A 56,757-nucleotide genomic window follows, 5' to 3' on the forward strand; every position below is an offset into this window, starting at 1 on the left:
CCCGCCCACGCGGGGCCCCCCCCGGGGGGGGCGCCCGTCGTGTCGCGTGGCGTCCCCGCCCTCGCCTCGACATTCCATGTGACACTGCGGCGGTGCTCCGCCTCTCTCGCATCGCCGCGGCCGCTCCGACCTCGCGCGTCATCGCGCTCGGCACGGGCCTCGTGGCGCTGGCCGCGCTGTCGACTGGCGCGCCCGCCGTCGCGGACACGTCGCGCACGTCCTCGGCCGTGGTGTCTCCCGCCGCATCGTCGAGCCCGACCGCCGCGTCGGCCGAGCGCCGCGCATCCGGTCCGCGCCTGACGGCGAAGCCGGGCGCGCTGCGACGCTCCCTCACCTGCACGGGTGATCTGCGCAAGGCGCGCAAGCAGACTGTGCTGCTGGTGCACGGCACCGGGGCGGTGCCGGAGGAGAACTTCTCCTGGAACTTCGACACCGCGCTGAAACGGCGCGGCTATCCCTCGTGCCGCGTCACGATCCCCGGGCGCGGCCTGGCCGACGTCCAGGTGAACGTGGAGTTCGTCGTCCACGCCATCCGGGAGGCCGCACGACGCTCCGGTCGACCGATCGCGGTCATCGGGCACAGCCAGGGCGCGTTCCTGCCGACCTACGCCCTGCGGATCTGGCCAGACCTGGCAGCCCAGGTCGACGACTTCATCGGGTACGCCGGAGTCTTCACCGCGGGCACCTCGATGGCCGACCTTCTCTGCGGCATCCCGTGCGCCGAGGCCTTCCGACAGTTCTCGCCGAGTTCGAATCTCCTCGCGGCCGTGCGCGCCCGTCCGCTCCCGACGGGGCCGTCGTACACCTCGTTCGCCACCCGGCTCGACGAGATCGTGACGCCGCAACCCACGGCGTCGCGGCTGAAGGCACCCGGCGCGGTCAACGTCGTCCTGCAGGACCACTGCCCGACCGACATCGCCGAGCACCTGACGATCATCGCCGAGCGCCCGTTCTTCCAGCTCACCTTCGACGCGCTGAGCCACCCCGGCCCGGCCCGCCTCAAGCGGGTCGGCGCACTGCGGTGCGGCTTCGACCGCCAGGTCATCGAGGCGGCACCGGCCCTCCCGACGTTCGGCGTCGGCCTGCTCTCGGACTACCTGGCCCACGTCGGCACGACCGAGCCGCCGCTGCGCAGCTACTGGCGTCGCTAGGCCCCCCCCACCGACGCCGCGGACACCTCCGATCACGGGCCGTCTGCGTCGACCCGTCTTTGCTTGAAGACGGGTCACCACAGGGAGAGAGGTTGACCCGTCTTCAAGCAGAGACGGGTCAACCCCGAGCCGGCCCAGAATCCGGCAGGGTCGGCATCTCGTGTCCGATCCGCCGGCCCACCAGCACACCCCGGGTGAGCGCGGCGGAGCCGAACCGGTCACGCACCCGATCGACGGCGCCGTCGACCGCACGGTCGACGTCCTGCCCGAACAGGTCGAGCTCGAGCTGCTCGGCCCCGGCCTCGACCAGGCCCGAGATGGTCACGCCGAGCAGGGTGCAGCCGCGCTCCTCGAGCATCGGATAGGCGGCGCGGAGCAGCGCACGCCCGGTCTCGATCCACGCGGCCGTGGACGCCGTCGACCGGGGGATCGTCGCCGAGCGGGTGGCGCGCTCGAAGTCGCCGAACCGGAGTCGCAGCGTGAAGGTGCGCCCGATCCGCTCCCCCGACCGCAGTCTCCGAGCGACACGGTCCACCAACCCCACCAGGACGGCGTCCAGCTCGGCGAGGCTGCGTCGTGCGGAGCCCCCGAGGGCCGACTGGGAGCCGATCGAGCTGCGTCGCCGTCCGGTCTGCACCGGGCGCGGGTCCATCAGGTTCGCCAGCGCCCACAGGTGCTGCCCCGCTGCCGCTCCGACCAGGCCGCCGAGATGAGCCTCCTGGACGGCCGCCAGCTGGCCGACCGTGCTGATGCCGTCGGCCCGGAGCCGCGCCGAGGTCACCGGGCCGACACCCCACAACCGCTCGACCGGCAACGGGTGCAGGAACTCGCTCTCGCGTTCGGGGTCGACGACCAGGAGCCCATCGGGCTTGGACACCGCGCTCGCGACCTTCGCCAGGTACTTGGTGCGGGCGACACCGACGGAGATCGGCAGACCGACCTCGCGCCGCACGCGCTCGCGCAGGATGCGCGCAACCTCCTCCGGCGGCCCGACGAGGCGGCGCAACCCGCCGACGTCGAGGAAGGCCTCGTCGATCGAGAGACCCTCGACGAGCGGCGTGGTGTCGGAGAAGACCTCGAACACCGCGCGGCTGGCCTCGACGTAGGCGGAGAACCGCGCCGGCACGAAGACGGCCTGAGGGCACCGCCGTCGGGCCTCGCGTGCGCCCATTCCTCCCCGGACGCCGAAGGCGCGGGCCTCGTAGCTCGCGGCCATCACGACCCCGGGGCCGACGATCACCGGCCGGCCGCGCAGGCGGGCGTCGTCGCGCTGCTCGACCGAGGCGAAGAACGAGTCGAGGTCGGCGTGCAGGATCCGCAGCATCCGCCCATGATCGAACATATGTTCGATCATGGGCAAGGGCCATCAGGCCGAGGCGGTCTCCCGGGGCGCCAACGGCCCGATGTGCTGCTGCGACTCCACCAGACCCTCGTCGCTGGGCGCGACACCGTCGTCGAAGACGCGTCGACGCTGCTTGGCCCGCAGGTCGGGGTGGGCGTGGTCGGGCACCTCGAAGCCGTAGCGGGCCTGGGCTTCGCGCGGCGTCATCGTGATCGGATTCAACGGCGGCATGCCGAGGATCGCCGGCGCTGCGACGTCGACCGCCTGCGGCGCGAGCAGGTGCATCAACGCCAGCCGCAGATGCAGGTTGCTGGCCAGCACCTGGTGCAGCAGCTTCGTGGGCGGCCGCACGAGCGCGTCGACGATCGGTCCCTGCGAGAGCCCCGCCATCTGACGCATGTAGCGGGGGTAGGTCGAGATGATCGCGCGACGCATCAGCGCGGTCACGGGCGTGAACGCGAGCGACTGCAGCGCCGGCAGGTCGGGCGGCAACGCGACCTTGAGGCCCAGGATGAAGTCGATCATGTCCTGCGCGGCCTCCGACGCGGCCAGGTGCGGGCGCCACTCCTCGAAGTAGGCACGCACCTCCTCGCGACTGCGGGGCACCGTGGCCGGATCGATCGTCTGCAGCTCCGCGGCCCGGGCGCACTCGGCCCAGAACTGGGTCTCCTCCTCTGCCGAGAGGCGACCGGGGCCGAAGGTCTCGTAGCAGAGCAGGATCGAGTGCCACGCCGTCATGTGGATCCACAGCTGGGACGACGGCCGGTTGGCGTCGTACTCCCCGCCGGTGACGGGGTCGTGACCGATGGCCTTGGAGTGCACCTTCACCAGCACGTCCGCCGCCTTGGCGGTGGGCTCGGTGGCACCGAAGGCGACCATGCCGAAGTAGCGCATCGTGCGGCCGTAGCGCGTGTGCGGGCGGTACTTCACTCCCCCGGACTGCACCACGGCCGCGGCGAGGTTGGGGTCGAAGTGCTCGATGGTCACCGACCGCGCGAAACCGAGGATGTAGGACGTCGGGTGGCCCCACACCTTCCAGGTCACCGAGTCCGGGCCGAAGAAGCCGTAGTCGGCATGTGGCTCGTAGCGCTCGGCCAGTCGGGCACGGGAACCGATCAGTGGAAGTCGCGGCATCGGAATCAGGTCCTCTCCATTGCTACACGGGCGTAGATTCAGGGAATCTACACCACCGTCATATTGTGGAGCGATGGTCGGCACACGTGGGACGACGACGGGCAAGCGCCGCTACGCGCCCCGGCTCCCGCTGCCCGAACGCCGCGAACAGCTCCTCGACGCGGCTCTGCACGTGCTCGTCCTCGAGGGGTTCGGCGGCGTCACCATCGAGGCGATCGCGCGCCGGGCCGGCGTCACGCGCCCGGTCGTCTATTCGGCCTACGACGGACTGGAGCCGCTCCTGGTCGCGCTCCTGGACCGCACCCAGCACCGCGCACTGGACCAGGCGATGGGCATCATCGCCGAGGCCGGCGACCCGGCGGACGACGTCGGCGCGTGGATGGTGGGCGCGATCCGCGCCTTCCTCGACGTCGTGCAGCGCGACCCCGACACCTGGTCGCCGATCCTCGGCGCGACCCGTGGCGCTCCACCACTGGTGCTCGAACGTATCGAGGAGACCCGCACGCTGATCCGCAGCCACCTCGAGCAGGGTCTGCGCGCGGGCCTCGGCACTCCGGTCGACGTCGACCTCGCGATCATCGCCCACCTGCTGATGGCCAGCGTGGAGGAGTGCGGTCGACTGATGCTGCAGCAGCCGCCGCGCTTCAGCCCCGACGACATCGTCGCCACCACGCGGACCCTGGTGGCCCACCTGCCGCTCGGCGGCGGGCCTGCGTCCGGATAGGTACCCCCGCTAGTCCGGCTCGCCCTCCGCCGTCGAGGCACCCCGACCCGGCAGCGCGGCCGCGGCCCCGACGGCTCCGAGGAGGCAGAGCACGCCGATCACCGTGCAGCCCGCGGAGAGACCGTCCATGAACGCCGAGGCGACGGCGTCGCGCAGCACCCCGCCCTGCTCGGCGATGGCGAACGCGGCCGCGACGCTCTCCTGCGCGGTCTCGAGCTGGGGCGCCGGCAGCGCTCCGGGCCCACCATCCCCGACCAGATCGAGCAGTCGGGCGGCGTAGACGGAGGAGAAGAGCGAACCGATCACGGCGACTCCGAGGGTGCCGCCGAGCTCGCGGGTCGCGTCGTTGACCGCCGAGCCGATGCCGGCGCGCGAGGGCGGCAGCACCTGCAGGATCGACTCCGTGGCGGGCGTGCTGACCAGGCCGAGGCCGGTGCCCATGAGGAGCATCTGCGGCACGATCTCGCGCGCGTAGGAGAGGTCGACGTCGGAGGCGGCGATCCACAGGAACGAGGAGCCCAGCAGCGTCAGGCCGGTGGCGACGACGGCCTTGGTGCCGAGCCGCGGCACCACGAACCCGGCAACCACCGACGCCGTCGCGATCGATGCCGCGACCGGCAGGGTGCGCAGCCCGGCGTCGAGCGGGCTGTAATCGCGCACGAACTGGAAGAACTGCGTGATCAGGAAGATGAACCCGAAGAGGGCGAAGAACGCGATGGTGACGGCGCCGGAGGCCGCACTGAAGCGCGGATCGGAGAAGAGCCGGACGTCGAGCATGGGATGAGATGCCCGGCGCTCGACGCCGATGAACACGGCGATCAGCGCAGCGGCGCAGGCGAAGCTCAACACCGTTGCCGTGCTGTCCCAACCGCGCTCGGGGCCTTCGATGATGGTGTGGGTGAGCAGCCCGAGCGCCGCGATCGAGACGGCGAGGCCGGGCAGATCGAGTGGCGGGACGTCGTCGGCGCGCGACTCCGGCACGAACACCAGGGTCATCGCCGTCGCCACCGCGGCGACGGGAAGCAGCGCCCAGAACACCGCGTGCCAGCTGGCGTGCTCCAGCAGCCAGCCGCCGGTCACCGGGCCGAGCGCGACGCCGACGCCCGCGCTGGCGCCCCAGGCGCCGATAGCGGCCGCGCGCTCACGACGGTCGGGGAAGGCGTTGGTGATCACCGACAGCGTCGTCGGGAAGATCAGCGCGGCGAAGAAGCCCATCACGAACCGCAGCACGATCAACGGTCCGGCGCTGTCGACGAGCGCGGCGGCCCCGCTGGCGAGCCCGAAGCCGACGAGGCCCACGAGCAGCGCGGGACGTCGTCCGAAGCGATCGGAGAGGCTGCCCATCGCCAGCACGAGCGCGGCGAACGCGAGGTTGTAGCCGTCGACGATCCAGAGCAGCTCACGCGTGCCCGCGTCGAGCGCGCCGGCGAGCTCGGGCAGTGCGACGTTGACGATCGTGGTGTCGAGGTTGATGGTCAGCGCCGCCAGGCACGCGGTGATCACGATGCCGGCGCGCGAGGAGACCAGTGCTCCCGAGCGGGTGGGGCGAGCAGTGGTGGGCATGGTGCCGTCCTGTCGGGGAGTGTCGCAGGTTCGATGTGGTCGGTGTCCACATAGCGTGGTGCCACCGAGTTGTCACTGTCAACATCGAATCGCCGTCGACTAGGGTCGCCTCGTGCCGGCCACCCGCAGCAGCTACCACCACGGCGACCTGCGGGCCGCGCTCGTGGCCGCCGGGGTCGACGTCGTGCGCGAGCGCGGCCCCGATGCCCTCGCCGTGCGCGAGCTCGCCCGTCGCGTGGGCGTGAGTCACAACGCCGCATATCGCCACTTCGCCAACCGCGACGAGTTGGTCGCGGCCGTCGCCCAGGTCGCGCTCGTCGCGATGACGCGCGCCGGCGAGGAGAGGTTGGACGCGATCCAAGACCCCGACCCGCGTCGGCGGGCGCGCCGGCGCCTCCACGAGGTCGGGCGCAGCTACGTCGACTACGCCTTGGCCGAGCCGGGGCTCTTCCGCGTGGCCTTCGCCGCCTACCCGAGCCAGACGTCGGAGTCCGCCGGGCCTGCAGCCCTCGACGACGAGCTCGCTGTCGCGGGGCCCTTCCTCCAGCTCTGCTCGATCCTCGACGAGCTGGCCGAGTCGGGTTTCCTCGCCGCGGAGGCCCGCCCCGGCGCGGAGTTCGTCTGCTGGGCCGCCGTGCACGGCCAGGCGATGCTCTTCCTGGAGGGTCCCCTCCAGGGACTCACCGACGCCGAGCGCCGTCCGTTGGTCGAGGCCCTCCTGCGCACCGTCGACCGCAGCTACGGCGCCACCAGCGGAGACGTCAGCGCCCTCGACTGAGGGGTCAGGCACGTCACCGGGGGATCACTCGGCACGCCTGCGTCGCACACGGATCGGACCCCGCGCCGTGGCCGGATCGACGACGGCGCCGCGTTGCGTCACCTCGACCTCGCCGCCGGCGACGAGTCGCCGCGCGGCAGCACGAGCGGGCTCCATGAGCGCCCGCCAGTCCGCGTCGTCGCCCTCGCCCGCCACGGCGCGCGCGGCTTCGGAGATGCAGATCGACGCCGACTCGGCACGGTTGTCGAGCAGCCGGCGGATCTGCTCCTCGAGCAGATGGTCCACGTTCGCCTGCTCCGTCATCGACCCTCCGTCCCGCTCCCGGCCGGCACCACGCCGCCGCACGGCCATCCTCGCCCGTGATTCGGCAGAGCCCCTAGCCTCTCGGGGTGAGCGACGGCCCCGATGCCACCGAGGACGGGCACCATGTCGTGATCGACGGACGTCGCTGGCGCGCCACCGATCCCGACATCCCGTCCGACCGGCGCGACTACCTCACCCGCGTGCTCATGGCCTGGCGTCGGGAGGTGCGCCGGCACCACGGCGACGACGGGGAGCGCCGCGCCCGCGACGGCGTCCAGGCCGCCAAGGTCGCGCTCGGAGAACGCGGCACGCCGTGGTGGGAGCAGACCGATGCGGAGCGGCGCGCACGGTGGGAGACCCCGGTGCCCGTGCCCGACTCCTTCCGCTCCTGAGACCCTCGGGTGGTGCCGCAGCGCATCGAGGCGTGCCAACGTCGACGGCATGGACCAGACACCGGATAAGCACGTCGTCGAACTGCTGCGCGGATCGCGGATCGCGATGGTGACCTACCTCGGGCCCGACGGCGCGCTGCTGAGCAAGCCGATGGCCACCCAGGACGTCGACTTCGACGGGACGCTGCGCTTCATCACCGAGCGCGACTCCGACAAGGTCGAGGCGCTGATGGCCGACCCGCGGGTCAACGCCTCCTACAGCAACAACGGGTCGTGGGTCTCGGTCAGCGGGCGCGCCCGCGTCGTCGACGATGTGGAGAAGCTGCGCGAGCTCTGGGGCACCTTCACCGATGCCTGGCTCGAGGGCGGACCCGACAACCCCCGCAACGTGCTCCTCGAGGTAGACCCGGATGGCGCGGAGTACTGGGACGCGCCGGGCACCAGCCGGGTGATCAACCTGGTCAACATGGTGAAGGCGAAGGTCACCGGCCAGCGCATCGAGGGCGACAACGAGACCGTCGACCTCTGACATGACGGAGGCCCTGCGCTCGGCGGTGCCGAGCGGAGGGCCTCATCGATCTGCGCGCCTGTAGGGATTCGAACCCCAAACCTTCTGATCCGTAGTCAGATGCTCTATCCGTTGAGCTACAGGCGCCCGCCCCGCGCACGCCGTGCAACGGGACTGGACGAGGATAGCCGAACCGCCAGAGCACGACGAATCGGGCTCGGAACAGTGATCCGGGGCCATCGGCCGGTCGGACTCTGCGAAGCACGCACCGAGATCGCCCGACGGCCCCAGGCGCGTACCGAGCACACCGCTGGATCGATCCAATAGGTTCCGCGCAGCGCTCGGCTTAGCCTCGTCGCGCGGGATCGCACGCGTCGGGCCTCCTCCGTCGCCGCGGCCCGCGTCGGACGGTTCGCCCGAGCCGTCACCGCACCATGTCGCCGACAACGAAGCCAGCGATTTCGACCACCGACTTCACGACAACACCGTCGATACGCTCGACGGCCGGCGGCTGCGGTCATCGCACCCATCCGCCGCGATTGCGCGAGAGGGATGACCAGGCATGACCGCCACCCAGGCACCGACCACGACCACCGACCAGCCCACGACCCACCAGGGCATCCTCGACTTCGTCGCCGAGGTAGCAGCCCTGACCCAGCCGGACCGCATCCACTGGTGCACCGGCTCGGACGAGGAGTGGACCGAGCTCACCGACGCCCTCGTGGCCACCGGCACCTTCACCCGGCTCAACCCGGCGATCAAGCCCAACTCCTTCTACGCCGCATCCGACCCGATCGACGTCGCACGCGTCGAGGACCGCACCTACATCTGCTCGCTCGCCGAGCGCGACGCAGGCCCCACCAACAACTGGATGGAGCCGGAGAAGATGAAGGGCATCATGCGCGGGCTCTACGCCGGCTGCATGAAGGGCCGCACGATGTACGTCATCCCGTTCGTGATGGGCCACTTGGACGCCGAGCGCCCGATGTTCGGCGTGGAGCTCACCGACTCCGCCTACGTCACGGCGTCCATGCGCGTCATGGCCCGGATGGGCAGCCACGTCCTGCGCCGCATGGAGGAGCTCGACGCCGACTTCGTGCAGGCCATCCACTCCGTCGGCCACCCCCTCGACGCGGGTCAGGACGACGTCGCGTGGCCGTGCAACGAGACCAAGTACATCGTGCAGTTCCCCGAGGAGCGCGCGATCTGGTCCTTCGGCTCCGGCTACGGCGGCAACGCGCTGCTCGGCAAGAAGTGCTACGCGCTGCGCATCGCCTCGGCGATGGCGCGTGACGAGGGCTGGCTCGCCGAGCACATGCTGATCCTCAAGCTCACCAGCCCGCAGGGCGTCGTGAAGTACGTCGCCGCCGCGTTCCCGAGCGCCTGCGGCAAGACGAACCTGGCGATGCTCAAGCCGACCATCCCGGGCTGGAAGGTCGAGTCCATCGGCGACGACATCGCCTGGATGCGCGTCGGCGAGGACGGCCGCCTGTGGGCGGTGAACCCCGAGTACGGCTTCTTCGGCGTCGCCCCCGGCACCAACGAGCACACGAACCCGCACGCCATGGCCACCATCAACAAGGGCAACTCGGTCTTCACCAACGTCGCCCTGACCGAGGACGGCGACGTGTGGTGGGAGGGGCTGGAGAACCCGCCCGCCCAGGCGACGTCCTGGAAGGGCGAGCCGTGGACGCCCGAGATCGGCGAGAAGACCGGCGAGCTCTCCAGCCACGCGAACAGCCGCTACTGCACCCCGATCAAGCAGTGCGACATCCTCGCCGCAGAGTTCGACGACCCGCGCGGCGTCCCGATCGACGCGATCCTCTTCGGCGGACGTCGCAAGACGACCGTCCCGCTGCTCTTCGAGGCCCGCGACTGGACCCACGGCACCTTCCTCGGCGCGACCCTCTCGAGCGAGACGACGGCCGCGGCGATCGGCGCCACCGGCATCGTGCGCCGCGACCCGATGGCGATGCTGCCCTTCATCGGCTACAACGCCGGTGACTACTTCAACCACTGGATCACCGTCGGCAAGGACAACGACGAGTCCAAGCTGCCGAAGATCTTCTACGTCAACTGGTTCCGTCGCGACCAGGACGGCGGCTTCCTGTGGCCCGGCTTCGGCGAGAACAGCCGCGTCCTGAAGTGGGTCGTGGAGCGGCTCGACGGCCAGGCCGCCGCGGTCGAGACCCCCATCGGCCACGTGCCGGCACCGGGCTCGCTCGACACCGAGGGTCTCGACATGACCGACGAGGCGCTGGCCGCCGCGCTCCACGTCGACGTCGAGGAGTGGAAGGCCGAGGTCCCGCAGATCCAGGAGTGGTTCGAGCAGTTCGGCGACGACCTCCCCGCCGTGCTCTGGACCGAGCTCGACGGCCTGAAGGCGCGTCTCGACGCCTGATCCCGTGACGACTCAGTAGGGCCCCGATCCGCACCGGATCGGGGCCCTGCCTCGTTGTGGGAGCATGCCGCCCAGGCCACGCCGCACGGGGTGGGCTCGGCCGGGACGACGACCAGAGGGGGCCTCATGAGCGACGGCGCCGTCGGCTCGCGCGACCGGGACCTGTTCGAGTCCACCGCGATCGCGCTGTTCGAGCGCATCCTGGAGCAGCACGGGCTGCCCGGCGACGACCCTGCCCTGGACGAGGACCGCACCCGTGCCGCGTTCGATCTCCTGGTCGACGTCGGTCTGGTACAGCTCGACCGCGACCGCGACGTGTGGCTCCCGGTCGACCCGAGCGCCGTGCAGTCACGCGTCGTGGCCCCGATGAGCCAGGAGGCGTCGCGGCTCCTGGAGGAGTCGACGCACTGGGCGCGTGGATTCGCCGCCCTCAGCCAGGCCTGGCGCCGCTCACCGCAGGCCGAGACGGCCGGCCCGTTCACCTACCTGCGCGACGACGCGATCGGCCCGTTCCTCGCCGGACTCGTCGCCGAGGCCGAGGAGGAGATGCTCACTGCCCAGCCGCAGGTCGGCCGGGACGCCTCCTCCCTGGCCGCGGCGGCGCTGCGCGACGTCGCGATGCTCGAGCGCGGCACCAGGATGCGCACCCTCTACCAGCACAGCGCGCGACGCAGCACGTACACGCAGAAGTACGTGGACGCCGTCACCCAGCGCGGCGCCGAGGTACGCACGCTGGATGAGTTCTTCCGCCGGATGATCGTGGTGGATCGTCGGGTCGCGGTGATCCCCGCGAACGACGACCACCGCAGCGCCGTGGTGGTCCGGGAGTCCTCGGTGATCGACTTCCTGGTCGACATCTTCGAGCGCACCTGGGAGCGAGCGCGTCCCTTCGGCGACAAGGAGCACGGGCTCCTCCGTGACATCGCCTCGGAGCAGCGAGCGATGACGATCCGGATGCTCATCGAGGGTCACGCCGACGCGACGAGCGCGAAGCGGCTCGGCGTCAGCGCGCGCACCTACGCCGGCTACGTGGCCGACCTGAAGGACGAGTTCGGAGCCGAGACCCGGTTCCAGCTCGGGTACATCCTCGGCCAGCGCGGCGTCGACGGCCGCGAGTAGCGCCCGCGCGTACGTCCCCGCTCAGCAGGGCCCGCCGCAACCCCAGCTCGAGTCGAACCGCTGGGTCGAGGCACCGCCGGAGCCGCTCGAGACCTCCGCGCTGAACCCGCGTTCTCCACGCACCGGCTCGTCGGCGTGCGATGGCGCAGCGACGGTTCCTGCGAACACCACCGACAGCGCAGCCGACGCGGCTGCCGAACCGAGGACACGGGCGACGCGCCGTCGTGGGCGCCGCGCTCCGCGATCAGCGTCGTGGTCGAACGTCATGTGTGAACCTCTCGTCGTGAGCCCGCGGACGCGGACCCTCCCCCGATGACCGGGGTCGCGCAGCCCCGAGATCCGCGCGACCACCAGGGATCTGCCCCGGCCGCAGGTCTGTCAAACCTCGACGGTGACACGACGCGCGACGTGGCGTCGGAGCAGGAGCGGCGCACCATCGACCGGGAACGGAAAGAGCCGCCGCTCCGCTGCCTGGTCGGGCGGTGGAGCGGCGGTTCCTTCTGACGGCGGAGGCGGCGGGATTTGAACCCGCGATGGGGATTAACCCAAACCCGCTTAGCAGGCGGGCGCCATAGACCGGACTAGGCGACGCCTCCAACTGCAGCGCACACGCTACAGGCCACGCACCGGGGGCCGCGAATCAGGCCGGGTCGGCATGTGCCGCGCGCAGCCGGTCACGGACGTCCTCGGCGAACCGGTCGCGGTTGGCGGCCAGCAACGGCACCGGGATCGTCGTCGAGGCGCCGTCGTGGCGATGCAGTACCAGGCACGGGATGTCGTGCGGCCGGGCCGAGACCGCCTCCCGGACGTCGGTCCACGCGCCCCGCGCGGTGCCGACGGATCGGACCCACCTCACGGCGTATCCGGCGGTGTCGAGCCGCACGACCCAGGCGATCCGACTCAGCCAGAAGCCGCCGACCAGCACCGCCAGCGCTCCCGCCACAGCCACGCCGATGATCACGGCGAGCGGACCGTCGAGAGCCGCGACCACCACCGTCGTCACGAGCACCACGACAGCGAGCACGATCACGGCGGCGCCCGACAGCCTCATCACGATGCTCGGGGCGAACCGGTAGGTCTTCGGCGCAGGACTCCCAGGACTCGCAGTACTCACCCGGGCATTCTCCGGCATCGCGCCGAGCCGCGAGCCGGTAGGCTGACGGGACGTCGCACGGGTACGGCTCCGCGCCTGCCCCGCGGCCTGGAGAGGTGCCGGAGTGGCCGATCGGAACCGCCTTGAAAGCGGTCGTAGGGAGACCTACCGCGGGTTCGAATCCCGCCCTCTCTGCCAGAGCTCCGCCGGTGGTCGGGCCTGTCGAGACCCCGCCGCATCTCGACAAGCTCGATGACCGCACCCCCGGTGGTCGAGCCTGTCGAGACCCCGCCGCATCTCGACAAGCTCGATGACCGCACCCCCGGTGGTCGAGCCTGTCGAGACCCGGCGACACGTCGATGAACCGTCTCAGCCACCCGTCTCGGCCGCCGGTGGCTCAGGACGAGGGGCGCACCGTGATCAGCACGTCGCCGTCCTGGACGACGTCGCCGGGTGCGACCTTGACGGCCTCCACGACGCCGCCGGACTCGACGATGACGGGGATCTCCATCTTCATCGACTCCAGGAGCGCGACCTCCTCGCCCGCGGCCACGCGCGCACCGGGGGTGACCGACACCGCGAGCACGTTCGCGACCAGCTCGGAGACGATGTCGATCAGGGGGTCGCGCGCCATACCGGCGACGCTAACCGTTACCGAGGGGTACCCGAATTCACACCACCTGGACGCCGGACCGACGGCGCCGTGGCGCGATCGGTGACGCGGATCTCAGAGCAGCGCGGCGGTGCGGGGCGGCTCGGGCCGCACCGCGGTGGCCTCCTCGGCCACCCGGCTGCGACGCCCGCGCGGCCGTGAGCCGGTGAAGGCGACGTCGATGCGGATGATCGCGTAGCCGATCAGGACGCCGACGCCGAGCCCGTAGGCCACCGCCAGCACCGACTCGCTCAGCGCGACATCGGGATTGATCAGCGCGTTGGCCACGGGCACCGTGCCGGCGACACCGAAGACGCAGACCCACCAGCCCTGACGACGTCGCGCGCGCATGTGGCAGCCCCACAGCAGGGCCGGAACGCCGAGCACGCTCATCACGGGCCGCGGGAACGCCCCGGCGTCCTCACGCACCCGGCCGACGACGTCGAGCATCGAGGAGACGAGCCCCGATTCGCCGTAGCGACGCAGCAGCTCGGCGTACAGCACGGTGAGCGCGAGCAACGCGCCACCCACGATCACGATGACGACGCCCCGACGACCGAGCCCGTGCAGCCCGGCGCCGAGCCGGTAGACCAGCGTGAGCGCTCCGGCGAGGGCGAGGCCGAAGGTGGCGTACTCGAACCGCGCGATCTCGATCGCGGGCGAGAAGCCGACCACCGCCATCGCTCCCACCGCTGCGATCGCCAGTGCGAGCAGCGTCTCGCGTACGGCAGCGACGAACCGGACGGCGGGGACGGTCGCCATCACGCCGAGCACCGCAGCCAGGACGGCGACGGCGAGCGCCGCACCCGAACGCAGGAGATCGGAGTCGGAGGACGCGGCGATGGTGCCGAGCACGAGGGCGAGGCCGCCGAAGAGGACGGGCCGCCCGCCGGTGCGGGCGGCGAGGGCCCAGGCGAAGGTGGAGGTGACGGCGACGGCGCCCCCGCCGGCCAGGGCTGCCGGGCCGAGGTCGAACGCCGCCAGGGCGAGGGTCACGACCCCGAGCACGAGGACTCCGGCGGCGATGCGGAACGGCCACGACGATGCCGCGAACATCTCGACGCGGGCGCGCAGGGCAGCCGCGCGGGCCGCCGCGTCGCGACCACCGCGGGGGCCGTCACCCCGCCGCGTCGGCGCGGCCTCGACGTCGGTGCTCACGGGGTCGGAATCTACCCGGCTGGCCCCCACGGATACCGAACGTGTTCTGGCAGGCGACACGCCGACGACCCGCCGTGCCGACCTACCGAAATCCGTTTGCTATCCCTCGGCCCGGCCGATCCGCCGATTGCGGAGCGAGGGGTTGGTCGTCCGCGCCTCGTCGAGGACGGCGCGACGCAGGGTCGCCTCGACGACGCCGGGGCCGTCCCCGGCCTCGCCCAGGACGTCGCCGAGCGGGTCGACGACGAGGGAGTGGCCGGTGTAGCGCGGGGCGGGCTGACCACAGGCGAGCACGAACACGGTGTTCTCGATGGCGCGCGCCCGCGCGAGGGTGCGCCAGTGATCGACCTTGCGCGGGCCCGCCACCCAGGCCGCCGCGACGACGAGCACCTCCGCGCCGTCGTCGACGAGCGCGCGCGCCAGCTCGGGGAAGCGCAGGTCGTAACAGGTCATCAGCCCCAGCCGCCAGCCCGCGACGTCGACGACGACGGGCGCGATCTCCCCCGGCATCAGTCGATCGGACTCGCGGTAGCCGAACGAGTCGTAGAGGTGGATCTTGCGGTAGTCCGCCGACACGGCGCCGCGCGCCACCAGGGTGTTGAACGGGCGGGTGGCGTCGGTGCTGTGCTCGAACATACCGGCGACGGCGGTCGTGCCTGCCGCCTCGGCGGCGGCCGCGAGTGCCGTGGCGAAGACGCCGTCCGTGGGCTCGGCGGCCTGGCTCACATCGGACCCGGCCTCGCCGAAGTCGCGGGCGAACGCCTCGGGCAGCACGACCACCTCGGCCCCCGGGCGCACCAGGTCGGGCAGGCGGCCGCGGTTCTCCTCGGGCTCCAGGGCAGAGGCCTCCTGAACCAGCCGGATCGTCAACTCCTCGCGCACGCTGCCAGCGTGCCACGCGGGTGGCACTTTGCTTGGATGTGGCCGTGCCCACCTCGAACCCGCTCCTGGACAGCTACAGCGCCGTGATCCTCGCGGGCGGGCTCGCGGTCCGGATGGGCGGATTCGACAAGGCCGCGGTCGAGGTCGAGGGACGCACGCTGCTCACCCACGCGCTCGACGCCGTGATGGACGCCGCCGAGGTGGTCGTCGTCGGGCACCAGGTGCCGACGGAGCGCCCGGTGACCTTCGTGCGCGAGGACCCGCGCTACGGCGGCCCGGTCGCGGGTCTGCTGACCGGCCTCGATCAGTTCTTCCGGCGCCCGCGCACGGTCGCCGTGCTCGCCGTCGACATGCCGCGTGTGACGGCGTGGACCTTGCGGCGGATGCGCCACGCCGTCGGCGACCGCGACGGTGCCGTGCTCGTGGACGACGAGGGTCGCCGCCAGCTCTCGATGGTGCTCGACGTCGCGCGCCTCGACGCCGTCGCCCCCGAGCTGGAGGAGCGGCACGGCATGGCGATGCGGACGCTGCTCGAGCCTCTCGACCTGGCCGAGGTGCCGGGGATGGGCGACGAGGCCGCTGACATCGACACCTGGACCGACCTGCGCGATCTCGGCGAGACCGAGTGGCCCTCGGGCCCGCACGTGACGTGACCCCGCCGACCGTGGCCGGCCGCTCCGGGCCAGATCCGATGTTGCGTGCACGGCCCGGTCTGGAGACAGTGGAGAGGTGAACCTCCACGACTGGATCGACGAGCTCTGCGACGTGCTCGATCTCGACACCGAGGTCGATGAGGGACTGGTCCGCGATCTCGCGGACCTGGCCACCGACTCTGTTCATCCCGACGCCGGACCGGTCACCGCCTTCCTGCTCGGCTACGCCGCGGCGAAGCGCGACGCCGACCCCGACGACCTCGAGGCGCTCTCCGTCCGAGCCCAGCGCCTGGCCGAGAGCTGGGACCGTCCCGCGGCGGCTCCGGACCCCGACGACATCGATGACGACGTGCCCGACGACGGCAGCGTCGCGCGGGTCGACCACACCGGAGACGTGGCCGACTTCGAGGATCTCGAGGCGGCCCGGTGAGGGCGATCGTCGCCGACGGTGCCGGCGGCCCCGAGGTCCTGGGCATCAGGGAGCTGCCCGACCTGGCTCCAGGCGCGGGCGAGGTCGTCATCGACGTCGCGGCGACCGCGGTCAACCGGGCCGACGTGCTGCAGCGCCTGGGGTTCTACCCGCCCCCGCCGGGCGCGAGCGACATCATCGGCCTGGAGTGCAGCGGCACGATCGTCGCGGTCGGTGACGGGGTCGAGGGCTGGTCGGTGGGGCAGGAGGTCTGCGCTCTGCTCGCCGGCGGAGGCTACGCCTCGCAGGTCGCCGTACCGGCCGGCCAGGTGATGCCGCTGCCACCGGGGGTCGACCTCGTCAGTGCCGCGGCGGTGCCCGAGGTCGCGTGCACAGTGTGGTCGAACGTGTTCATGGTGGCGAGCCTGCAGCCGGGGCAGGTGTTCCTGGTGCACGGCGGCGCCGGCGGCATCGGCACCTTCGCCATCCAACTCGCGTCCGCCCTCGGTGCCCGGGTCTTCACCACGGTCGGGTCACCGGAGAAGGCTGAGCTGTGCCGCAGCCTGGGTGCCGAGCGGGCGATCGACTACCGCAACGAGGACTTCGTCCAGATCGTGCGCGAGGCGACGGGCGGCCACGGCGCGGACGTCGTGCTCGACAACATGGGCGCGAAGTACCTCGGCCGCAACGTCGACGTGCTGGCCGACGAGGGCCGCCTCGTCATCATCGGCATGCAAGGTGGCGTGCGCGGCGAGCTCGACATCGCACGCCTGCTGAACAAGCGCGGCGCGGTGATCGCGACGTCGCTGCGCGGGCGCCCCGCGTCCGGCAAGGCAGCGATCTGCGCCTCGGTGGTGGAGCACGTCTGGCCGCTGTTCGGCGACGGCACGTTACGCCCGGTGGTCTCCACGCGCCTCCCGCTGGAGGAGGCGAGCCGCGCGCACACGCTGATCGACGACGGCACCCACACCGGGAAGATCCTGCTCACCCTGTGACATTGCGGCCACCGCCCCCGCCACCGCCCGGACCAGCAGCGTCGGCACGGCTCGGTACGGTGGGGGCATGACCGAGCAGCAGTCTTCCGAGGCCACTCCCGAGGCCGTCCTCGACTCCCCCGACGGCGAGCAGCACGTCATGGTGGTCGGCCCCGACGGCAAGCCGATCGGTCTCGTCCCGGCGTCTGCGCTCGACACCGCCTCGGACGACGACGAGGGCGGCGAGCGGAACCTGACCGATCTGGTCGAGCAGCCGGCCAAGGTGATGCGGATCGGCAGCATGATCAAGCAGTTGCTCGAAGAGGTGAAGGCCGCCCCGCTCGACGAGGCGAGCCGCAACCGCCTCAAGGACATCCACGCCGCGTCGATCGCCGAGCTCGAGCAGGGCCTGGCCCCCGAGCTCGTCGAGGAGCTGCGCCGACTCTCCCTGCCCTTCACCGAGGACGGCGTGCCCTCCGAGGGCGAGCTGCGGATCGCGCAGGCCCAGCTGGTGGGCTGGCTCGAGGGTCTCTTCCACGGCATCCAGACGGCGATCTATGCCCAGCAGATGGCCGCGCGCGCCCAGGTCGAGCAGATCCGGCGGGCGCTGCCTGGCAGCATGCCGGGTTCTCCCGGGGCCCCGGGCGCACCGGTCGAAGCGGGAGACGACGCCCCGTCCGGCACGGGCGGGATGTACCTCTGACCCAGGGGTCGGGGGACGGTCGCAGAGCGACCTCCTCGACCACCGTCGTCGCGACCGTCAACGGCGAGCGGCGCGACGGACCACGACCAGGCCGAGCAACCCGATCAGCGTGAGCGCCAGCCCCGGCGCTGCGGAGCGGTCGAGATCGGCGACCGCACCGACCTCGTCGCACTCCGACGCGGCGGCCGACGGCCCGCTGATCGCATCGCCGGTCTCGGGGCACTCATAGGCCACCGCGGGCAACGGCGGCTCCGGCTCCTTCTCCGGCACCGGGGGGCGCGCGTCGCCGTAGCGGCGCACCAGCGTGTCGCGATCGTCGCGCTGGATCTCACGGACGTCGGCGCACCGGGTCGCCGTCAGTCGCTCGCCCTGGCGCGAGATCGCGAAGGCATAGAGCGTGCCCGCGGCACGGCGCGGCCGGTTGTCGCAGCGCGCGAACACGGCCGAGCTGTGCACCATCACCCGCGCGGTGGAGATGGCGCTCTCGCCGTAGACCTCCAGCACGTGCACGGTGTAGAGGAAGCGCGGCCGTCCGGCCTGCCCCTGGAGCTGCTGCACCCGCTCGACCTGGCCGGCGAAGACGTCTGTCGGCGTCGTGGACTGCGGGGCCGCGAGCGCCACCGCCGACACCGGGCGCGCGCCCGAGACCGCGGACGCGGGCGATGCGGCCAGCAGCGCGGAGCCTCCCAGCAGGACCGCGGCGATCACGCCCGCCAGGAAGCGCACGGTCGACGCCTCGGAGTGCGATCGGGAGGACGTCGCGGGCGAGACGTGGGAGCTGACGCGCTGCGGCATGCCGACCATCACAACAGATCCCCGGTCGGAGGAGCCACCCGGGACGTCCGGCCCGGCCGGCCGAGCACCAGCCGGCCGTCCTCGTCGCTACCGCGCAGCGCGGTGAATCCGCCCACGGCCAGCAGCCGCAGGCTGGCGGCGTTCCCCGGGCCGACACTGGCGCGGACCTGGACGCCGACAGCGTCCACCTCGGCCAACAGGGCCGCCACGGCCTCGGTACCGAGCCCGTGGCCGCGCGCGGACGGCACCAGCCCGAAGCCGATCTCGACCTCGCCGGTCGGCTCGAGCCAAGGCGGGGCGTGGAAGCCGATGGTGCCGATCGCCTGCTGCCGGGCGACGAGGTAGCGCGGTCCCCAGCCGCCCCAGTCCGCTGCCATCGGCACCGACGCGGCAACGTCGACGTCGTCACGGCGCGGGAACTCCGGGTGCCATCGATCCTGTCGCCGTCCGGCGACGAGGTCGGCTGCGTCATCGGGCGTGATCGCGATCAACCGAACGCGACCCGAGGCGACGCACGTCGGGAGCACCGGGCGGGTCCCGGCCTCGGGCCCTGGGCCGGGCCGCACCTCAGGCACCGCCGAACCACCGCTCCAACTCGACGGCGGCTCCGTCGTCGTAGACGGTCCCGGTGACGTGGTCGGCGACCTCGCGGACCGGCTCGATCGCCTGGCCCATCGCGACGCCACGGCCGGCCCAGGTGAGCATCTCGATGTCGTTGCGGCCATCGCCGATCGCCAGTACGTCGGCGGCGGTCAGCCCCAGCTCGTCGCACACGTACTGCAGTCCGGAGGCCTTGGAGACGCCGACCGGCGTCAGGTCGAGCCAGGCCGTCCAGCCGACGATGTAGTCGGTGCCATGCAGGCCGAGGCGGCTGGTCAGGTCGACGAAGTCCTCGGCGGTGGCATCGGGATCGCGCACGATCACGCGGCTCACCGGCGCCGCGACCAGGTGCTCGACGTCGGTGACGATCATCTCGCCGTTGAGCTCCCCCTCGGGGAACGGCGTCGTGACCCGATAGCCGACACCACGTTCCTCGATCGCCAGTCGTGCCGTGGGGTGCTCGCGCAGGACGGCGCGCACGGCCGGGCCGGCGTCGAAGGTCTCCTCGTGCACGATCTCGACCTCACCGCCGCCGGGCGCGACGTCGTAGCGGAAGATCACCGCGCCGTTGCTCGCCACCACCCAGAGGCGCTCGCCGTCTCGGCCCCGGAGGTCGAGCAGATCGGCGATGCGGGTCATGCCGTGCGCCGAGCGCCCGGAGGCGAGCACGATGTGCGCGCCCGCGTCGTAGGCGCGGTCGATCGCGGCCTGGAGCCGGGGCGCGATCTGCTCGTACGTCGTGCCCGCGCCCTCGACCCACTTGAGCAGGGTGCCGTCGATGTCGAGCGCGACCAGGCGCGGCGTCCAGGAGGTCACCGGGGGCTCCGTCGCACCGTGCTCGGCATCCGCGCGCGGCAGAACGGGCGGGGCTGGGCGGGCAGGACTGTCACCTGACAGGCGACGTATTGCCCGCCCAGTCCAGGTTTCCCCGGTCGACCGGGGAAACCCGCCGTCACGACACCACCGGCTCGAGCACCTCGCGGCCACCCAGGTAGGGCCGCAGCGCCTCCGGCACCCGGACCGACCCGTCGGCCTGCTGGTGGGTCTCCAAGATCGCGACGATCGTGCGGGTCATCGCGCAGAGCGTGCCGTTCAGGGTCGCGATCGGCCGGATCTCGCCGGCGAACCGGCCGCGGGTGTCGAGACGGCGGGTCTGGAACTCGGTGCAGTTCGACGTCGAGGTCAGCTCCCGATACTTGCCCTGGGTGGGGATCCAGGCCTCGCAGTCGAACTTGCGGATCGCCGAGAGGCCGAGGTCTCCGGCGGCGACGTCGATCACCCGGTAGGCCAGCTCGAGCTTGTCGAGGAAGGCCTTCTCCCAGGCCAGGAGCCGCGCGTGCTCGGCATCGGCGTCCTCCACGGTCGTGTAGACGAACATCTCGACCTTGTCGAACCAGTGCACCCGGATGATGCCCTTGGTGTCCTTGCCGTGGGAGCCGGCCTCCTTGCGGAAGCAGGGGCTGAAGGCGGCGTAGCGCCGCGGCAGCGTGGCACCGTCGAGGATCTCCTCGGAGTGGTAGGCCGCCATCGGCACCTCCGAGGTACCTACGAGGTAGAGGTCCTCGCCCTCGATCCGGTACACGTCGTCGGCCGCCTGACCGAGGAAGCCGGTGCCCTCCATCGCGCGCGGGCGCACCAGCGACGGGGCGATCATCTGGGTGAACCCGGCGTCGCGAGCCTGGGCCATCGCGAGGTTGATGAGGGCGAACTCGAGCTCGGCTCCGACGCCGGTGAGGAAGTAGAACCGCGAGCCCGACACCTTCGCACCGCGGTCGAGGTCGATCGCACCCAGCAGACGACCGAGCTCGATGTGGTCGCGCGGCTCGAAGCCCTCCGCGGCGAAGTCGCGCGGCGTGCCGACGTGCTCGAGCACGACGAAGTCGTCCTCGCCACCGGCGGGCGTCTGCTCGGCGGCCAGGTTGGGGATCGCCATGATCGCGGCGTTCCATGCCTCCTCCGCGGCCGCCTGCTCGGCCTCGGCGGCCTTGACCTCCGCGGCCAGGGCCTTGGTGCGCGCGAGCAGCTCCTGCTTCTCCTCGCCTTGGGCCTGCGCCACCTGCTTGCCGAGGCCCTTCTGCTCCGAACGACGGCTCTCGAAGACGCCGATCGCGGCGCGCCGGGCGGCGTCGGCGGCGAGCGCCTGGTCGACGAGGGCGTCGGAGAGACCGCGCTTGGCCTGGGCGGCGCGGACGCGGTCGGGTTCGTCGCGGAGGATGCGCGGGTCGATCATGACGTCGAGGCTATCGGTGCCGCGAACCGGACCTCACCCGGTTTCCCCGCCCGCGGTCGCCACTCCGCTCAGGCGCGGTGGCCACCTATCCCGCCCTGGCCCGGCGGGCGTCCTCGAAGGCGGGATCGGTCGGACGGTTCGCCATACTGTGCTGGCCTCTCCGGGTGTCCGGGGTGGCTCCGCACCCCCGAGAGGACGGCCGTGCTCGACCGACCCCGCCTGCTGCAGCTCAGCTGGGCAGGCCTGCTGCTCCTCGTCTTCGGCGTGCTCGCGGTCGGCGTCACCCAGGAGTGGGGGTGGCTGGCCGGTCTCGACGACACGACGTCGACGTGGGTGCCCGGGTCCGACACGACGTGGGCCTCGGTGCTGGTCGGCGTGGAGGGAGTCTTCAGCACCTGGCCGATGACCGCCTACACGGTGGTGCTGGCGGTCTTCCTGTGGTCGAAGAACCATCGCCGCGCGGCGGTCTTCGCCGTCGGGGTGATCATCGCCGCGCGGATCACCACCCTCGCGCTGAAGTCCCTCTTCGACCGCGATCGCCCGTCCTGGCGCTTCTCCGACTACTACGGCGACGGCTCGTTCCCCTCGGGACACGCGTCCTCGATCGCCGCGCTGGCCGGCGTCGTCATCGTGCTCGTGGTGATGTTGGTGCGTCGGCGCAACGTCCGCATCCTGCTGGAGTCGCTCGCTCTCGTCGTCGCCCTCGTGGTCGCGGCGGACCGGTTGCTGCTCGGCCGCCACTTCCTCACCGACGTCGTCGCCGGCGGCCTCGTCGGGGCGTTCTGGGTGCTGGTGGGGCTGGCGCTCTACAACCCGCAGCCGCGCAGCCACGCCGAGCGAAGCGACCCGCTGCCCCAGGCGTTGCCGAGCGCACGCCGGCTGGCGGTCGTGCTCAACCCCATCAAGGTGGAGGACGCCGAGACGTTCCGGCGCACCGTGACCGCGATGGCGCGCGAGGCCGGGTGGCGGGAGCCGCGCTGGTACGAGACGACGGTCGAGGACTCCGGCACCGGCCAGGCCGAGCAGGCGGCCGTCGAGGGCGCCGATCTCGTGATCGTCTGCGGTGGCGACGGCACCGTGCGCGAGGTGTGCGCCGAGCTCGCCGGCACTGGGATCCCGGTCGGCATCGTGCCGGCGGGCACCGGCAACCTGTTGGCCCGCAACCTCGACATCCCGCTCTACATCCGGGCGGCGATCGACGTCGCGCTCACCGGGCAGGACCGCGCGATCGACATGGTGCACGTGCGCGGCGACCGCATCGCCGACGACGACGCCGAGGAGACCTCCGAGGCAGCGGACGAGACCGCCTCGCCGGGCTCGACCTCCTTCGAGAGCCACTTCCTGGTGATGGCAGGCATGGGCTTCGACGCCGCGATCATGGAGGGCGTCAACGAGGACATCAAAAAGCGCGTGGGTTGGCTGGCCTACGTGATCTCGGGCTTGAAGTCGCTGATGTTCCCCGCGACCAAGGTCGAGATCAGCATCGACGGCGCCGAGTGGACCAAGCACCGCGCCCGCACGGTCCTCGTGGGCAACGTGGGTTACCTGCAGGCCGGCATGCCGCTGCTCCCGGACGCCTCGATCGACGACGGCCAGCTGGACGTCGTGGTGCTCTACCCCCGGCGGTTCCTCTCCTGGATCCCGTTGGCCGTGCGCGTCCTGGCACGCCGCCGCCGCACCGACGACACCATCAACCGGATGACCGGACGTACCGTGTCGATCCGTACCGGAGCACCCACACCCCGTCAGCTCGACGGCGACTCGATCGGCGCGGGTCGCGAACTGCACATGGAATGCATCCACGGACGACTGCTGGTGCGCGTACCGCGCTGAGCCGACCGGTGGGGGCACTCAGCAGCGCTCGTAGGTCTCGGCGGCGAAGTCGAGGCAGGCGATGCCTAGGTCGGTGGGCACCAGCGACGGCGTCGGGTCGTCGGGCCTCGTTCCGCCCTCACCGGGCCCGGTGACCTCCCAGGAGTAGACGCGGTAGCGCTCCGACGACGGATCGTCCTGCTGCACCGCGGTGTACAGGCCGTTCCAGTCGGCGGTCACCCAGAACCGGTGACGTAGCCCCGCGGCGTCCCACCCGCTGCCGAACGGCACGCCGTCCTCGACGACGGCCGGCACCAGGTCGTCGCCGCGACCGACCATGAGCCACCGCTGGTCGCTGTCGCCGCCCTCCTGGCGCACCATCCAGCCCGCACCGGCCTGGCCGAGGTCGAACTCACGGGCCAGCAGGGTCGGGTCGACGGCGGCCTCGGGGAGGTCCCCGGTGAGCTGGTCGCCACCGTCGACGGTCAGCACGACGCGCTGGCCGCTGCGGGTCAGCTCACCGCTGACTCCGGAGTCGAAGCGCTGGCGCACACCGAGGCCCACCTCGCGCGGCTGCACCGACGGGAAGAGCGCCGGGAGCGCGCCCCGGGACGCCGTCGGCGTCGAGGCCGGCTCGGTGCTCGTCGGCGCGGCCGGGCCGACGGCCGCCGGGCTCGGATCGAGCGCCTCGCCCTCCTCCCCGCACGCGGCCAGCAGACCGGCTGCGAGGAACGGGACGGCGGCGACGGCGAGCCGCGAGCGGAGCGGTCGAGGCAGTGAGCGGCCGGGGAGCCGGTTCGACGTCGAAATGGTGGTGGTCTCCGAGATGGTCATGCGGTGGAGACGCTCACCACGAGCGTCCGGTTGCGTCGACGGGCCGCCGATCCTGATTAGGGTGACGTCATGGCGACCCACGGTGCCGACAGTGAGGTCGGACGGCTCCGCACGGTGATGCTGCATCGACCCGGCCACGAGCTGAGCAGGCTCACGCCCCGCAACAACGACCGACTGCTCTTCGACGGCGTGCCGTGGGTGGCCCGCGCGCAGGAGGAACACGACGCGTTCGCCATGGCGCTGCGAGCGCGCGATGTCGAGGTGCTCTACCTCACCGACCTGCTCACCGAGACCCTGGCCGACGTCGAGGCACGCGAGCTGGCGATCACGACCGCACTGGCGGGGCTGCATCTCGGCGACACCCTACGCACGTATCTGCGCTCGGCACTGATGGCGGCGACACCCGCTGAGCTGACGACGCTGCTCACCGCCGGAGTCCGCAACGACGAGCTGCGCGGCGGGAGCGGCCTGGTCACCTCGCTGCTGGCGCCCGACGACTTCGTGGTCGACCCGCTGCCCAACCTGCTCTTCACCCGCGACTCCTCGGTGTGGGTGCGCGACCACGTGGCGATCACCTCCCTCGCGATGCCGGCCCGCGCCCGGGAGACCCAGCTGACCGAGCTGATCTACACCCGCCACCCCCGCTTCGCCGGCACACCCCGCATCCACGGCCACCAGTTCGAGCACGTCGAGGGCGGCGACGTGCTGCTGGTGGCGCCCGGCGTGATCGCCGTCGGCGTGGGCGAGCGGACGACGCCGGCAGGCGTGGAGCGGTTCGCCCGCCAGGTCTTCGAGGGCGATCTCGCCCACACGGTGCTGGCGGTGCCGATCGCGCAGGAGCGCGCCACGATGCACCTGGACACCATCTGCACGATGGTCGACGTCGACCTGATGATCGTCTACGAGAACGTCGCCGAGGCGCTGGTGGCGCACGCCGTCACCGTGGCGGGCCGCGACGACGACGGCACCCTGCACCTCGCCGTCGCCCCGCCGCGACCCTTTCTCGCCGCGGCGGCGGAGGCGATCGGGATCGACGCCGTGCACCGCATCGACACCGGCCTGGACCCCGTCACGGCCGAGCGGGAGCAGTGGGACGACGGCAACAACACCCTGGCGCTCGGGCCGCGGGTCGCGGTCGCCTACGAACGCAACGACGCCACCAACGCCCGACTTCGTGACGCGGGCATCGACGTCGTCGAGATCGCGGGATCGGAGCTGGGCTCGGGGCGCGGCGGTCCGCGGTGCATGAGCTGCCCGATCGTGCGCGACCCACTCTGAACCCGCCGGGCACGGGGCCGTCGTCGAGGTCGCGCGCCTCGCGTCGGCCTCGATCCCTGGACACGCTCCGGCCGGTCGGCAAGGATCGTCCACGGCTCCCAGGCGGGCGACTCACCTCGCTCCAGCTCACCTCGCGAAAGGCCCACTGATGGCAACGTTCTTCGACTCGTTCACCCCGAAGGAAGTCGCGCAGATCAGCGCGCACGGCCGGACGGTGAAGCTCCCTGAGGGCTGGTCGCCGATCTGGGAGCAGACCCCGGCGGACAAGGCCTACATCCTGCTCGACGGCAAGGTCTCGGTGCGCCGCGACGGAGTGGAGATCGCCCAGCTCGGCGCCGGCGACATCGTGGGCGAGGCCGCCATCGTCGGCCACTCCCTGCGCACCGCGAGCGTCGTGGCCATCACGCCGCTCAAGGCCATCCACTTCACCGACTCCGACATCCGCGAGCTCATCGAGGAGATGCCCACGTTCCGCGAGAAGCTCGAGGCCGTCGTCGAGTCGCGCCTGAACCCCTGACGACGCCGCACGCGTCGGCGGCGCCTGACATCAGGACCCGCCGGCGCGTGTTCGCATTCCTCCCCCACACAGCGATGCCGCGACCGTGACCGAGCCGACCGACACACCCGCCTTCGCGGGCCTGCTCGCGACCGTGGAGTCCGACGTCCTCGGCCTCACACCGACGTTGACGCGACTCCAGGTCGCCGCCGAGGCGGAGGTCCCCCTGGAGGTGGCGACGGCGCTCTGGTCGCTGTTGGGCTTCGCCCACGTCGAGGACACCGCGGTCGCCTTCACCGAGGACGACGTCGAGGCCCTGCGCGCGGCCCACGAACTGGTGGGGCTGGGCATCTTGAGCCCCGACCGCCAGGCCGCGCTCGTGCGCACCTGGGGCCGCAGCTTCGCCCGTCTCGCCGAATGGCAGACCGACCTGCTGGCCGACGTCGCCCTCGAGTCCGGCGGTGACCCGCGCGAGACCCTGCCGGCACTCGTCAGCGAGGTCCTGCCTCGGGTGGAGGAGCTGCAGCGGTACATCTGGCGGCGACACCTAGCCAGTGCCGGCTCGCGGATCCTGGCAGTTCTGGAGTCCGACGCCGTGACCGAGCGTCTCGCCGTCGTCTTCGTCGACATCGTCGGCTACACGGCCCGCTCGAAGACCCTCGGCGAGAGCGAGCTGGTCGCCTGGCTCGAGGCCTTCGAGGATCGCAGCACCAGCATGGCCGGCGAGCTCGGTGGCCGGGTGATCAAGAGCATCGGCGACGAGGTGCTCGTCGTGCTCGACGACCCGGTCGACGCCGTCACCTTCGCACTGCGGCTGACGGCGATGGGCGCCGACGAGGACGACCCGTTCCCCGAGGTGCGCGCCGGCGTCGCTTTCGGCGAGGTGGTCGCGCGGCTGGGCGACGTCTTCGGCGCGACCGTCAACGTCGCCGCGCGGCTGACGTCGGCGGCCCGGCCGGGCGCCGTGCTCGTCGATCGCGGCGTGTACGACGCGCTGCACGGCGAGGGAGACGGCGAGCCGGCGGACGAGGGTGTGGCCCTCGACGACGAGCACGCGGCCGGGACGGCGTCCGAAGGCCCTGGCGACGACGGCTCCGATCGACGTCGGCGCGAGCCGCACGAGCCCCGCGAGGAGGCGCCGTTCAGCTTCCGGCGGGTGCGCCGTCTGCACGTGAAGGGCTACGACCGGCTCGCTGCGTACGCCGTCCGGGCGCGCGCGGAGCACCGGTAGTCACGGTCTGCGCCGGCGTCCGGCGTCCGGTCGATCGTGTCGATCCGGGGCAGCCGCCCCGACCGCGCCGTCAGCGGATGGTGACCTGGCGGGTCGCCAGCCCGGAGCGCGCCGAGCGCTCCTCGGTGGTCAGCGGCGTCTCGTCGGCCAGTGCGGCGTCGAGGGCGGCCTTGTACGCCGCGGCGGGCTCCTCCAACGCTTCCGCGCCGGTGCCGACCGGCAGGTCCCACACCGGCGCGAGCAGGCCGTGGGCACGGAACATCCCGATCAGACGCGCGTCGGGCACGATGACGTCGGCGCCGGCGACGTGGAGGCGCGCCAAGGCGTCGAGCAGGGCGTCCTCGGGCTCGGGCATCACCCAGCGCAGGTGCTCCTTGGGGCCGACGTTGGTCCAGTAGGCCGCCTCGACCGACGTCAGGCGCGAGGTCGGCACGACCGACTCGTTGGCGTGCTCCAGCGCGTGCTCGAACTCGCCGGCGTCCTCGACGTCGGCGATCCAGTAGTCGAAGCCGTCGTGCACGGTGACCTCAAGGGAGTCGCCCTCGATGAGGTCCTGCAGACGGGGGCCGTCACCGGGCGACTCGGTGAGGCCGACGACGCCGGACTCGCCCGTCTCGGCCTGCGCCAGGGCCCGCTCCAGCACGGCGGCCAGGTCACGTGAGGGGTCGCCGAAGTGGTGCTGCACCTGGAGGCCGACCCACACCTGCCCACTGTCGCGCGCCATCGCGGGCACGGCCATCGGCAGCAGGGTGCACAGCTGGACGACACGATCGGTGCCCTTGACGGCGACGGTCGCCGTCGCGGCGGGCACGAGCTCGCGCATCGCGACGATGTCGCACTCGCCCGGGACGCCCTCGAACGGGCGCACGACGAAGACCGGCGCAGCGCCGCCGGGCGCGCCGTGGCACGCCTTGTAGCGCCGTCCAGACCCGCACGGGCACGGCTGCCGGGGGCCGACCTCGCCCGCCCCTGCCGCCGTCCCACTCGCCGCAGCCTGCGCGCGGTTCTTGACCCTGGACTTCTTCGCCATGCCCGCGACCCTAGCCCGGGGCCCGAGTGCGGCGTGTAGGCGGATAGCGCGTCCGTCTCCGAACCCGACACGCCGCGACACGCCGTCCGCACGGTCGGAATGGGACGCGCTATCCCCGCAGGGCTCAGCGGCCGAGCTGGTCGAGCATGTAGGCCGGACGATCCGTGATGACGGCCTTGACGCCGAGCGAGCGGCAGAGTTCGAGGTCGGCGAGGGTGTTGACCGTCCAGACGTGGACGTCGTGGCCGCTCTCGGCGATCCGGGTCGCGAGCTTGGGGTGCTCGCGCAGCATCGCGATGCCGGGGCCGAGCAGCCAGTCGTCGCCGACGACGCGACGCAGCATCGGCCAGGTCTGGGGCTTGTCGACCAGCATCACCAGCGGCACCTCGGGGGCCAGTCGCTCGACGCGTTGGAGCGCGGTGAAGGAGAAGCTCATCACCCGCACCGGCGCACCGATCCTGGTCCAGCCGAAGTCGCGCAGCATCTCCACCAGACGCCGCTCGACCAGGCCGCCGAAGCGGGTCGGGTGCTTGGTCTCGATGGCGACCTCGACGCGCCGGTCGAAGTCGGCCACCACCTCGAGCAGCTTGCGCAACGTGAGCACGCCGTCGAGGGAGTCGTCGCGCTCGGGTGCCTCGTCGTCCAGCTCGGACCACGGGTGCTTCCAGGAGGCGAAGTCGAGCTCGTCGAGGTCGGCGAGGTTCATCGTGGAGACCAGGCCGTTGGTGCTCGCGGTGCGTCGCAACGTCCGGTCGTGCACACACACCAGATGGCCGTCGGCGGTCAACCTGACGTCGCACTCCAGCCCGTCGGCGCCGGTCTCCAGCGCGGCGAGATATGCGCCCAGGGTGTGCTCGGCGTTGTCGAAGCTGGCACCACGGTGCGCCACGACCTGCGGCGTCGACCGCACCAGCGGCACGCGGGTGGGCTTCTTCGTCGTCGGGTCGGGGTCGCCGGCGGCGGACATGCCCACCATGGTGCCCGACGTCGGGCCGTCACGGTTCGCCGACCGCTCGGCGACATGCCCGTCGCCCGTCTGGTCCGGCTCGGGCCAGGGACGCCTCGACCCCTGCGCATGCCGTTCGTAGACTCCACGGCGTGCCCGAGTTGCCCGAGGTGGAGGCGCTCGCCGTCGATCTGCGGCGGCGGCTGGTGGGGCGCGCGATCACCGCGGTCCACGTGACGGCGTTCAACGCGCTGAAGACCTTCGACCCGCCTGTCTCCGCGCTCCGCGGCACCGTCGTGGACGGCGTCGGGCGGCACGGCAAGTTTCTCGACATCGACGCCTCCGGCGTGCACATCGTGCTGCACCTGGCCCGCGCCGGGTGGATCCGCTGGCGCGAGGAGGTGCCGGCCCTGCCCCCGAAGCCGAGCACGAAGTCGCCTCTCGCGGTGCGGATCGTCGTCGAGGATCCCGAGACCGGGGCGACCCACGCCATCGACATCACCGAGGCCGGCACGAAGAAGAGCCTGGCGATGCACGTCGTCCGCGACCCTCTCGAGGTCGAACGCGTGGCCTCGCTCGGCCCGGACCCGCTCACCTCCGACTTCACCCGGGACGTGCTCGCGGGCATCCTCTCCTCGGAGGGCCGCAAGCAGCTCAAGGGCGTGCTGCGGCACCAGGGCACCATCGCCGGCATCGGCAACGCCTACTCCGACGAGATCCTGCACGCGGCGCGGATGTCGCCGTTCAAGCCCGCCAACAGCCTGACCGACGACGAGCTCGACGCGCTCTACACCGCGATCCGCGAGACCCTGGGCGCCGCCGTCGAGCGCTCGAGCGGCCTGGCCGCCTCCGAGCTCAAGGGCGAGAAGAAGTCGAACCTGGCGGTGCACGCCCAGACCGGCAAGCCCTGCCCGGTCTGCGGCGACATCGTCCGCGAGGTCTCGTTCGCCGACTCCAGCCTCCAGTACTGCGCGACCTGTCAGACCGGCGGCAAGCCACTGGCCGACCGGCGGATGAGCAAGCTCCTCAAGTAGGCGGTCGCGCGGACAGCGGCGTCCGGCCGACATCTGCCCTATCCGTGCCACCCCGAGCGGTCCACGTCGGGGAGGATGGGCCCATGAGCATCCCCACCGTCGTCATCGCCGGCGTGCCCGACCCGCTGCCCACCGGCCTCGCCGTGCTCGACGTCCGCGAGCAGGTCGAGTGGGATCACGGGCACATCGACGGCGCGGTCCACATCCCGCTGATGTCGCTGCCCGAGCGTCTCGACGACGTGCCGGAGGGTCAGGTGCTTGTGGTCTGCAAGGTCGGCGGTCGTTCGGCTCAGGCCACCGGCTACCTGCTGCAGCAGGGTCGCGACGCGGTCAACCTCGACGGCGGGATGCTCGACTGGGAGGCGGCCGGGCGGCCGATGGTCAGCGAGAACGGTCAGGCGCCCGCCGTCGTCTGACGAGAGACCGCCGACCAGCGCGGCCGATCCCGGCCGGCGCGTCGGACTCAGGCGAAGCAGGTCGCGCGGGCGTACTCCAGGAACGCGGCGACCGCGTCGCGATCGGCGCCGTCGGGGTCGCCGCTGAGCTCCTCCGCTGCTGTCACCATGCCGGAGACGTCGCTGTCGCCGCCGTCGGAGGAGTCGCCCGTCAGGGCGGCGAGCGCGCCGCGGGCGGCCGCGCCCCCCCGCACGAAGATCACGAAGCCGGCACGCCCCGCAGCCGGGATGTCGTCGGGCGTGCCGACGTCGGCGAGGTCACGCGCCGTGACGCGCAGGTCGGCATCCGGGTCGTAGGCGGCACAGAAGCTCTGGGGCTCGGCGTCGCGCGGGGCGTCGGCGGCGTCGATGGCCGTCTCGGAGCTGCAGGCCGTGACGAGGAGGAGCAGCGCGGGCAGCAGGGCGGCGTACTTCATGGCGACCTCAGTCAAGCACCCGTCACCACCCCGGCCGACCCGGGGACGGCTGACGCGTGCGGGTTCCCCCGGTCGACCGGTGGAACCCGCATGCGCCGAAGGGCCGGAGGCCGGGTGGCCCGTGCGATCGGACCGTGGATCAGGAGGCGCCGTCGGTGGGCTCGTCCTCGGTGCCGCCGTCGGTGATCGCGTCGGCACAGGTCGTGCCCGCATAGGTCACGAACGCGGTGACCTTGGCCGTGTCGTCCTCGCTGACCTCGCCCTCGACCGCATCGAAGCTGGCGTCGTCCTCGGCGCCGTCGAGCGCGTCGACCATGATCTCGAAGCCCTCGCGAGCCTCGTCGTCGATGTCCTCCGGCGTGCCGACCTCGGCCAGCTCGTCGGCGGCGTCCTTCGGCGTCTCGGCGCCGGTCGCGGTGGTGAAGGTGGAGCAGAAGTCCTCGACCGAGGCATCGGTCGGGGCATCGGCACCAGCGCCACCGCAGGCGGTGAGCGTGAGGGCCAGGAGGAAGGGCGCGGTGACGGCAGCGGCCCGGCGCTTCAAGGGGGTCATCGGAGTTCCTTTCGTGGGACACCTGCGTGAGCGCCTGGTCGGCGCTCTCCGCGACCGATTCAGTCAGCGCCCCCGGACGCCCGCGAACACCGCGGGCGTCGCCGCGGTGAACAGTCGCGGAAGTCCCCGCACATACTCCTCCCGAGCCATCTCGACCACCCCCAGCGAGCCCAGATGGTCGGTATGCCACTGGACGTCGATCAGCCGCGGTCCGCCAGCGTCGTCGGCCCTCAGGTGCTCCACGAGACCCACCAGCGCGACCTTGGAGGCGTCGCGTTCGTGGTGGAACATCGACTCCCCCGCGAAGAGTCCGCCGATGGCCAGCCCGTAGAGGCCTCCGACCAGCCGGCCCTCGCGCCAGGTCTCCACGGAATGGGCCCATCCGAGTTCGTAGAGCCGCAGGTAGGCCGCCTGGATGCGGTCGTCGATCCATCCACCGTCGCGTCGTGGGTCGGCACATGCCTCGAGGACGTCGGCGAACGCGGTGTCGACCCGCACCTCGAAGTCGCGGCAGGAGCGTCGCAACGACCGGGAGACCACCAGCGCGTCCAACGGCAGGACGCCACGGTCCAACGGCGACCACCAGCCGATCGGATCGGGCGCATACCTCCCGCTTCGGCTCGCCGCCTCCTCCAGCGCCGGCCCGAGGGGCATCGGGAAGAGCCCCCGGCGGTAGGCCGCGAGCAGTGTGCCGGGCTCGAGGTCGGCACCGACGGCGACCAGGTCGTCGTCGGGCCATCGCTCGACGTCGGCCGGCTCCGGCAGCGACCACGGGGTGGGTGGCGGCTCCACGGGCGGCGGCATGGGAGCACGGTAGGACCAGGGCCGAGACCGACCCCCGGCGAGAGCGGTTTCGAGACGCTCGCTGCGCTCGCTCCTCAACCACCGCCCACCCGCGGTGGTCGAGGAGGTCGCGCGCGAGGCTCACCCCGACAGGTCAGGGGTCCTTTCGTAGGCTGGCGGCGTGGGAGCGAAGAGGAGCATCGGAACCCGGCTGGCGACGCAGGTCGCGCCGCGGCTGGCCCCCAAGCTCGCGCCGAAGCTCGCCGGTGCCGCACCGGGCGTGTCCGCCTCGTTCGTCCGGGAGGCCCTGCACCGCGCCGTCGACGGCGTCGGCCCGTTCCAGCCCGCCCACCTCACGGCCCGTCGGGCGTTGGAGGAGCACGAGGGCGACGTGAGGAAGGCGGTGCACGCCGTCGTCGACGACCACGTCCGCTTCGCGGGGGCGGCCGGCTTCGTCACCAACCTCGGTGGACTGGTCACCCTCACCGTCACCCTGCCCGCCAACCTCACCGGGCTCGCCGTCCTGCAGTGCCGCATGGTCGCAGCAGTGGCGCACCTGCGCGGCTACGACATCCAGGATCCGCGGGTGCACAACGCCATCCTGGTCACCACGCTCGGCGCGGACGCCGTCGACGGGCTCATCAAGCAGCGCCGCCTGCCCGCCCCGCCGATGGCGATCGCCACGGCACCGGTGCACGACGCCTCGCTCGACCAGGCGATCGCCTCGGCCGTGGCCGCCGAACTGATCGCGCGGGTGGCCGGACGGCGTCTGGCGACCACCGCGGGACGGCGGGTGCCGGTCGTCGGCGGCCTGGTCGGCATGGGCGCCGACGGCTGGGCCACCTGGAAGATCGGCCGCTACGCCGAGAGAGAGTTCCTTCCGCGGGCACCGCGGTAGGCCTTGAGCACGCCACGACCGATGCTGCTGGTCTGCAACCGGCGCACGAACTTCTCCCGCCAGCGGTAGGTCGGGCGCAGGTAGCTCCGCTCGAGCGCCCGGTGCGCCTCGTGGAGCTCGTCGCGGAGCCGCGCCTCTTCGGCGCGCAGACGCGCCGCCTCCAACGCCAGTGCCCGGACGGCGTCCACGGCAGCCGACGCGACCTGCCGTTCGATCGGCCGGTCGGGGTCGCTCCACTCCGTCGACGGCTGCCCGATGAGCTCGTTCACGTCTCCGACGACGTCGTAGCCGCGCGCGCGGATCTCCGCCGCCCAGGACCGCTCGATCTCGCCGACCCAGGCGTGCAGGTGCGGCGGGACGCCGAGCCGCGGAGAGTCGCGACGCTGGGACAGGGTCTGGTGGGCGAGGAGCTCACGCACCAGCGGGCGGTAGTCGGTCGGTGCGAGCTGCTTGTTCGCGGCCAGGTTCACCCGACGGATGAGCGCCGTCTCGGGCGCGCCGAGGGACGGGTTGGCCCGCTCGGTCTCCAGGTCGAGGTCGTAGCCGTCGAGGCCGAACGTCTGGGAGAACCTGGTCCACAGGACGTCGGGGGCACCGCCCGGCGGCGGCACGGTCACCAGGTGCACGTGCTCGGGAGGCAGGTCGTGCGCCCAGCGGTCGAGGATCGCGGGGATCTCCTGCACGTTCCAGAACCAGCTCGAGATCCGGGTGTCCCGCGCGGGGTCGCCGATCTCCTCCAGGAACCGGGCGTAGGTGATCGGGCTCCGGTGCTTGACGTTCTCCTGCCATTCGGCCGGGATCTGACGCACCAGGTCGCGCACCGACAGCACGACGTGCACCTCCACACCGCCGGCACCGGCGCCGGTGTCCGTGCGATGGCCCAGGCTCTCCAGAGCACGGCCCACCTGGGACCGGGATGCCGCCGCCAGGATCTCGTGGCTGATGATCGCCGTCCCGCGATGGCGGCGGACCCGCTCTGCGAGGGCGTCCCAGGCACCGATGGCCTCGGCCTCCAGGCCGCCCCACGGGAGCTTCATCAGATCCAGGGCCGCCAGGAAGTGCGCGTCGAAGCGATCCGCCGGGTAGAGGACGCCGTGACCGGCCAGGGTGCGTCGGTTGCGGAACAACACGTCCTGGAAGTACGACGTGCCGGTCTTGGGGGTGCCGACGTGGAGGTAGACGCGCTCAGCCATCTGCCCGCTCCCCCGTCCCGCGAGCGTGCTGATCCGACCCGTCCCGCTCGATCAACAACCGCACCGCCAGGTCGAGCACCCGCTGGTCGTCCGGAGCATTCACCGTCGCCGCCGACCCGCCGTCGGCGGCCGAGGGCAGGAGCTGGTCGAGATCACCGAGCACACGGTAGTCCTGCGCACGCAGGTGCCGACGCATCCGGTCGGCGCGCTCACGCGCCCACTCCCGGTGAGAGTCCGGCAGCGCCAGGGCAGGCCCCGGGTGCGCGGCCAGCCGCGGCAGCAGTGTCGAGCGGAGCAGTCGGGCGCGCTCTGCCGGCAGCACCAGCAGACCCAGCGGTGCGGCCACGCGACGAGCGAGGTCGACGCCGTCCGCGGAGACGGCGGGGGGCCGCGGAAGACGACGCGCGCGCGCAGCGCGGGCCGTCTGGTCGGCGTCCAGGGCGATCCGGATCCGGGACCGTCCGACCCGCTCTCGCCACCAGTCGGCCGCGGCGGCCAGGTCGGCCCGCGGCGGCAGCGGACGTCGGGAGGGATCGCCGAGCCACTCCTCCCACGACTGGCCGCCCTCGTCGAAGGCGCGGGCGGTGAACGCGTGCACCGTCATCGTCGCGACGTCGGCCCCGAGCACGTAGACCATCGCCGAGCGCCCGCCCGGTGGACGACCTCGCCGGATCAGCTCGAGCCGCAACGGATCGGCCAGCCAGGCGTCGCCGACCAGTCGGTGCGGGCGCGCCCACACGCGCCGGAAGCGTGGCGGCTCGGGCGCAGGCGCGGCGTCGGCGACGACGTCCTCGGCCAGGAGCAGCGAGGCGACCCGGATCAGCTCGGCCGGGGGGAGGGTCGCGGGGTCGACCGGACGTGGGCCCCACCGCACCGGGGGTGCGGCGCCCACCAGTTCGAGGTCGGAGGTCCCGCGGCCCGGCGCGCTCGCCGCGACGACCCGCTCGACGAGAGCAGGGTCCGGCGTCCCAGCGAGGTTCAGCCGGCGGAGCAGCTCCAACTGCTGCGCGCCCGGCAGGTAGCGGCCACTCCGTTCGCCGTTGCTGGCGACATCGAGCTGTGCGCGCCACGCCTCCCACGGCGTGGTCCCGCCGTCGCGGAGATGGGCCACCCAGCCCCACGCGACTCGCTCGCCGTCGCCGGAGGTCGGGCGGCCCGGGGCCGCCTCAGTCATCTCGCAGCTCACGCACCCGGCTGCGCACCTTCGCGACGATCTTGCCGTCGGGATCCTCCCGACGGGTCGCCTCGAGGGTCATCGCCGAGAGCGCGTCGAGCGCCGCGCGCAGTTGCGGCTTCGGGCCGATCTTGTCCGGGTTGACCCACGCGACGTCGGGGTCGCGGGGACGCGGGCGCAGGTCCTCGACGTCTCCGACGACGTGGACGCCGCTGGCGGTGAGGTAGTCGATCCAGCGCTGCGCCTCCTCCTCGACCCACGGGTCCAGGCGCGGAGGCACGAGCAGCGGTGCGCTCTGTCGGCGCACCAGGCGGTCCTGGGCGAGCATCTCGCGCATCAGCTCGTCGAAGCGGGCCTCGCGTCGGGCGTCGCGCCGCATCCGCCGGTTCAGGCGTCGCAGCATCGCCGTCTCGGCGACACCGAGCGAGGCGTTGACCGCCTCGCTCTCGCGCGGCGCCCAGTCGGGGTCGATCTCGAAGACGGCGCAGAAGCGCTGCCACAGCTCGGGGCCGGAGGTCTGGGGGACGGCGACGACGTGGAGCCGTTCGGTCGGGACCACCTCGCCCCAGGTCGCCAGCACACCCGGCAGGTCGAAGGCGCGCGCGAACCACGGCCGCTGGGTCGTGACGCGGTCGAGGAAGGAGCGATAGCTCCAGCGACGCCCTTGCTTGATGGACTCCTGCCAGGCCGCGGGCAGCTGCCGCGCCATGTCGCGCGCGGAGTACACGACGTGCACCTCGGCACGTCCGAAGGAGGCGACCGCCTTCGCGACCTGGCTCGGCGTCGCGGGAGCCAGGATCTCGTGGCTGATGATCACCGACCCGCTGAGCCTCCGGGCCTTGCGCGTCATCGCCTCCCAGTAGCCCTCGGCGTGCCCGGCCGGGCCGCCCCAGTCCTGGTCCAACAGGTCCAGAGCGGCGCGGAACTGGCTCAGCGCGGGGCTCGTCATCGGGTTGCGGGCCGGGAAGTGGACGCCGTTGGCCGCGAGCGAGCGGGCGTTCACCGCCAACCGGTCCTGCAGATAGGTGGTGCCGGTCTTGGGCGCACCGATGTGCAGATAGACCGCGCGACTCACGCGCCGATCCTAGTGCGGGGGGATCGCGTGACAGGGTGCCGGCGGGTTCGGTGGAGCGGTGAGTCTGAGACGGTTCGGGGCGCCAGACCGTCGCACACGCACCGCTCCACCGACCGCCCCCGCCCGGGCGGTGAGTCTGAGACGGTTCGGACGCTCACAACCATCCCGCACTCACCTCCCACCCGCCAGCGCCCGGACGACGGCGCTCGGGCTGGGGCGACCGAGTTGCTCGGCCATCCACACGCTCGTGGCGAGGACGGCGTCCAGGTCGACCCCGTGCTCGACGCCGAGGCCGGTGAGCATCCAGAGCAGGTCCTCGGTGGCGAGGTTGCCGGTGGCCGACTTCGCGTAGGGGCAGCCGCCCAGGCCGCCGGCGCTGACGTCGAACGTGGTGACGCCGGCGTAGAGCGCCGCCTGCACGTTGGAGAGCGCCTGGCCGTAGGTGTCGTGCACGTGCAGGGCGAGGCGGTCCGGCGGGAGCCCGACCTGGCGGAAGGCGTCGACGAGGCCGACGACATGCCCCGGGGTGCCGACGCCGATCGTGTCGCCGAGGCTGAGCTGACCCGCACCGAGGTCGACCAGTCGTCGTCCGACCGAGGTCACCTGGTCGATGGCAACGCCGCCCTCCCAGGGGTCCCCGAAGCACATCGAGACGTAGGCGCGGACCTCCATGCCGGCCGCGCGCGCCCGGGCGACGGTCGGCTCGAACATGGCGAACTGGTCGTCGAGCCCACGGTTGAGGTTGCGTCGGGCGAAGGTCTCCGTCGCCGAGGCGAAGATCGCGATGTGGCGCAGGCCGAGGTCGATGGCGCGATCCAGGCCGCGTTCGTTGGGCACGAGCACCGGCAGGTCGCGCGCGGCGTCTCCGATCTCGTCGACGAGGAGGTCCATCAGCTCCGCGGCGTCGGCGAGCTGCGGCACCCACCTCGGATGCACGAAGCTGGTCGCCTCCACGATCGGCAGGCCCGCGGCGAGCAGGCGGCGCACGAACTCGGCCTTGACCGATGTCGGCACGTGGGCGGCCTCGTTCTGGAGACCGTCACGGGGGCCGACCTCGTAGAGCGTGATGGCGCGCGTCAGGTCGGGATCGGGAAAGACCATCGGCAACCCGAGCTCGGCGGTCACGACGCCCCGCTCCCGGCGCCCTCGTGCGGCTCGATCTCCAGCAGCACCGCGCCGAGGGGCACCTGACCGCCGGCGACGGCGGGCACCGCGGTGACGACGCCGTCGAACGGAGCACGCAGGGTGAGCTCCATCTTCATGGCCTCCATCGCCCCCAGCGCCTGGCCCTCGACGACCTCCTCGCCGACGGCGACCCGGATGTCCAGCACGGTACCGGGCATCGGCGCCGCGACCGTGCCGTCTCCGGCGGCGAGGGACGCGCTCCGGTCGCGGTGCGGCCCGAGATCGACCCGGTGCCCGCGGTGCACGATCTCGGTGCCGTCGGCGCTGCGACGCACCGCACCCCACCCGCGGAACCCACCGTGGACGACGTCGCCGTCCACCGAGAAGCCGCCGTGCGTCCCGGCCCTCGACGGCAGCGTGCGACCGTGCTCGACGAGGTCGGCCGCCGGACCGCCGGCACGGAAGCCGTCGGCCTCCCACGGGCCGCGGGGGGCGCGACGCAGCTGCGTGCGCAGGGTGACCTCGGCGAACGCGAGCGCGTCGCCGTCGTCGGGTCGGGGCAGGTCGAGACGGTCGAGCCAGGCCGTGTCGTGCCGGGCCTGGCGGAAGTCGTCGTGGTCGACGAGCGCGGCGAGGTAGGCGACGTTCGTGGTGAGTCCCATCACCGCCGTCCGCTCCAGCGCCTCGGTCAGGAGCATCAACGCCTCCTCGCGGCCAGAAGCCCAGGCGATCACCTTGCCGAGCATCGGGTCGAAGGCGGGGGTGACGATCTGGCCGCTCTCCAGCGCATGGTCGACGCGGACGCCGAACTGCGGCGCCGGATCCTCGCCGTCGGCCAGGTCGATCAACCGACCCGGGTCCGGGTCGGGACTCCAGGTCTGCTCCGGCCAGCGCACCCAGCTCGCCCGGCCCGCCTGCGGCAGGAACCCCGCGAAGGCGTCCTCGGCATAGACCCGCGCCTCGACGGCGTGCCCGGTCACGACGACGTCGCTCTGCGCGAGGCCGATCGGCTCACCGGCCGCGACCCGCAACTGCAGCTGGACGAGGTCGACGCCGGTGATCAGCTCGGTCACCGGGTGCTCGACCTGCAGGCGGGTGTTCATCTCCAGGAAGTAGAAATCGCCGCTGGCCTGGTCGTAGAGGAACTCCACCGTGCCGGCACCGGTGTAGCCGACGTGCGATGCCAGATCGACCGCCGCGGCACAGATCCTCGCGCGCGTGGCGTCGTCGAGGGTGGGTGCGGGCGCTTCCTCCAGCACCTTCTGGTGCCGCCGCTGCGCGGAGCAGTCGCGCTCGTGGAAGTGCAGCACCGTGCCGTGGGCATCGCCGACGACCTGCACCTCGATGTGCCGGCCGGACTCGACGTAGGTCTCGACGAGCATCACGTCGTCACCGAAGGAGCGACGGGCCTCGCCCTGCGCCGAGGCCAGCGCCTCGGCGAACTGCTCGGCGCTGCGCACCACGCGCATGCCCTTGCCGCCACCACCGGCGGCGGCCTTGACCAGCACCGGATAGGTGAAGGACGTCGGGTCGTCGTCGAGGTCGTAGGCCGGGATGACCGGCACGCCGGCCGCGACGGCGATCGCACGCGCGGCGTCCTTGCGGCCCATCTGGTCCATCACGTCGGCGCTCGGCCCGACCAGCGTCACACCCGCCGCCTCCAGCGCCCGGGCGAACGGCGCCCGCTCGGAGAGGAAGCCGTAGCCGGGGTGGACGGCGTCCGCACCGGCCTCGACGGCGGCAGCCACCACGGCCTCGACGTCGAGGTAGGACGGCACCCGCAGCGCCCGGTCGGCCTCGCGCACGTGGAGGGCGGCGGCGTCGGCGTCGGTGTAGATCGCGACGGCGGTGATGCCGAGCCGTCGACAGGTGCGGATCACCCGTCGGGCGATCTCGCCGCGGTTGGCGATCAGCAGGGCGGAGATCGGGCCTGTCATCAGATTGCCTTTCGTCGTACGGGGTTTCGAGACGCCCGCTCGTTCCTCGCGGGCTCCTCAACCACCGGAGGCCAGCCTCCGCGTTCGTTCCTCCCGCGGCGCTGCGCGGCTCACATCCGGAAGATGCCGTAGGTGGGCTCGGGCACCGGCGCGTGCGCGGCCGCTGCCAGGCCCATGCCGAGCACCCTGCGGGTGTCGACCGGATCGATCACACCGTCGTCCCACAACCGCGCCGTGGCGTAGTACGGCGAGCCCTGCGTCTCGTACTGCTCGCGGATCGGCGCCTTGAACTCCTCGACGTCCGCGTCCTCGGCGCGTCCGGCGACGGTCGCGAGCACCGAGGCCGCCTGCTCCCCGCCCATCACCGAGATCCGGGCGTTCGGCCACATCCACAAGAACCGGGGGTCGTAGGCGCGCCCGCACATGCCGTAGTTGCCGGCACCGAACGAGCCCCCGATCACCACGGTGAACTTCGGGACGACGCTGCACGCGACCGCCGTCACCAGCTTGGCGCCGTCACGAGCGATGCCGCGGTTCTCGTACTCGCGGCCGACCATGAATCCGCTGATGTTCTGCAGGAAGACCAGCGGGATGCCGCGTTGGTTGCACAGCTCGATGAAGTGCGCGCCCTTGAGGGCCGACTCGCTGAAGAGGATCCCGTTGTTGGCCACGATGCCCACCGGGTGACCCCAGATGTGGGCGAAGCCGCACACCAGCGTCTCGCCGTAGAGCTGCTTGAACTCCTGCAGCCGGCTGCCGTCGACGATGCGGCGGATCACCTCGCGCACGTCGTAGGGCGTTCGGGTGTCGGCCGGGACGACGTCGTAGAGGGAGGCCGGGTCCTCGTGCGGCTCCTCGACCTCACGGACCTCCCACGGTGCCGGCGCATCGACGGCGAACGAGGCCGGCGTGGTGGCGACGATGTCGCGCACGATCTGCAGCGCGTGGGTGTCGTCCTCGGCGAGGTGGTCGACGACTCCCGAGGTGCGCGCGTGGACGTCGCCGCCGCCGAGCTCCTCGGCGGTCACGACCTCGCCGGTCGCGGCCTTCACCAGCGGCGGGCCGCCCAGGAAGATCGTGCCCTGGTTGCGCACGATCACGGTCTCGTCGCTCATCGCCGGAACGTAGGCGCCGCCGGCGGTGCAGGAGCCCATCACGCTGGCGATCTGCGGGATGCCGCGGGCGCTGAGGTTGGCCTGGTTGAAGAAGATCCGGCCGAAGTGCTCGCGGTCGGGGAAGACGTCGTCCTGCATCGGCAGGAACGCGCCGCCGGAATCGACCAGGTAGATGCAGGGCAGTCGGTTGTCGGCGGCGATCTGCTGCGCGCGCAGGTGCTTCTTCACCGTCATCGGGTAGTAGGTACCGCCCTTGACGGTGGCGTCGTTGGCGACGACGACGCAGAGCCTGTTGCTCACCGCGCCGATGCCGGCCACGACGCCCGCGCTCGGGACGGGCGTCTCGCCGGGAGAGCCGTACATGCCGTGAGCGGCCAAGGGGCTCAGTTCGAGGAAGGGGCTGCCGGGGTCGAGCAGGTGGTCGACCCGGTCGCGGGCAAGGAGCTTGCCGCGGCCGGTGTGCTTCGCGCGGGCGGCCTCGCTGCCACCCTGGCGGGCGCGTGTCAGGTGTTCGCGCAACTGCTCGGTGAGCGCGCGCAGGTCGGTCGGCTGGGTGGCGTCGGGCGTCGCGGTCACGTGGCTAGGTTAGCGATCGTTAACCAGTCTCGGAAGTCCGGGAACCGGACGTTCATTTGAAAGTCCAGCACGAGGGTCTACTTTCGAGGGATCCCCCACGTCGTTCATAGGAGAGCGCGCCATGACCTATCGACCCGAGACCCTCGCTGTCCACGCCGGGCAGGAGCAGGCCGACCCGGCCACCAACGCTCGCGCGGTGCCGATCTACCAGACCACGTCCTACGTCTTCAACGACACCGAGCACGCCGCCAACCTGTTCGCGCTCGCCGAGCCCGGCAACATCTACACCCGGATCATGAACCCGACGCAGTCGGTGTTCGAGGAGCGGCTCACCCAGCTCGAGGGCGGCGTCGGCGCACTCGCCACGGCGTCCGGCTCGAGTGCGATCACCTACGCCGTGCTCAACCTGACCTACGCCGGCGACAACATCGTCGCCCTCTCCACTCTCTACGGCGGAACCTACGCGCTCTTCGCGCACACGCTGCCGCAGTTCGGCATCGAGGTCCGCTTCGTCGACCCCAACAAGCCCGAGGAGCTCGCCGAGCACGTCGACGAGAAGACCAAGCTCGTCTTCGCCGAGACCGTCGGCAACCCCAAGATCAACGTCGTCGACATCCGTGCCTGGGCGGATGCGGCGCACGCGCAGGGGCTCCCGCTCATCGTCGACAACACTGCCCCGACCCCGCTGCTCGCGCGCGTCTTCGACCACGGCGCCGACGTCTCGGTGCACTCGGCCACCAAGTACATCGGCGGGCACGGCACCTCCATCGGCGGCATCATCGTCGACTCCGGCAACTTCGACTGGGCCGCACACGCCGACCGCTTCCCCGGCCTGACCCAGCCCGACGACGCCTACCACGGCGTGGTGTGGACCGAGGCCGTCGGCAACCTCGCCTACATCATCCGTGCCCGCACCGTGCTGCTGCGCAACACCGGCGCCGCGGTAGCGCCGCTGAACTCCTGGCTCTTCCTCCAAGGCCTGGAGACCCTGCATCTGCGGATGGAGCGGCACAGCGAGAACGCGCTGGAGGTCGCCCGGTTCCTCCAGGGCCATGACGCCGTGTCGTGGGTGAACTACCCCGGCCTGGACGGCGACGCCTCCAAGGAGGTCGCCGACCGCATCTTCACCGGCCGCGGCTACGGCGGCCTGGTCAGCTTCGGTCTCAAGTCCGGCCGCACGGGCGGCACCACCTTCATCGAGGCGCTGCAGCTCTTCAGCCACCTGGCCAACATCGGCGACGCGAAGTCGCTGGCGATCCACAACGCCTCCACGACGCACAGTCAGCTCACGCCGTCCGAGCTCGAGGCCGCGGGCGTGCCGGAGGACATGGTGCGGCTCTCGGTGGGCATCGAGAACGTCGAGGACCTGATCGCCGACCTCGAGCAGGCGCTGGCCGCCTCCAAGTGACCTGCCCGTGACGTCATCCCGCCCCCGCGGGACGCTCGGCCATGTCCAGACCCAGCGGGTCGTGCTCGCCTCCGGGCACGACCCGCTGGTGCTGCGCTCCGGGCGCACCCTGCCGCACGTCGAGGTCGCCTACGAGACCTACGGAGCCCTCGACGCCACACGCAGCAACGCGGTGTTCGTCTGCCATGCCCTCACCGGCGACGCGCACGCCGCCGGTCTGCATCTGGGCGCGAAGAGGCGCGGTTGGTGGGACAACCTGATCGGCCCCGGCAAGCCGCTGGACACCGACCGCTTCTTCGTCGTCTGCGCCAACATGCTCGGCGGCTGCTCCGGCACGACCGGGCCGTCGTCGATCGACCCGGCGACCGGCACCCCGTACGGACTGGACTTCCCGCTGTTGCACATGGGCGACGTCGTCGCCACGCACCGCCGTCTGCTGCAGCACCTGGGCATCGACCGTCTTGCGGCGGCGGTCGGTGGCTCGCTCGGCGGCATGCAGGTACTGCAGTGGGTGATCGACGCTCCCGAGCAGGTCGAACGCGCGGTCCTGGTCGCGGCGTCCGGCCGGATCTCGACGGAGAACATCGCGTTCTCCTCCGTCGCACGGCAGGCGATCATGGGCGACCCGGACTTCCACGACGGCCGCTACGCCGAGCACGGCACGATCCCCCGCCAGGGCCTGAAGGTCGCGCGGATGATGGCGCACATAACCTACGTCTCCGCCGGCTCGCTCGCCGCGAAGTTCGGCCACGAGCGGGCGCCGGGACCGATGACGCTCGCCCCCGACTTCGCCGTGGAGTCGTACCTGCAGCACCAGGGCGACAGCTTCGTGGAACGGTTCGACGCGAACGCCTACCTCTATCTGACCAGGCTGCTGGACTACTTCGACCCGTTCGCCGAGCCCGGCACCACCGAAGCGCTGCGCGGCACGCGCACCCGGTTCCAGGTGACCTCCTTCGACTCCGACTGGCGCTTCTCCACCGCCCAGTCGATCGCCGGCGTCACGGCGCTGCGCGAGCTCGGCGTCGACGTCGACTTCGCCGAGCTCTCCTCACCCTGGGGCCACGACTCGTTCCTGCTGGAGCCGCCGGGCTACCACGACCGGCTGCGGGCCTTCCTGGTCTGAGGCACGGACTCCGGCCACGGCGCACGTCCCACCCACCAGGTCTCGTGACGGTCGCAGAGCGACCTCCTCGACCATCAGGAGCACCGGGGCTCGAGCGGCGAGGGCCAGCGGGGTCAACCGCCGCCGGAAGCAGCGAGGACGCCGGCAGCGAGCGCCGTCCGGCCTGGCAGGGCGAGGCGGGCCATCACGTCGGTGACGTGTCGTTCGACAGTGCGCACGCTGATCCCCAGCTCGACGGCGATCTCCTGGTTGGAGCAGCCGCGAGCGACGGCTTCGGCCACCCCGCGCTGGCGCGGTGTCAAGACGTCGAGGTCGAGGTCGCCGGGGGCGGCGAACAGCCCTTCGGCTGCGATCCGCGCCGGCAGGGCCGCCCGCGTCACGACGCCGTACGCGGCGAGCACATGGGAGACGTGGGTGCGCACGGTGTGCTCGGAGATGCCCAGACGGCGTGCGATCTGACGGTTGCTGGCGCCCTCCGCCGCGAGGGCGGCGACCTCGCGCTGACGCGCCGACAGCGCCGCTCCACCGGCTCCGGCGATCGGCCGCACCCGGAGTCCGCTGGGCCGCAGCACCCGGGCTGCCCCGCGACGCGCGCTGCCGTGCCCACGCTCCTCGGCGGCGGCGACCATCTGCGCGATCTCGCGCGCAGCGGCGGCCGTGTCGCCCGGCCGACGGCGCGCGAGCCGAGCACGCGTCAGCACCACCTCGCCCTCGGCGAGCTCGATCATCCGGTCGACCTCCCGGGCCCGCTCGACGGCGCGCTCGGCCCAGGCGACCGCCTCGTCGTACTCCTCGCGAGCGAGTGCGATCCGACTCATGGTGCGGGCGCTGGTCGAGTCGGCGATGGGGTGCGCGATCAGGACCTCGGCACGCGCCACCCAGGCCTCGGCGGCGTCGACGTCGCCCGCGCTCAGCGCCAGGTTGGTCAGGGTCTCCAGGCCGATCGCGCGGTCGATGATGTTGAGCTGTGCCAGGTCCGGCCCGCCGCCGGCCCGCAGGATCGCCGCACCCGCTCCCGCGACGTCTCCGACGGAGATCAGGCCGAAGGAGACGAGTGCGTGGCAGCCTGCGGCGACGATGTCGGCGGTGTCCGGCACCTGCTCGGCGACCCGGCCGGCGAGTCGGTGGACGTCGGCGGCACCGGTCGCATTGCCCAGGACGAGGCAGTCGACGGCGGCGCCGAGTGCCTGCACCCGCCGATGACGATCCGACCCTGCTCCCTCGACGTCGGTCATGGCGGCACGCAGATCACGGGCACGGGCGATGTCGCCGCGAAACGCCAGCACGCGCACCTGGGAGATCCGCACCATGCTCGCGAAGGGGTGTCCGGGCGCCAGCTCGCCCAGCTCCCACATCCGCGGCCCGAGCCGTTCGGCGAGACGGTGCGCGAGATCGAGACGTGCATGGGCGAGCAGGGCCTCGACGACCAGGTAGCCGGCGAAGCGCTCGAGTGGGTCCTCGATAGCGGGGACGTCGTCACCGAGAGCCCCGAGGAACACCGCGGAGTCGACACCGGGGTCACCGGAGATCGCCCAGCCGACGACCGCGGTGCGCAGCCACCAACCGGCCCGGTCCTCGATCGCGACCTCCGGCACGGCCCGGGCCAGCGCGCTCGCCTCCAGCCACCGGTGCGCCCACGTCAGTCGCAGGATCGCCAGCGTGTCGTGCCACCCGACGTCGGCCGGGCGCGGCTGGCCCGACGGCTTCGGCGTCGGGTCCGCGCTCGCCGTGAGGCCGCGCGCGAGCGTGCCGGAACAGAGCTCGTCCAGCACGGCGACCAGCGCCGCGACCCGCTCCGCCCTCACGACCCCATCATCGCGCCCCGGCCAGCCGCTGTCGGGTGAACGCGGGGGATGGACGACCCGAGTCGGGCACCGGCCGACGTCGGGGTGAACGACCGCTAACCTCGGGCCATGACCGCGGGAGCCGAGCCGACACGGCGCGCGCAGATCCTGACGACGGCGGCCGAGCTGTTCGCCGGTCGCGGTTTCCACGGTGTCTCCATGGCCGACCTCGGCGCGGCCTGCGGCATCTCCGGCCCCGCGCTCTACAAGCATTTCACGTCCAAGGACGCGATCCTCGCCGAGATGGTGGTGGGAACCAGCCACCGTCTGCTGAACGTCGGCACGGAGCGGGTCGAGGCCGCCGACGACCCGAGCGCCGCGATCGAGGCGCTCATCGACTGGCACGTCGACTTCGCCCTGCGCGATCGCGCGCTGATCGTCGTCCAGGACCGCGACTGGGAGTCGCTACCCGCCGAGGCGCGCGACGAGGTGCGCACCTTGCAACGCGCCTACGTCGACCTCTGGGCGGGGCAGCTCATCGGTGTCGACGCCGACCTCTCCCTCGACGCCGCCCGAGCGCAGGCCCACGTCGTCTTCGGGCTCATCAACTCCACGCCGCGCAGCGCCCGTCTCGACGTCGAGGCCATGCGGGAACTGCTCACCACGATGGCGCGACGGGCGTTGCAGATCGACTGACGCGGGCCGCAGGGTCCGGCAGAGTGGCGCGGGGCGCGGCGTCCCCGACGAGCGCACCCGGCTCACGAGGCCTCGTGACGCCCAGCAACGGGCCCGACGGGTGGCTTACCAGAGCGAGTCGGGGACCTCGGCGTCGTCGTCGAGGAGGGTGAGGATCCGGCTCGCTCGGACGACGGCGTCCAGAGCGGTCTCCAGGCCTTCGCCGTCGCCCTCGTCGACGGCATCGGCGCTTGCGCCGCCGGACGGCGAGGGGCCCCGGGCGTCGAGAGCCGCGAGCCGCGCCAGCAGGTCCGGGCGGGGGAGGCCACGCAGGTGGAGCAGCAGGAGAGGATCGCCGTCGACGAGCCATCCGACCTGCTGGAGCACGGCGAGGGCGTGCGGGCAGGGGTCGAGCCAGGCGTCGCACGTGCAGGAGGCCGTCAGCTCGCCGCCGTAGGGCAGGATCTCGACGCCGACCTCCTCGGCGTGCTCGTTGAGCAGGTGCGGGAGGTCGCCCGCCATCAGGGCGCCGATGCGACCGGCCTCGGCCGCGACCACCTCAGCGAAGGCGGTCAGGGCGACGTCGTCGAGCACCGGCACCGCGACGTCGACGGTCACCAGACCGTGCCGGTCGGAGACAGCGGCCACGATCCTGCCGCGGTCCAGCGAGAGCCCACCCACCGTGCCCGCGCGCGCCAGCGCGCGACCGGCCTTCAGGTCGGTCTCGGCATAGGCGGCCTCCTCGACCGCCCGCAACCACGCCTTGCCCCACCACGAGCGCACGCGGGCACCGCCCGCGCGCGGCGGTTGGGGCGCGAACGACACCGCCGTCGGCGCCGGGCCGGAGCTCACGGTTCCTCGCGGCGCAACGTCACGAGGTCGCGCAACTCGTCGTTGCTGAGCTCGGTGAGAGCGGCGTCGCCGCGGCCCAGGACGGCGTCGGCGATCGCCCGCTTGCGGGTCAGCAGGTCGCCGATCCGCTCCTCGATCGTGCCTCGCATGATCATCCGGTGCACCTGAACCGGCCGGGTCTGCCCGATCCGGTAGGCACGGTCGGTCGCCTGGTCCTCCACGGCCGGGTTCCACCACCGGTCCAGGTGCACGACATGGTCGGCGCGGGTGAGGTTGAGCCCGGTGCCGCCGGCCTTGAGCGAGAGCAGGAACACCGGGACGTCGCCGCGCTGGAACCGCTCCACCATGCGCTGGCGCTCGGCCACCGCGGTGCCTCCGTGCAGCAGCTGGTGCGCCGCGCCGCTGGATCCGAGGTGGGTCTGCACCAGCCGGGCCATCTCGACGTACTGGGTGAACACCAGCACGGCACCCCCTTCGACGACCGCGGTCGTCACGAGCTCGTCGAGGAGGTCGAGCTTCTCCGAACGTCCGCGCAGCCGCACACCGGACGACGTGGCGCCCTGCTTGAGGAACTGGGCGGGGTGGTTGCAGATCTGTTTGAGCCCGGTGAGCATCGCGAGCACCAGGCCGCGGCGGGAGTCCTCGTCGGCGCGCTCGATCCGCTCCATGCAGTCGCGGACGAAGGCCTCGTAGAGGACGGTCTGCTCGCGGGTCAGCGCCAGCGGATGGTCGGTCTCGGTCTTCGGCGGCAGCTCGGGCGCGATGCCGGGGTCGGACTTGCGGCGGCGCAGCACGAACGGTCCGATCAGGTCGGCGAAGCGGCGGGCGACCGCCGGGTCGGCGCCGGACTCGATCGGCTGGGCCCACGCCTTGCGGAAGGCGTTGCGGCTGCCCAGGAGACCGGGCGTCGCCCAGTCCAGGATCGCCCAGAGCTCGGTGAGAGCGTTCTCCACCGGCGTGCCCGTCAGCGCGACCCGGGCGCGGCTGGGGATCTTGCGCAGCGCCGCGGCGACCGACGTCGCGGGGTTCTTGATGTGCTGCGCCTCGTCGGCGACGACGAGGTCCCACGGCACCTGCGCCAGCTCGACATGGTCGTTGCGCATGGTGCCGTAGGTCGTCAGCACGACGCCGGTCCAGCTGCCCGCGACGGCGTCGTCGAGGTCGCGGGAGGAGGCGTGGTGACGCCGCACCTCGACGTCGGGTGCGAACCGCCGCAGCTCGGCCTCCCAGTTGCCGAGGAGGCTGGCCGGGCAGACCACGAGCATCGGCCCGGTGTGCCCGACCTCTCGGCGGTGCAGGTGGAGCGCGATCGTGGTGAGGGTCTTGCCCAGCCCCATGTCGTCGGCGAGGCAGGCGCCCAGGCCGAGATCGGTGAGGTCGGCGAGCCAGGTCAGGCCGTGGCGCTGGTAGTCGCGCAGGGTGGCCTGCAGCGCGGCCGGCGGAGGGACCGGCTCGCGCGAGGCCGCGGCCAGCAGCCGCCCGCGGACCGGGAGCAGGCTGGCGCCCACCACGACGGCGGCTGGGTCGCCGTCGCCACCGGGGTCGCCCTGAGTCCCGAGGTCGACGTGCCCGGTCAGTGCGGCGGCGACGGCCTGCGCGGGCTTGACCGTGCGGATCAGGCGCTTCTTCGCGCGGCGGGCGACCGCGGGCGGTACGACGACCCAGTTGCCGCGCAACTTGAGGATCGGCGCAGCCGCGCGCGCGAGTTCGTCCATCTCCTCAGGCGTCAGCGGGTCGCCGGCCAAGGCGATCTGCCAGCGGAAGCTGAACAGCGCCTCGGTGCCGAGGATCGGATCCTGCAACGGCTCCTCGCGGTGGATCGGGTCGCCCGCAGCCCGGCGCGGGAGGGTGCCGTCGCCGGGGCCGAGTGCGTCGAGCACTGCGGTCGACGCGAGCAGGTCGCGGCCGAGCGCGCGCGGCCAGTGCACCAGCACGCCCCGGGCGTCGAGTGCGGCGACGCCGAGGTCGAGCAGGCTGACGATCTCGTCGGTGTCGAGAGTGATCTGGTCGGGCACCCGCAGCTCCAGCAGCCGCTCCAGCGGGGGCCAGGCCTCGGCGGCGGCCCGGAGCGCCAACGAGGCGTGCACCCGCGCCCGCTCGCCGAAGCCGTGCGCCTCCTCGCCGGCGGTGAAGAGCACCGCGGCGTCGCAGACATGCATCGCGTCGGCCTCGTCGTGCACCTGCACCACCACGCGGACAGAGCCACCGAGCAGCTCCTCCTCGTCTGCCTCCACGCGCAGGGCGATCCGGACCAGATGCGGCAACGGCGGGATCCCGGAGGCTCCTGGACCGTCGGCGGCGCGCGCCGCAGCGTCGTCCTCGCGGGCACGCCGGACGCGCTCGGCCAGCCGTCGGGCGAAGCGGTCGGAGTCGGCGCCCGCGCGGTCGGAGGACGTCGTGCCACCCGGACCGGCGGTGGCGAGATGACCACGGCGGGTCGCCGACGGGGCCGCTCTCGGCATCGCATCGGCGACGGCGTCCAGCATCTGCCGCACGACCTGGTTCGCGGCGCCCTCGTCGAGGTCGCCCCGACAGCCCTCCGCTAGCCGTGCGACGCGGTCGAGATCGGTGGCGTCGAGTGGCCCTGCCCGCCAGCTGTCGCCGTCGGCGGCCGGGTGCAGTCGGCCCGCAGCCACCAGCCGCATGGCGAGCAGCGCCGCGCCACTCAGCAGACGGAGGCTGACGTCGGCGTCCTCGCGGCCTCGGGCCTTGGTGAGGTACGGCAGGGCCGCCTTGATCGGCAGCTCGACCTCACGCCGCGCGTCGCGGAACACGACGAGGCTCTCGCGCGGCGGATCGGCCGCGCGCAGCGTGACGAGGCCGGTCATCGGCACCAGACCCACCGCGCACCCCCTCCCGCCGGCCCGGAGCGACCGGGCACCGGCACGCTAACGCGCTTCTCCGACGCTGAGCGACCGCCCCTGGCCGACGGGGGTCTCGAGACGGTCGCAGAGCGACGCCTCGACCGCGGGGAGCGGGGGCGGAGGTCAGCGCGAGCGGAGCAACGCCGCGAGCGCGGACGCCGCCGCCGGGGCGACCCCCGCGTGCGGCACCCCGGGGTCGACCCAGGACTCGGGGTCGGGCGCGACGACGTCGAGGTCGGCCAGGTCGCCCACGACGTCGAGGCGCTGCTCGCGCACCCAGTCGGCATAGCCGCGGGCACGATCGCGCACCCAGTCCACGTGCGCCGGGTCCAACTCGACGCGCGGCGACGTCCGGCCCGCCAACGCGTCGCCGACGACGATGCGACGCACGACGGCGTGATGACGGCGACCGCGCCGACTCTCGCCGTCCAATGCGGAGTTCAGCGCCAGCAGGACCTGCGCCTCGGGAACTCCGACCGAGGCGTTCGCCCGGGTCGCGGGCTCGGGCAGCCAGGCACGCTGCAGCCGCGCGACCTCGAGGAAGCGGTGCCACAACAGGTCGGGATCGGTCGCCGTGGCCGGCGGAACGGTCACCACGTGCACGCGGTCCGCGGGCAGGTGGGCGCGCCACCGGCCCAGTACCGCGGGGATGTCGAAGCCGCGCAGCACGGCGAGATCTCCGTCGCGAGCCCGGCCGAGGTGCTCGGCGAGACTGCGCCGTCCGCCGTTCTTCAGCCCCTCCAACCAGGCCGAGACCAGCAGCCTGCCGAGCTCGCGGGCGGTGTAGACGACATGCAGCTCGGCGCCGTCGGCGGCGAGGTCGGCGACGGCGCGCTCGACCGCGGCGTCGTCGGCCCGGACGAACGCCTCGTGGCTGAGCACCACCGTGCCCTCGTGCGCCGAGACGCGCTCGACGAGTCGTGGCCAGTAGCCCTCGCTGAACTCACGGCCGCGGTTCATCCGGACGTCGGTCAGGTCCAGGGCGGCACGGAACACCAGGGCGGCGGGCCGATCGTCCGGGGCCCCCTGCGGCACGAGCACACCGTGCTGGGCGAGATTGGCGGCGTTGCGTGTCAGCCGACTCTGGACATAGGTGGTGCCGGACTTCGGCGCGCCGATGTGCAGCACCACCCGGCGTCGCCGCACGACGTCGTCCGGTACGAGGAATCCGCCCGCGCCGCCGCTCACGCCTGCCTCACCACGTCGGGCATCCTCCCAGGTCGCTCACCGACGCGCGGCGATCTGCTCCAGGACCCGCTCGGACGCGGCGTAGGGCGCGACGCTGCGGGGCCAGTGCGTCACCGCGTCGGTGAAGCCGAGATCGCCCACGCGGCCGACGAGCTCGTCGAAGAAGTCGACGCTCGACAGCGCGACCCGCCCGGTCCCGGCGAGGTGGGGCGCGGAGTCGAGCACGACATAGCGCGGCCGGGCAGCGACCTCGGGGTCGTGACCGACCGCCTCGTCGTAGACCTCGGCGCTGCGACGCAACCCGTCGAACCACTCCTCGAGGTCGGAGGAGTTCGGTCCGGTCGTGATCCACCCGTCGCCGACCTCGGCCGCCAGCCGCACGCTGCGCGGCCCGTTGGCGGCCACCAGCAGCGGTGTGCGGCCCGGGCCGGGCAGTGTGCGGGCGTCGCGCAGGGAGGCCCACCGCCCGGCCAGGGTGACGTCGTCACCCGTGCGTAGCGCGACGAGCGTGCGTACGAACTCCTCGAAGCGGTCGACGCGCTCGCGCACGGTGAGCGGCGCGGCGTCGAGCACCCGGGAGTCGACGTCGCCGCCCGTGCCGACGCCCAGGAGGAAGCGGCCCCCGCTGACGTCGTCGAGTGCCTGCGCGTCGCGGAAGAGCAGGTAGGGATGGCGGAAGTTCGGCGAGGACACCAACGTGCCGAGGCCGATCCGGCTTGTGACCGCCGCCGCCGCACCGAGCACGGGTGTCGCCGTGCGCCACGGCGAGTCCGGCAGCCCGCCCCACACCAGGTGGTCGTAGGTCCAGGCGTGGTCGAAACCCATCGCCTCGGCCGCCTCCCACCGTGGTCGCGCCTCGGCCCACGGCAGGTCGGTCAGCAGCGTGATGCCCAGGCGCATGCGCCCAGCGTGACACGGGTGGGGCGGAGCGAGCACGCGAGAGTCGTCCGGTTTTCTCGGCCGACCGACGGAACTGCCCCCTGGCCGATGAACCTTCCTCGGCCACGGTCCGCTTTCTCGGTCGGCCGAGAAACCGGACGCCACCGCCCCCGTCAGCCGAGCCAGGTGACCGAGCGTCAGCGGGCGGTGCGCTCCGCGTAGGTCGTCGCCGCGTCGTGCACGGACTCCAGGTAGCTCCGAGCGTTGTTGTAGGAGAGCACGCCTCCACTCCAGCCGGCCGCGCTCGCCAGGTCACGGCCGTCGGCGCACAGGTACTCCGCCGCGGCGTAGGCGGCGTCGTCGAGGTCGTTGGGGTCGGCCGTGCCGTCGCCGTCGCCGTCGCGCGCCCACATCGCCCACGTGCTGGGGATGAACTGCATCGGGCCGACGGCGTGGTCCCAGTCGGGATTGCCGTGCCAGCGCACCGAGTCGGGCGTGGAGGGGATCGCCTTCACGGGGCCGACGCCGTCGAGCGGCGGGCCGAGGATGCGGCTGGAGGACCACCCGTCGACGCCGAGCGTGCGGCCTCCGATGGTGCCGTGCTGGGACTCGATCCAGCCGATCCCCGCCAGCGTCGTCCACCCCAGACCGCAAGCCGGTGGCGCCATCAGCTCCGCACGCGCGTAGGCGCGCACGGCGACCTCGGGGATGCCCGCGCGCTGTGCCGTGCGGCGGATCCACCCGGGGTCGACGAGCGGAACCCCGGACGCCGGCGCGGCCGCTGCCTGGACGGCGGGCGCGGGCAGCGGAGGCTGCTGGGCAGCCGCGATCGGGCGGAGGTCCATCACGGGTGGCGGCGCGTAGAGCCACTGCTGGACGCCGAACGCGACTCCGCTCAGCGCGAGCAGGGCCACCACGAACGCCGCAGCGGCGCGCACGGGTCGGTGGGTCATGCCGGGGTGCTCGTCGAATCCGTGGGGGTCGACGCCGTCGGCGTCAGGACACTGCCCGGATGCTCGGCGCGAACTGCTTCTTCAACCGGCGCGACATCTGCGCGCTGATGTGGTTGTCGTCGAAGTAGTAGAGGACTCCCTGGTTCTCGGCGAAGCAGAGACTCTCGTTGCACAGCGACTTGGTGACGTCGATGAAGCGCGAGGTGTCGGGGAAGTACTCGGCCATCTGCTCCTTGAGCCAGGTGACGTTCTCCTCCTCGTCGAGGATCGCCTTGTCGCGCTGCACGTCGCAGGAGTACGGCCGCGGCACGGCCTCGCAGGTCGGCGCCTCACGCGGGATGGTCGGCGTGGGTCCGACGATGTCGACGTCGATACCGAGGCTTCCGACCGTCTCGAACCAGTCGTCGACGCCGCCGTTGAAGAGCTGGGCGATGTTCTCGATGTACTGGCTCTGATTGCCGTCGAGGGCGCCCTCCTGGATCAGGCCGGGCGTGCTCGAGCCGCGATAGGTCTCCCAGCTCGCACTCGCGATCACGCGCACGGGCGGCTTGCGATCAGCCAACCGCTGGACGAAGTCGAGCGCCATCTGGTTGTTGCGCGAGCAGGCGATCGTGGAGTCGTCCGGCGGGATGTAGGGAGGACAGGCGCCCATCACGAACGCCACCAGGTTGACGTTGCGCTTGCGCGCAGCCGCCTGGATGCCCGGGATGTACATCCAGGCGTGCGAGTCGCCCCACAGCACCACGGTCGGGGCCTTGCGGTCGAAGTCGGTGAGGCGGCACTGCTGGGGCCTGTCGGGGATGAAGGTGGAGCCGAGGCACTCGGCCGGCATCTTCGGCACGTCCTTCTGCCATTCGTCGACCTTCTGCCAGGCCGGCGACTTCGCGCGCTCGTCGTTCAGCGCGACGGCACCGCCGGCGAGGCCGGCGACAGTCGCCATCGACAGGACGCCGGCGATGATCACCCGGCGCGAGCCCCAGGTCTTGCCGGTCGCGGAGACCTGTCCGGAACGCTTGTAGAAGCGACCCTCGATGAAGCGGTAGCTCAACCACGAGACGCCGAGCGCGGCCATGATCAGGACGACGCGAGCCCACAGCGGCGGCGTGGCGAGGTTGTAGGCCTCACCCAGCACGAGGAACGGCCAGTGCCACAGGTACCAGCCGTAGGAGAGCAGGCCGAGCCACACCAGGAGCTTCCACGAGAGGAAGCGGGTCACGATCGTCGGACCGCCGACGCCGGCCCAGGTCATCAGGACGGCCGCGGTGGTCGGCAGCAGGGCCCAGTAGCTGGGGTAGCCGTCGGTCGGCATCGGCTTCCAGATCACGAACGCGCAGATGGCGACACCGGCGAGGCCCATCACCTCACGCAGGTCGTAGGAGACCCGGATCTTGCGGACCACCAGCGCGAGCGCCACCCCCATCAGGAACTCGAAGGCTCGGGTGATCGGCATGTAGTAGGCGGCCTTGGGGTACGGGTCGGCCCACACGATGGCCAGCCACAGCGAGGCCACGGTCAAGATCACGCAGGTGAGGAGCAGCGTCCGCATCAGCTCCACGCGCAGGAGCTTGGCGACCAGCCACGCCACGAGGATGAGCACCGGGAGCGCCAGGTAGAACTGCTCCTCCACCGACAGCGACCAGGTGTGCAGCAGCACCCCGGTGCCCGGCTGGTGGCCGAAGTAGTCGACGTCGTCCTGCTGCCAGAAGTAGAAGTTGGAGAAGAAGCCCGCGGCGGCCGCGGCGGACTGTGCCGTCTGCTTGGCGCCGTTGGGTGTCGCGATGAAGTAGCTGAGCGCGAGGACGCCGATCAGCATCGTCGCCTTGGCGGGGATCAGACGGCGCGCGCGGCGGGCGTAGAACGCGCCCCACTTGATCCGCCCGGTCTTGCCGAACTCGTACATCAGCAGACCGGTGATGACGTAGCCGGAGACCACGAAGAACAGGTCGAGCCCGATGTAGGCGCCCTCGAAGCCGGGGACCTGGGCGTGGAAGCCCATCACCATGATGGCGGCGGCGCCGCGGATGCCGTCGATGTCGGGGCGGTATTCGGCTCGGGTCTTGCTCGGCGGAGCAGCCGTCACCAACTTGTCCTTGGCGGGCACCCGGTCGGCCTTGGGGGCCGCTTCAGGGGTGGACGTCGACAAGGCTCTGGTCCCTTCGTGGATGGTTCGGACGGCGCGCTCGTGGACAGCGCGAGGGCGCACCGCCCACCAGTATGGAACGAGACCGGTCATCGGCGTGAACCAACGCGCCTATCTGCCCCCGCGGGGGGTGGCGCTCACGCACTACTGTCCGCTCGTGACCAGTCGCCGGCGCCGCCGCACCCGGACGCCGTTCGGCTCGCGACTGCTCGGGCCTGCCGACCAGTCCCCCCGCGCGCTGCGCGTCCGCGTCCAGCTGCTCCTGACGGCGCTGCTCATCACCGCCAACCTGGTCGGCGCGGGCGCGGTGTTCGTCTCCTCGGCCATCGTGATCCCCGCGCCCGACGCGAACCGCGGCACCCTGCTCTCCCTCGCCATCGGAGTGCCGACCTACGTGGCGTTCGCCGTCGTGGTCGGGGCGGTGTTCGGCACGACCACCGCCCTGCGGGCGCTGCGCTGGGCCACGACGTCCGGGGTCGAGCCGACGCCGCGTGAGCGGGTCGACGCGTTGCGGGTACCGCTGCGGCTCACGGTGATGCAGGGCTGGCTCTGGCTCGGCGCCGTCGCCCTCTTCGTGGGGCTCGCCCTCGTCCTGCAACCGGAGCGGGCGACGTCGACCGGGCTGTCGATCGCCGTCGCCGGTTCGATGGTGTGCGCGGTCTCCTACCTCTTCTCGCAGTTCGCGCTGCGGCCCGTCGCGGCGCGCGCGCTCGCCGCCGCACCCTTCACCAGCCGGCCGCCCGGCGCCGGGGTGGGTGTGCGGATGGTGATCTTCTGGGTGCTGGGCACCGGCGTCCCGATGGCCTCGCTCACCGTGACGGCGTTGCTCGCGCTCACCCTGCGCGACACCAGCGCCACGCGACTGGCGGTCACCATGCTGGTCATCGGCGCGGTCGTGCTCTGCTTCGGTCTGCTCATCACGGTGCTGAACGCACGCTCGGTGGTCGAGCCGGTGCGGTCGGTGCGCGACGCGCTGCTCGACGTCGAGCGGGGCGACCTGAGCCGCACGGTCGCCGTCTACGACGGCACCGAGCTCGGCCAACTGCAGTCGGGCTTCAACCAGATGGTGCACGGCCTGCGCGAGCGCGAGCACCTGCGCGACCTCTTCGGGCGTCACGTCGGCCAGGAGGTGGCGCAGGCCGCAGCCGCCGGCGAGGTCGAGCTCGGCGGCGAGGAGCGCTCGGCATCGGTGCTCTTCGTCGACCTGGTCGGCTCGACGACCTACGCCACCGAGCACTCCCCCACCGAGGTCGTGGCGATGCTCAACCGGTTCTTCGGCGTCGTGGTCGACGAGGTCGACCGCCACCACGGGCTGGTGAACAAGTTCATCGGCGACGCCGTGCTCGCGGTGTTCGGCGTGCCG

At 72.3% G+C, this 56,757-nt stretch carries 53 protein-coding genes and 3 tRNA genes (1 of these 56 cut by a window edge); 23 read left to right on the forward strand and 33 right to left on the reverse strand.

Annotation, left to right across the window (positions count from 1 at the left end; genetic code table 11):
• Positions 1–92: 92 nt before the first annotated feature.
• Positions 93–1,151 (forward strand): triacylglycerol lipase, encoded by a 1,059-nt coding sequence (locus tag KSO97_RS09800; RefSeq protein WP_232678351.1) that lies wholly within the window; start codon positions 93–95, stop codon positions 1,149–1,151.
• A 118-nt stretch (positions 1,152–1,269) separates the two neighbouring features.
• On the opposite strand, the gene dinB is transcribed toward KSO97_RS09800, so the two are convergent.
• Both dinB and KSO97_RS09810 read right to left on the reverse strand, forming a co-directional pair.
• A complete protein-coding gene (gene dinB / locus KSO97_RS09805; RefSeq protein ID WP_232678353.1) occupies positions 1,270–2,493 on the reverse strand; it encodes a DNA polymerase IV in 1,224 nt (407 codons plus the stop codon).
• Positions 2,494–2,517: 24 nt separating this feature from the next.
• Entirely contained in the window at positions 2,518–3,627 is a 1,110-nt protein-coding gene (locus tag KSO97_RS09810; RefSeq protein ID WP_232678355.1) for an oxygenase MpaB family protein, read from the reverse strand.
• A 73-nt stretch (positions 3,628–3,700) separates the two neighbouring features.
• On the opposite strand from KSO97_RS09810, the gene KSO97_RS09815 reads away from it, so the two are divergent.
• Positions 3,701–4,351, forward strand: a complete 651-nt coding sequence (locus tag KSO97_RS09815) for a TetR/AcrR family transcriptional regulator (RefSeq protein ID WP_232678357.1) — start codon at positions 3,701–3,703, stop codon at positions 4,349–4,351.
• Positions 4,352–4,360: 9 nt separating this feature from the next.
• Here KSO97_RS09815 and KSO97_RS09820 read toward each other — a convergent pair whose 3' ends face one another.
• Positions 4,361–5,914 (reverse strand): DHA2 family efflux MFS transporter permease subunit, encoded by a 1,554-nt coding sequence (locus KSO97_RS09820; RefSeq protein WP_232678359.1) that lies wholly within the window; start codon positions 5,912–5,914, stop codon positions 4,361–4,363.
• A gap of 112 nt (positions 5,915–6,026) precedes the next feature.
• Between KSO97_RS09820 and KSO97_RS09825 the strand changes: the two genes are divergently transcribed.
• The gene (locus KSO97_RS09825) at positions 6,027–6,692 is read left to right on the forward strand and encodes a TetR/AcrR family transcriptional regulator (RefSeq protein WP_232678361.1); all 666 of its coding nucleotides are present in this window, start codon (positions 6,027–6,029) and stop codon (positions 6,690–6,692) included.
• Positions 6,693–6,716: 24 nt separating this feature from the next.
• Here the strand turns inward: KSO97_RS09825 and KSO97_RS09830 are convergent, their stop codons facing one another.
• Positions 6,717–6,995: a DUF3253 domain-containing protein gene (locus tag KSO97_RS09830; protein ID WP_232678363.1), complete on the reverse strand. Its 279-nt coding sequence runs from the start codon at positions 6,993–6,995 to the stop codon at positions 6,717–6,719.
• An 86-nt stretch (positions 6,996–7,081) separates the two neighbouring features.
• Between KSO97_RS09830 and KSO97_RS09835 the strand changes: the two genes are divergently transcribed.
• Together KSO97_RS09835 and KSO97_RS09840 are read left to right on the forward strand one after the other, a co-directional pair.
• Positions 7,082–7,387, forward strand: coding sequence for a hypothetical protein (locus tag KSO97_RS09835; RefSeq protein WP_232678365.1), 306 nt, complete (start codon positions 7,082–7,084; stop codon positions 7,385–7,387).
• Between the two features lie 49 nt (positions 7,388–7,436).
• Complete coding sequence (locus tag KSO97_RS09840; protein WP_232678367.1) at positions 7,437–7,916, forward strand: pyridoxamine 5'-phosphate oxidase family protein; 480 nt, start codon at positions 7,437–7,439, stop codon at positions 7,914–7,916.
• Between the two features lie 53 nt (positions 7,917–7,969).
• Here KSO97_RS09840 and KSO97_RS09845 read toward each other — a convergent pair.
• A tRNA-Arg gene (locus tag KSO97_RS09845) sits at positions 7,970–8,042 on the reverse strand.
• Between the two features lie 415 nt (positions 8,043–8,457).
• Here KSO97_RS09845 and KSO97_RS09850 point away from each other — a divergent pair.
• Both KSO97_RS09850 and KSO97_RS09855 read left to right on the forward strand, forming a co-directional pair.
• Positions 8,458–10,296, forward strand: coding sequence for a phosphoenolpyruvate carboxykinase (GTP) (locus tag KSO97_RS09850; RefSeq protein ID WP_232678369.1), 1,839 nt, complete (start codon positions 8,458–8,460; stop codon positions 10,294–10,296).
• Between the two features lie 126 nt (positions 10,297–10,422).
• Positions 10,423–11,415, forward strand: coding sequence for a LuxR family transcriptional regulator (locus tag KSO97_RS09855; RefSeq protein WP_232678371.1), 993 nt, complete (start codon positions 10,423–10,425; stop codon positions 11,413–11,415).
• Positions 11,416–11,922: 507 nt separating this feature from the next.
• Here the strand turns inward: KSO97_RS09855 and KSO97_RS09860 are convergent.
• Together KSO97_RS09860 and KSO97_RS09865 are read right to left on the reverse strand one after the other, a co-directional pair.
• Positions 11,923–12,011, reverse strand: a tRNA-Ser gene (locus tag KSO97_RS09860).
• Between the two features lie 44 nt (positions 12,012–12,055).
• On the reverse strand, positions 12,056–12,529 hold the full coding sequence (locus KSO97_RS09865; RefSeq protein ID WP_232678374.1) for a hypothetical protein: 474 nt from the start codon (positions 12,527–12,529) through the stop codon (positions 12,056–12,058).
• 89 nt (positions 12,530–12,618) lie between these two features.
• Here KSO97_RS09865 and KSO97_RS09870 point away from each other — a divergent pair.
• Positions 12,619–12,706, forward strand: a tRNA-Ser gene (locus KSO97_RS09870).
• 199 nt (positions 12,707–12,905) lie between these two features.
• Here the strand turns inward: KSO97_RS09870 and KSO97_RS09875 are convergent.
• The 3 genes from KSO97_RS09875 to KSO97_RS09885 form a co-directional block, all read right to left on the reverse strand.
• Positions 12,906–13,142, reverse strand: a complete 237-nt coding sequence (locus KSO97_RS09875) for a biotin/lipoyl-binding carrier protein (RefSeq protein ID WP_232678376.1) — start codon at positions 13,140–13,142, stop codon at positions 12,906–12,908.
• Positions 13,143–13,235: 93 nt separating this feature from the next.
• A complete protein-coding gene (locus KSO97_RS09880; RefSeq protein WP_232678378.1) occupies positions 13,236–14,318 on the reverse strand; it encodes a hypothetical protein in 1,083 nt (360 codons plus the stop codon).
• A gap of 99 nt (positions 14,319–14,417) precedes the next feature.
• The gene (locus KSO97_RS09885; protein WP_232678380.1) at positions 14,418–15,200 is read right to left on the reverse strand and encodes a nitrilase-related carbon-nitrogen hydrolase; all 783 of its coding nucleotides are present in this window, start codon (positions 15,198–15,200) and stop codon (positions 14,418–14,420) included.
• Positions 15,201–15,244: 44 nt separating this feature from the next.
• Between KSO97_RS09885 and KSO97_RS09890 the strand changes: the two genes are divergently transcribed.
• The 4 genes from KSO97_RS09890 (at position 15,245) to KSO97_RS09905 (ending at position 17,939) form a co-directional block, all read left to right on the forward strand.
• Positions 15,245–15,853, forward strand: a complete 609-nt coding sequence (locus KSO97_RS09890; protein WP_232678382.1) for a molybdenum cofactor guanylyltransferase — start codon at positions 15,245–15,247, stop codon at positions 15,851–15,853.
• Positions 15,854–15,929: 76 nt separating this feature from the next.
• Positions 15,930–16,283, forward strand: coding sequence for a DUF6457 domain-containing protein (locus KSO97_RS09895; protein ID WP_232678384.1), 354 nt, complete (start codon positions 15,930–15,932; stop codon positions 16,281–16,283).
• Complete coding sequence (locus KSO97_RS09900; RefSeq protein ID WP_232678385.1) at positions 16,280–17,257, forward strand: NAD(P)H-quinone oxidoreductase; 978 nt, start codon at positions 16,280–16,282, stop codon at positions 17,255–17,257. Before KSO97_RS09895 ends, KSO97_RS09900 begins: the two co-directional genes overlap by 4 nt.
• A 67-nt stretch (positions 17,258–17,324) precedes the next feature.
• Positions 17,325–17,939, forward strand: a complete 615-nt coding sequence (locus KSO97_RS09905) for a bacterial proteasome activator family protein (protein ID WP_232678387.1) — start codon at positions 17,325–17,327, stop codon at positions 17,937–17,939.
• 57 nt (positions 17,940–17,996) lie between these two features.
• On the opposite strand, the gene KSO97_RS09910 is transcribed toward KSO97_RS09905, so the two are convergent.
• From KSO97_RS09910 to serS, 4 genes are all read right to left on the reverse strand, one after another.
• Entirely contained in the window at positions 17,997–18,734 is a 738-nt protein-coding gene (locus KSO97_RS09910; protein WP_232678389.1) for a hypothetical protein, read from the reverse strand.
• A gap of 8 nt (positions 18,735–18,742) precedes the next feature.
• Complete coding sequence (locus KSO97_RS09915; protein WP_232678391.1) at positions 18,743–19,309, reverse strand: GNAT family N-acetyltransferase; 567 nt, start codon at positions 19,307–19,309, stop codon at positions 18,743–18,745.
• Entirely contained in the window at positions 19,302–20,150 is an 849-nt protein-coding gene (locus KSO97_RS09920; RefSeq protein WP_232678393.1) for an HAD family hydrolase, read from the reverse strand. Before KSO97_RS09920 ends, KSO97_RS09915 begins: the two co-directional genes overlap by 8 nt.
• Positions 20,151–20,286: 136 nt before the next feature.
• Positions 20,287–21,564, reverse strand: coding sequence for a serine--tRNA ligase (gene serS, locus KSO97_RS09925; protein ID WP_232678395.1), 1,278 nt, complete (start codon positions 21,562–21,564; stop codon positions 20,287–20,289).
• Between the two features lie 201 nt (positions 21,565–21,765).
• Between serS and KSO97_RS09930 the strand changes: the two genes are divergently transcribed.
• Positions 21,766–23,397 (forward strand): diacylglycerol kinase family protein, encoded by a 1,632-nt coding sequence (locus tag KSO97_RS09930; protein ID WP_232678397.1) that lies wholly within the window; start codon positions 21,766–21,768, stop codon positions 23,395–23,397.
• Between the two features lie 18 nt (positions 23,398–23,415).
• Here KSO97_RS09930 and KSO97_RS09935 read toward each other — a convergent pair whose 3' ends face one another.
• A complete protein-coding gene (locus KSO97_RS09935; protein WP_232678398.1) occupies positions 23,416–24,210 on the reverse strand; it encodes a hypothetical protein in 795 nt (264 codons plus the stop codon).
• Between the two features lie 69 nt (positions 24,211–24,279).
• Between KSO97_RS09935 and KSO97_RS09940 the strand changes: the two genes are divergently transcribed.
• The 3 genes from KSO97_RS09940 to KSO97_RS09950 all read left to right on the forward strand — a co-directional run bounded on the left by KSO97_RS09940 (position 24,280) and on the right by KSO97_RS09950 (position 27,215).
• Positions 24,280–25,488, forward strand: coding sequence for an arginine deiminase (locus tag KSO97_RS09940; RefSeq protein WP_232678400.1), 1,209 nt, complete (start codon positions 24,280–24,282; stop codon positions 25,486–25,488).
• Positions 25,489–25,636: 148 nt separating this feature from the next.
• Positions 25,637–26,005 (forward strand): cyclic nucleotide-binding domain-containing protein, encoded by a 369-nt coding sequence (locus tag KSO97_RS09945; protein ID WP_232678402.1) that lies wholly within the window; start codon positions 25,637–25,639, stop codon positions 26,003–26,005.
• 85 nt (positions 26,006–26,090) lie between these two features.
• Positions 26,091–27,215 (forward strand): adenylate/guanylate cyclase domain-containing protein, encoded by a 1,125-nt coding sequence (locus KSO97_RS09950; protein WP_232678404.1) that lies wholly within the window; start codon positions 26,091–26,093, stop codon positions 27,213–27,215.
• A gap of 70 nt (positions 27,216–27,285) precedes the next feature.
• On the opposite strand, the gene KSO97_RS09955 is transcribed toward KSO97_RS09950, so the two are convergent.
• Together KSO97_RS09955 and KSO97_RS09960 are read right to left on the reverse strand one after the other, a co-directional pair.
• Positions 27,286–28,245 carry a DUF5926 family protein gene (locus KSO97_RS09955; RefSeq protein ID WP_232678406.1) on the reverse strand — a complete coding sequence of 320 codons (960 nt, stop codon included), beginning with the start codon at positions 28,243–28,245 and terminating at the stop codon, positions 27,286–27,288.
• Between the two features lie 124 nt (positions 28,246–28,369).
• On the reverse strand, positions 28,370–29,212 hold the full coding sequence (locus tag KSO97_RS09960) for a glycerophosphodiester phosphodiesterase family protein (RefSeq protein WP_232678408.1): 843 nt from the start codon (positions 29,210–29,212) through the stop codon (positions 28,370–28,372).
• A gap of 131 nt (positions 29,213–29,343) precedes the next feature.
• Here KSO97_RS09960 and KSO97_RS09965 point away from each other — a divergent pair, with 131 nt between their 5' ends.
• Both KSO97_RS09965 and KSO97_RS09970 read left to right on the forward strand, forming a co-directional pair.
• Positions 29,344–30,225 (forward strand): Fpg/Nei family DNA glycosylase, encoded by an 882-nt coding sequence (locus tag KSO97_RS09965; RefSeq protein ID WP_232678410.1) that lies wholly within the window; start codon positions 29,344–29,346, stop codon positions 30,223–30,225.
• Positions 30,226–30,308: 83 nt separating this feature from the next.
• Positions 30,309–30,641 (forward strand): rhodanese-like domain-containing protein, encoded by a 333-nt coding sequence (locus KSO97_RS09970; RefSeq protein WP_232678412.1) that lies wholly within the window; start codon positions 30,309–30,311, stop codon positions 30,639–30,641.
• Positions 30,642–30,688: 47 nt separating this feature from the next.
• Here KSO97_RS09970 and KSO97_RS09975 read toward each other — a convergent pair whose 3' ends face one another.
• From KSO97_RS09975 to aat, 3 genes are all read right to left on the reverse strand, one after another.
• Positions 30,689–31,111 carry a hypothetical protein gene (locus KSO97_RS09975; RefSeq protein ID WP_232678413.1) on the reverse strand — a complete coding sequence of 141 codons (423 nt, stop codon included), beginning with the start codon at positions 31,109–31,111 and terminating at the stop codon, positions 30,689–30,691.
• Positions 31,112–31,235: 124 nt separating this feature from the next.
• Positions 31,236–31,649, reverse strand: a complete 414-nt coding sequence (locus KSO97_RS09980) for a hypothetical protein (RefSeq protein WP_232678414.1) — start codon at positions 31,647–31,649, stop codon at positions 31,236–31,238.
• Positions 31,650–31,712: 63 nt separating this feature from the next.
• A complete protein-coding gene (aat, locus tag KSO97_RS09985) occupies positions 31,713–32,453 on the reverse strand; it encodes a leucyl/phenylalanyl-tRNA--protein transferase (protein WP_232678416.1) in 741 nt (246 codons plus the stop codon).
• A gap of 160 nt (positions 32,454–32,613) precedes the next feature.
• Here aat and KSO97_RS09990 point away from each other — a divergent pair, with 160 nt between their 5' ends.
• Positions 32,614–33,330: an EcsC family protein gene (locus KSO97_RS09990; protein WP_232678417.1), complete on the forward strand. Its 717-nt coding sequence runs from the start codon at positions 32,614–32,616 to the stop codon at positions 33,328–33,330.
• On the opposite strand, the gene KSO97_RS09995 is transcribed toward KSO97_RS09990, so the two are convergent.
• From KSO97_RS09995 to KSO97_RS10020, 6 genes are all read right to left on the reverse strand, one after another.
• Positions 33,291–34,523: a hypothetical protein gene (locus KSO97_RS09995; protein ID WP_232678419.1), complete on the reverse strand. Its 1,233-nt coding sequence runs from the start codon at positions 34,521–34,523 to the stop codon at positions 33,291–33,293. The genes KSO97_RS09990 and KSO97_RS09995 overlap by 40 nt on opposite strands.
• On the reverse strand, positions 34,516–35,697 hold the full coding sequence (locus KSO97_RS10000; protein ID WP_232678420.1) for a hypothetical protein: 1,182 nt from the start codon (positions 35,695–35,697) through the stop codon (positions 34,516–34,518). The genes KSO97_RS09995 and KSO97_RS10000 overlap by 8 nt, the downstream gene beginning before the upstream one ends.
• Positions 35,690–36,772: a hypothetical protein gene (locus tag KSO97_RS10005; protein ID WP_232678421.1), complete on the reverse strand. Its 1,083-nt coding sequence runs from the start codon at positions 36,770–36,772 to the stop codon at positions 35,690–35,692. The genes KSO97_RS10000 and KSO97_RS10005 overlap by 8 nt, the downstream gene beginning before the upstream one ends.
• 171 nt (positions 36,773–36,943) lie before the next feature.
• Positions 36,944–37,873, reverse strand: coding sequence for a hydroxymethylglutaryl-CoA lyase (locus KSO97_RS10010; RefSeq protein ID WP_269782302.1), 930 nt, complete (start codon positions 37,871–37,873; stop codon positions 36,944–36,946).
• 20 nt (positions 37,874–37,893) lie between these two features.
• Positions 37,894–39,834 (reverse strand): biotin carboxylase N-terminal domain-containing protein, encoded by a 1,941-nt coding sequence (locus KSO97_RS10015; protein ID WP_232678425.1) that lies wholly within the window; start codon positions 39,832–39,834, stop codon positions 37,894–37,896.
• Between the two features lie 110 nt (positions 39,835–39,944).
• Positions 39,945–41,525: a carboxyl transferase domain-containing protein gene (locus KSO97_RS10020; RefSeq protein ID WP_308188282.1), complete on the reverse strand. Its 1,581-nt coding sequence runs from the start codon at positions 41,523–41,525 to the stop codon at positions 39,945–39,947.
• 121 nt (positions 41,526–41,646) lie between these two features.
• Between KSO97_RS10020 and KSO97_RS10025 the strand changes: the two genes are divergently transcribed.
• Together KSO97_RS10025 and KSO97_RS10030 are read left to right on the forward strand one after the other, a co-directional pair.
• Positions 41,647–42,933: an O-acetylhomoserine aminocarboxypropyltransferase/cysteine synthase family protein gene (locus KSO97_RS10025; protein ID WP_232678427.1), complete on the forward strand. Its 1,287-nt coding sequence runs from the start codon at positions 41,647–41,649 to the stop codon at positions 42,931–42,933.
• Between the two features lie 7 nt (positions 42,934–42,940).
• Positions 42,941–44,059 carry a homoserine O-acetyltransferase gene (locus KSO97_RS10030; RefSeq protein WP_232678429.1) on the forward strand — a complete coding sequence of 373 codons (1,119 nt, stop codon included), beginning with the start codon at positions 42,941–42,943 and terminating at the stop codon, positions 44,057–44,059.
• 113 nt (positions 44,060–44,172) lie between these two features.
• Here the strand turns inward: KSO97_RS10030 and KSO97_RS18290 are convergent, their stop codons facing one another.
• Positions 44,173–45,864, reverse strand: a complete 1,692-nt coding sequence (locus KSO97_RS18290) for a helix-turn-helix transcriptional regulator (RefSeq protein ID WP_232678431.1) — start codon at positions 45,862–45,864, stop codon at positions 44,173–44,175.
• A 108-nt stretch (positions 45,865–45,972) separates the two neighbouring features.
• On the opposite strand from KSO97_RS18290, the gene KSO97_RS10040 reads away from it, so the two are divergent.
• Positions 45,973–46,539, forward strand: coding sequence for a TetR/AcrR family transcriptional regulator (locus KSO97_RS10040; protein WP_232678433.1), 567 nt, complete (start codon positions 45,973–45,975; stop codon positions 46,537–46,539).
• A gap of 105 nt (positions 46,540–46,644) precedes the next feature.
• Here the strand turns inward: KSO97_RS10040 and KSO97_RS18295 are convergent, their stop codons facing one another.
• From KSO97_RS18295 to KSO97_RS10070, 6 genes are all read right to left on the reverse strand, one after another.
• The gene (locus tag KSO97_RS18295; protein WP_232678435.1) at positions 46,645–47,370 is read right to left on the reverse strand and encodes an SWIM zinc finger family protein; all 726 of its coding nucleotides are present in this window, start codon (positions 47,368–47,370) and stop codon (positions 46,645–46,647) included.
• On the reverse strand, positions 47,367–50,213 hold the full coding sequence (locus KSO97_RS10050) for a DEAD/DEAH box helicase (protein ID WP_308188283.1): 2,847 nt from the start codon (positions 50,211–50,213) through the stop codon (positions 47,367–47,369). Before KSO97_RS10050 ends, KSO97_RS18295 begins: the two co-directional genes overlap by 4 nt.
• Before the next feature lie 144 nt (positions 50,214–50,357).
• On the reverse strand, positions 50,358–51,422 hold the full coding sequence (locus KSO97_RS10055) for a hypothetical protein (RefSeq protein ID WP_232678437.1): 1,065 nt from the start codon (positions 51,420–51,422) through the stop codon (positions 50,358–50,360).
• 36 nt (positions 51,423–51,458) lie between these two features.
• Positions 51,459–52,322: an LLM class flavin-dependent oxidoreductase gene (locus KSO97_RS10060; protein ID WP_232678439.1), complete on the reverse strand. Its 864-nt coding sequence runs from the start codon at positions 52,320–52,322 to the stop codon at positions 51,459–51,461.
• 176 nt (positions 52,323–52,498) lie between these two features.
• Positions 52,499–53,254: a lytic murein transglycosylase gene (locus tag KSO97_RS10065; RefSeq protein ID WP_232678441.1), complete on the reverse strand. Its 756-nt coding sequence runs from the start codon at positions 53,252–53,254 to the stop codon at positions 52,499–52,501.
• Between the two features lie 43 nt (positions 53,255–53,297).
• Complete coding sequence (locus KSO97_RS10070) at positions 53,298–55,397, reverse strand: acyltransferase family protein (RefSeq protein WP_232678443.1); 2,100 nt, start codon at positions 55,395–55,397, stop codon at positions 53,298–53,300.
• A 154-nt stretch (positions 55,398–55,551) separates the two neighbouring features.
• On the opposite strand from KSO97_RS10070, the gene KSO97_RS10075 reads away from it, so the two are divergent.
• Positions 55,552–56,757: the 5' portion of an adenylate/guanylate cyclase domain-containing protein gene (locus KSO97_RS10075; RefSeq protein ID WP_232678445.1), read on the forward strand. The gene runs 354 nt beyond the window's last position; 1,206 of the gene's 1,560 nt are visible here — the first part of the coding sequence; the start codon lies at positions 55,552–55,554; the stop codon falls past the right edge of the window.

Origin of the sequence: Nocardioides sp. R-C-SC26, from assembly GCF_021246465.1 — a bacterium.
GTDB lineage: Bacteria > Actinomycetota > Actinomycetes > Propionibacteriales > Nocardioidaceae > Nocardioides.

Excerpts from the sequence above, each read along its gene's own strand:
- dinB (WP_232678353.1), bottom strand. The coding sequence starts at position 2,493 with ATGTTCGATCATGGGCGGATGCTGCGGATCCTGCACGCCGACCTCGAC.
- KSO97_RS09810 (WP_232678355.1), bottom strand. The coding sequence starts at position 3,627 with ATGCCGCGACTTCCACTGATCGGTTCCCGTGCCCGACTGGCCGAGCGC.
- KSO97_RS09815 (WP_232678357.1), top strand. The coding sequence starts at position 3,701 with ATGGTCGGCACACGTGGGACGACGACGGGCAAGCGCCGCTACGCGCCC.
- KSO97_RS09820 (WP_232678359.1), bottom strand. The coding sequence starts at position 5,914 with ATGCCCACCACTGCTCGCCCCACCCGCTCGGGAGCACTGGTCTCCTCG.
- KSO97_RS09830 (WP_232678363.1), bottom strand. The coding sequence starts at position 6,995 with ATGACGGAGCAGGCGAACGTGGACCATCTGCTCGAGGAGCAGATCCGC.
- KSO97_RS09840 (WP_232678367.1), top strand. The coding sequence starts at position 7,437 with ATGGACCAGACACCGGATAAGCACGTCGTCGAACTGCTGCGCGGATCG.
- KSO97_RS09850 (WP_232678369.1), top strand. The coding sequence starts at position 8,458 with ATGACCGCCACCCAGGCACCGACCACGACCACCGACCAGCCCACGACC.
- KSO97_RS09855 (WP_232678371.1), top strand. The coding sequence starts at position 10,423 with ATGAGCGACGGCGCCGTCGGCTCGCGCGACCGGGACCTGTTCGAGTCC.
- KSO97_RS09875 (WP_232678376.1), bottom strand. The coding sequence starts at position 13,142 with ATGGCGCGCGACCCCCTGATCGACATCGTCTCCGAGCTGGTCGCGAAC.
- KSO97_RS09905 (WP_232678387.1), top strand. The coding sequence starts at position 17,325 with ATGACCGAGCAGCAGTCTTCCGAGGCCACTCCCGAGGCCGTCCTCGAC.
- KSO97_RS09910 (WP_232678389.1), bottom strand. The coding sequence starts at position 18,734 with ATGCCGCAGCGCGTCAGCTCCCACGTCTCGCCCGCGACGTCCTCCCGA.
- serS (WP_232678395.1), bottom strand. The coding sequence starts at position 21,564 with ATGATCGACCCGCGCATCCTCCGCGACGAACCCGACCGCGTCCGCGCC.
- KSO97_RS09935 (WP_232678398.1), bottom strand. The coding sequence starts at position 24,210 with ATGACCATCTCGGAGACCACCACCATTTCGACGTCGAACCGGCTCCCC.
- KSO97_RS09940 (WP_232678400.1), top strand. The coding sequence starts at position 24,280 with ATGGCGACCCACGGTGCCGACAGTGAGGTCGGACGGCTCCGCACGGTG.
- KSO97_RS09945 (WP_232678402.1), top strand. The coding sequence starts at position 25,637 with ATGGCAACGTTCTTCGACTCGTTCACCCCGAAGGAAGTCGCGCAGATC.
- KSO97_RS09955 (WP_232678406.1), bottom strand. The coding sequence starts at position 28,245 with ATGGCGAAGAAGTCCAGGGTCAAGAACCGCGCGCAGGCTGCGGCGAGT.
- KSO97_RS09960 (WP_232678408.1), bottom strand. The coding sequence starts at position 29,212 with ATGTCCGCCGCCGGCGACCCCGACCCGACGACGAAGAAGCCCACCCGC.
- KSO97_RS09970 (WP_232678412.1), top strand. The coding sequence starts at position 30,309 with ATGAGCATCCCCACCGTCGTCATCGCCGGCGTGCCCGACCCGCTGCCC.
- KSO97_RS09980 (WP_232678414.1), bottom strand. The coding sequence starts at position 31,649 with ATGACCCCCTTGAAGCGCCGGGCCGCTGCCGTCACCGCGCCCTTCCTC.
- aat (WP_232678416.1), bottom strand. The coding sequence starts at position 32,453 with ATGCCGCCGCCCGTGGAGCCGCCACCCACCCCGTGGTCGCTGCCGGAG.
- KSO97_RS09995 (WP_232678419.1), bottom strand. The coding sequence starts at position 34,523 with ATGGCTGAGCGCGTCTACCTCCACGTCGGCACCCCCAAGACCGGCACG.
- KSO97_RS10000 (WP_232678420.1), bottom strand. The coding sequence starts at position 35,697 with ATGACTGAGGCGGCCCCGGGCCGCCCGACCTCCGGCGACGGCGAGCGA.
- KSO97_RS10010 (WP_269782302.1), bottom strand. The coding sequence starts at position 37,873 with ATGGTCTTTCCCGATCCCGACCTGACGCGCGCCATCACGCTCTACGAG.
- KSO97_RS10015 (WP_232678425.1), bottom strand. The coding sequence starts at position 39,834 with ATGACAGGCCCGATCTCCGCCCTGCTGATCGCCAACCGCGGCGAGATC.
- KSO97_RS10025 (WP_232678427.1), top strand. The coding sequence starts at position 41,647 with ATGACCTATCGACCCGAGACCCTCGCTGTCCACGCCGGGCAGGAGCAG.
- KSO97_RS10040 (WP_232678433.1), top strand. The coding sequence starts at position 45,973 with ATGACCGCGGGAGCCGAGCCGACACGGCGCGCGCAGATCCTGACGACG.
- KSO97_RS10060 (WP_232678439.1), bottom strand. The coding sequence starts at position 52,322 with ATGCGCCTGGGCATCACGCTGCTGACCGACCTGCCGTGGGCCGAGGCG.
- KSO97_RS10065 (WP_232678441.1), bottom strand. The coding sequence starts at position 53,254 with ATGACCCACCGACCCGTGCGCGCCGCTGCGGCGTTCGTGGTGGCCCTG.